This is a genomic window from Blautia sp. AM23-13AC (genome assembly GCF_003435675.1).
In the GTDB taxonomy this organism is placed as follows: domain Bacteria; phylum Bacillota; class Clostridia; order Lachnospirales; family Lachnospiraceae; genus Fusicatenibacter; species Fusicatenibacter saccharivorans.
The window spans coordinates 1-57,671 of the sequence record NZ_QTUL01000016.1 but is presented as its reverse complement, the minus strand read 5'-3'; the positions used below and the strand labels follow the sequence as shown (position 1 = coordinate 57,671).

General features: G+C 45.6%; 54 protein-coding genes and 3 pseudogenes (1 of these 57 running past the window's edge). 25 read left to right on the top strand and 32 right to left on the bottom strand.

Annotated features, from left to right (window positions below):
• The 5 genes from yidC to rsmG form a co-directional block, all read left to right on the top strand.
• A protein-coding gene (gene yidC, locus DW642_RS14195; protein ID WP_117510648.1) for a YidC/Oxa1 family membrane protein insertase crosses the window boundary here: on the top strand, positions 1-813 show its 3' portion. 483 nt of this gene lie to the left of the window's left edge; the window shows 813 of its 1,296 coding nt (coding positions 484-1,296); its start codon lies off the left edge, out of view; its stop codon occupies positions 811-813.
• A 13-nt stretch (positions 814-826) separates the two neighbouring features.
• Positions 827-1,651: an RNA-binding cell elongation regulator Jag/EloR gene (gene jag / locus DW642_RS14190; RefSeq protein ID WP_022462269.1), complete on the top strand. Its 825-nt coding sequence runs from the start codon at positions 827-829 to the stop codon at positions 1,649-1,651.
• Between the two features lie 171 nt (positions 1,652-1,822).
• Entirely contained in the window at positions 1,823-3,211 is a 1,389-nt protein-coding gene (gene mnmE / locus DW642_RS14185) for a tRNA uridine-5-carboxymethylaminomethyl(34) synthesis GTPase MnmE (RefSeq protein WP_117510646.1), read from the top strand.
• 130 nt (positions 3,212-3,341) lie between these two features.
• A complete protein-coding gene (mnmG, locus tag DW642_RS14180) occupies positions 3,342-5,213 on the top strand; it encodes a tRNA uridine-5-carboxymethylaminomethyl(34) synthesis enzyme MnmG (protein ID WP_117510645.1) in 1,872 nt (623 codons plus the stop codon).
• A 124-nt stretch (positions 5,214-5,337) separates the two neighbouring features.
• Positions 5,338-6,063: a 16S rRNA (guanine(527)-N(7))-methyltransferase RsmG gene (gene rsmG, locus DW642_RS14175; RefSeq protein WP_117510643.1), complete on the top strand. Its 726-nt coding sequence runs from the start codon at positions 5,338-5,340 to the stop codon at positions 6,061-6,063.
• An 82-nt stretch (positions 6,064-6,145) separates the two neighbouring features.
• On the opposite strand, the gene DW642_RS14170 is transcribed toward rsmG, so the two are convergent.
• Positions 6,146-7,492 (bottom strand): ArnT family glycosyltransferase, encoded by a 1,347-nt coding sequence (locus DW642_RS14170; RefSeq protein ID WP_158555031.1) that lies wholly within the window; start codon positions 7,490-7,492, stop codon positions 6,146-6,148.
• 310 nt (positions 7,493-7,802) lie between these two features.
• Here DW642_RS14170 and DW642_RS14165 point away from each other — a divergent pair, with 310 nt between their 5' ends.
• The 5 genes from DW642_RS14165 (at position 7,803) to DW642_RS14145 (ending at position 13,831) form a co-directional block, all read left to right on the top strand.
• Positions 7,803-8,912 (top strand): ABC transporter ATP-binding protein, encoded by a 1,110-nt coding sequence (locus DW642_RS14165; RefSeq protein WP_022462026.1) that lies wholly within the window; start codon positions 7,803-7,805, stop codon positions 8,910-8,912.
• Positions 8,909-9,772 (top strand): ABC transporter permease subunit, encoded by an 864-nt coding sequence (locus DW642_RS14160; protein WP_117510639.1) that lies wholly within the window; start codon positions 8,909-8,911, stop codon positions 9,770-9,772. Before DW642_RS14165 ends, DW642_RS14160 begins: the two co-directional genes overlap by 4 nt.
• A 12-nt stretch (positions 9,773-9,784) precedes the next feature.
• On the top strand, positions 9,785-11,302 hold the full coding sequence (locus tag DW642_RS14155; RefSeq protein ID WP_242991200.1) for a GldG family protein: 1,518 nt from the start codon (positions 9,785-9,787) through the stop codon (positions 11,300-11,302).
• On the top strand, positions 11,302-12,876 hold the full coding sequence (locus tag DW642_RS14150) for a DUF4340 domain-containing protein (protein WP_117510637.1): 1,575 nt from the start codon (positions 11,302-11,304) through the stop codon (positions 12,874-12,876). The genes DW642_RS14155 and DW642_RS14150 overlap by 1 nt, the downstream gene beginning before the upstream one ends.
• Positions 12,877-13,021: 145 nt before the next feature.
• Positions 13,022-13,831, top strand: coding sequence for a hypothetical protein (locus DW642_RS14145; RefSeq protein ID WP_147326127.1), 810 nt, complete (start codon positions 13,022-13,024; stop codon positions 13,829-13,831).
• 99 nt (positions 13,832-13,930) lie between these two features.
• Here DW642_RS14145 and DW642_RS14140 read toward each other — a convergent pair whose 3' ends face one another.
• On the bottom strand, positions 13,931-14,893 hold the full coding sequence (locus tag DW642_RS14140) for an alpha/beta fold hydrolase (protein ID WP_117510633.1): 963 nt from the start codon (positions 14,891-14,893) through the stop codon (positions 13,931-13,933).
• A 2,006-nt stretch (positions 14,894-16,899) separates the two neighbouring features.
• On the opposite strand from DW642_RS14140, the gene DW642_RS14130 reads away from it, so the two are divergent.
• The 5 genes from DW642_RS14130 to DW642_RS14110 all read left to right on the top strand — a co-directional run bounded on the left by DW642_RS14130 (position 16,900) and on the right by DW642_RS14110 (position 21,516).
• Positions 16,900-17,670 (top strand): ParA family protein, encoded by a 771-nt coding sequence (locus DW642_RS14130; protein ID WP_022461756.1) that lies wholly within the window; start codon positions 16,900-16,902, stop codon positions 17,668-17,670.
• Positions 17,670-18,602, top strand: a complete 933-nt coding sequence (locus DW642_RS14125) for a ParB/RepB/Spo0J family partition protein (RefSeq protein WP_117510630.1) — start codon at positions 17,670-17,672, stop codon at positions 18,600-18,602. Before DW642_RS14130 ends, DW642_RS14125 begins: the two co-directional genes overlap by 1 nt.
• An 11-nt stretch (positions 18,603-18,613) precedes the next feature.
• The gene (locus tag DW642_RS14120) at positions 18,614-19,129 is read left to right on the top strand and encodes a DUF4446 family protein (protein ID WP_022461754.1); all 516 of its coding nucleotides are present in this window, start codon (positions 18,614-18,616) and stop codon (positions 19,127-19,129) included.
• Between the two features lie 179 nt (positions 19,130-19,308).
• The gene (gene serS / locus DW642_RS14115; protein ID WP_022461753.1) at positions 19,309-20,598 is read left to right on the top strand and encodes a serine--tRNA ligase; all 1,290 of its coding nucleotides are present in this window, start codon (positions 19,309-19,311) and stop codon (positions 20,596-20,598) included.
• 39 nt (positions 20,599-20,637) lie between these two features.
• Entirely contained in the window at positions 20,638-21,516 is an 879-nt protein-coding gene (locus DW642_RS14110) for a DUF3881 family protein (RefSeq protein WP_117510628.1), read from the top strand.
• Positions 21,517-21,603: 87 nt separating this feature from the next.
• Here the strand turns inward: DW642_RS14110 and udk are convergent, their stop codons facing one another.
• The 22 genes and pseudogenes from udk to DW642_RS14005 form a co-directional block, all read right to left on the bottom strand.
• A complete protein-coding gene (gene udk, locus DW642_RS14105; RefSeq protein WP_022461751.1) occupies positions 21,604-22,233 on the bottom strand; it encodes a uridine kinase in 630 nt (209 codons plus the stop codon).
• A 13-nt stretch (positions 22,234-22,246) separates the two neighbouring features.
• The gene (deoC, locus tag DW642_RS14100) at positions 22,247-22,888 is read right to left on the bottom strand and encodes a deoxyribose-phosphate aldolase (protein WP_022461750.1); all 642 of its coding nucleotides are present in this window, start codon (positions 22,886-22,888) and stop codon (positions 22,247-22,249) included.
• Between the two features lie 248 nt (positions 22,889-23,136).
• The gene (locus DW642_RS14095) at positions 23,137-24,072 is read right to left on the bottom strand and encodes an ABC transporter permease (protein WP_055225933.1); all 936 of its coding nucleotides are present in this window, start codon (positions 24,070-24,072) and stop codon (positions 23,137-23,139) included.
• A complete protein-coding gene (locus DW642_RS14090) occupies positions 24,072-25,193 on the bottom strand; it encodes an ABC transporter permease (protein ID WP_117510623.1) in 1,122 nt (373 codons plus the stop codon). Before DW642_RS14090 ends, DW642_RS14095 begins: the two co-directional genes overlap by 1 nt.
• A gap of 18 nt (positions 25,194-25,211) precedes the next feature.
• A complete protein-coding gene (locus DW642_RS14085) occupies positions 25,212-26,759 on the bottom strand; it encodes an ABC transporter ATP-binding protein (protein ID WP_373141908.1) in 1,548 nt (515 codons plus the stop codon).
• Positions 26,760-26,927: 168 nt separating this feature from the next.
• The gene (locus tag DW642_RS14080) at positions 26,928-27,914 is read right to left on the bottom strand and encodes a BMP family lipoprotein (RefSeq protein WP_022461584.1); all 987 of its coding nucleotides are present in this window, start codon (positions 27,912-27,914) and stop codon (positions 26,928-26,930) included.
• On the bottom strand, positions 27,911-28,099 hold the full coding sequence (locus DW642_RS16340; RefSeq protein ID WP_242991199.1) for a hypothetical protein: 189 nt from the start codon (positions 28,097-28,099) through the stop codon (positions 27,911-27,913). The genes DW642_RS14080 and DW642_RS16340 overlap by 4 nt, the downstream gene beginning before the upstream one ends.
• A 105-nt stretch (positions 28,100-28,204) precedes the next feature.
• On the bottom strand, positions 28,205-29,515 hold the full coding sequence (locus DW642_RS14075) for an amidohydrolase family protein (protein ID WP_117510622.1): 1,311 nt from the start codon (positions 29,513-29,515) through the stop codon (positions 28,205-28,207).
• 30 nt (positions 29,516-29,545) lie between these two features.
• Positions 29,546-30,391, bottom strand: a complete 846-nt coding sequence (locus DW642_RS14070) for a purine-nucleoside phosphorylase (protein WP_117510620.1) — start codon at positions 30,389-30,391, stop codon at positions 29,546-29,548.
• A 174-nt stretch (positions 30,392-30,565) separates the two neighbouring features.
• A complete protein-coding gene (locus tag DW642_RS14065) occupies positions 30,566-31,219 on the bottom strand; it encodes a YczE/YyaS/YitT family protein (protein ID WP_022461580.1) in 654 nt (217 codons plus the stop codon).
• Positions 31,220-31,648: 429 nt separating this feature from the next.
• Positions 31,649-32,038, bottom strand: coding sequence for a hypothetical protein (locus DW642_RS14060; protein WP_117510617.1), 390 nt, complete (start codon positions 32,036-32,038; stop codon positions 31,649-31,651).
• Between the two features lie 233 nt (positions 32,039-32,271).
• Complete coding sequence (locus DW642_RS14055; protein WP_022462474.1) at positions 32,272-32,601, bottom strand: cupin domain-containing protein; 330 nt, start codon at positions 32,599-32,601, stop codon at positions 32,272-32,274.
• A gap of 215 nt (positions 32,602-32,816) precedes the next feature.
• A complete protein-coding gene (hcp, locus tag DW642_RS14050; RefSeq protein WP_117510615.1) occupies positions 32,817-34,451 on the bottom strand; it encodes a hydroxylamine reductase in 1,635 nt (544 codons plus the stop codon).
• A gap of 215 nt (positions 34,452-34,666) precedes the next feature.
• Positions 34,667-35,350, bottom strand: a complete 684-nt coding sequence (locus tag DW642_RS14045; protein WP_117510613.1) for a Crp/Fnr family transcriptional regulator — start codon at positions 35,348-35,350, stop codon at positions 34,667-34,669.
• Positions 35,334-35,513: a hypothetical protein gene (locus DW642_RS14040; protein ID WP_055225919.1), complete on the bottom strand. Its 180-nt coding sequence runs from the start codon at positions 35,511-35,513 to the stop codon at positions 35,334-35,336. The genes DW642_RS14045 and DW642_RS14040 overlap by 17 nt, the downstream gene beginning before the upstream one ends.
• A 353-nt stretch (positions 35,514-35,866) precedes the next feature.
• Positions 35,867-36,037 (bottom strand): annotated as a pseudogene (locus DW642_RS14035) (CDP-alcohol phosphatidyltransferase family protein); the annotation flags it as partial.
• A complete protein-coding gene (locus DW642_RS14030; RefSeq protein ID WP_117510611.1) occupies positions 36,027-37,091 on the bottom strand; it encodes an FUSC family protein in 1,065 nt (354 codons plus the stop codon). The pseudogene DW642_RS14035 and the gene DW642_RS14030, both read right to left, overlap by 11 nt.
• A 31-nt stretch (positions 37,092-37,122) precedes the next feature.
• Entirely contained in the window at positions 37,123-38,166 is a 1,044-nt protein-coding gene (locus DW642_RS14025) for a sensor histidine kinase (RefSeq protein ID WP_055225915.1), read from the bottom strand.
• Positions 38,166-38,876 carry a response regulator transcription factor gene (locus tag DW642_RS14020; RefSeq protein ID WP_044024695.1) on the bottom strand — a complete coding sequence of 237 codons (711 nt, stop codon included), beginning with the start codon at positions 38,874-38,876 and terminating at the stop codon, positions 38,166-38,168. The genes DW642_RS14025 and DW642_RS14020 overlap by 1 nt, the downstream gene beginning before the upstream one ends.
• Positions 38,855-40,288 carry a phospholipase D family protein gene (locus DW642_RS14015; RefSeq protein WP_117510609.1) on the bottom strand — a complete coding sequence of 478 codons (1,434 nt, stop codon included), beginning with the start codon at positions 40,286-40,288 and terminating at the stop codon, positions 38,855-38,857. Before DW642_RS14015 ends, DW642_RS14020 begins: the two co-directional genes overlap by 22 nt.
• Positions 40,289-40,485: 197 nt before the next feature.
• Positions 40,486-42,045 (bottom strand): cardiolipin synthase, encoded by a 1,560-nt coding sequence (gene cls, locus DW642_RS14010; protein ID WP_117510607.1) that lies wholly within the window; start codon positions 42,043-42,045, stop codon positions 40,486-40,488.
• Between the two features lie 35 nt (positions 42,046-42,080).
• Positions 42,081-42,407: pseudogene (locus tag DW642_RS14005) on the bottom strand (GTP pyrophosphokinase); the annotation flags it as partial.
• Between the two features lie 504 nt (positions 42,408-42,911).
• On the opposite strand from DW642_RS14005, the gene DW642_RS16825 reads away from it, so the two are divergent.
• The 3 genes from DW642_RS16825 to DW642_RS13980 are packed head-to-tail and all read left to right on the top strand — an operon-like array spanning position 42,912 to position 44,283.
• A complete protein-coding gene (locus DW642_RS16825) occupies positions 42,912-43,718 on the top strand; it encodes a DUF3846 domain-containing protein (RefSeq protein ID WP_330410154.1) in 807 nt (268 codons plus the stop codon).
• Between the two features lie 5 nt (positions 43,719-43,723).
• Positions 43,724-44,089, top strand: a complete 366-nt coding sequence (locus DW642_RS16820) for a DUF4316 domain-containing protein (RefSeq protein ID WP_117510605.1) — start codon at positions 43,724-43,726, stop codon at positions 44,087-44,089.
• On the top strand, positions 44,086-44,283 hold the full coding sequence (locus tag DW642_RS13980; RefSeq protein ID WP_117510604.1) for a hypothetical protein: 198 nt from the start codon (positions 44,086-44,088) through the stop codon (positions 44,281-44,283). The genes DW642_RS16820 and DW642_RS13980 overlap by 4 nt, the downstream gene beginning before the upstream one ends.
• A gap of 242 nt (positions 44,284-44,525) precedes the next feature.
• Here DW642_RS13980 and DW642_RS13975 read toward each other — a convergent pair whose 3' ends face one another.
• From DW642_RS13975 to DW642_RS13950, 5 genes and pseudogenes are all read right to left on the bottom strand, one after another.
• The gene (locus DW642_RS13975) at positions 44,526-45,467 is read right to left on the bottom strand and encodes a DUF1848 domain-containing protein (RefSeq protein ID WP_117510602.1); all 942 of its coding nucleotides are present in this window, start codon (positions 45,465-45,467) and stop codon (positions 44,526-44,528) included.
• Positions 45,464-46,393, bottom strand: coding sequence for a hypothetical protein (locus tag DW642_RS13970; protein WP_147326126.1), 930 nt, complete (start codon positions 46,391-46,393; stop codon positions 45,464-45,466). Before DW642_RS13970 ends, DW642_RS13975 begins: the two co-directional genes overlap by 4 nt.
• A gap of 480 nt (positions 46,394-46,873) precedes the next feature.
• Positions 46,874-47,287 (bottom strand): annotated as a pseudogene (locus tag DW642_RS13960) (relaxase/mobilization nuclease domain-containing protein); the annotation flags it as partial.
• A complete protein-coding gene (locus tag DW642_RS13955) occupies positions 47,248-47,577 on the bottom strand; it encodes a MobC family plasmid mobilization relaxosome protein (protein WP_117510598.1) in 330 nt (109 codons plus the stop codon). The gene DW642_RS13955 and the pseudogene DW642_RS13960, both read right to left, overlap by 40 nt.
• A gap of 252 nt (positions 47,578-47,829) precedes the next feature.
• Positions 47,830-48,186, bottom strand: a complete 357-nt coding sequence (locus tag DW642_RS13950; RefSeq protein WP_199596444.1) for a helix-turn-helix transcriptional regulator — start codon at positions 48,184-48,186, stop codon at positions 47,830-47,832.
• 158 nt (positions 48,187-48,344) lie between these two features.
• Here DW642_RS13950 and DW642_RS13945 point away from each other — a divergent pair, with 158 nt between their 5' ends.
• The 7 genes from DW642_RS13945 to DW642_RS13915 all read left to right on the top strand — a co-directional run bounded on the left by DW642_RS13945 (position 48,345) and on the right by DW642_RS13915 (position 54,355).
• Positions 48,345-48,533 carry a helix-turn-helix domain-containing protein gene (locus DW642_RS13945; RefSeq protein WP_117510657.1) on the top strand — a complete coding sequence of 63 codons (189 nt, stop codon included), beginning with the start codon at positions 48,345-48,347 and terminating at the stop codon, positions 48,531-48,533.
• 1 nt (position 48,534) lies between these two features.
• Complete coding sequence (locus tag DW642_RS13940) at positions 48,535-49,254, top strand: LytR/AlgR family response regulator transcription factor (RefSeq protein ID WP_117510595.1); 720 nt, start codon at positions 48,535-48,537, stop codon at positions 49,252-49,254.
• On the top strand, positions 49,239-50,573 hold the full coding sequence (locus DW642_RS13935) for a sensor histidine kinase (protein WP_117510593.1): 1,335 nt from the start codon (positions 49,239-49,241) through the stop codon (positions 50,571-50,573). Before DW642_RS13940 ends, DW642_RS13935 begins: the two co-directional genes overlap by 16 nt.
• 136 nt (positions 50,574-50,709) lie before the next feature.
• Positions 50,710-51,465, top strand: coding sequence for a hypothetical protein (locus DW642_RS13930; protein ID WP_117510591.1), 756 nt, complete (start codon positions 50,710-50,712; stop codon positions 51,463-51,465).
• Positions 51,466-51,474: 9 nt separating this feature from the next.
• Complete coding sequence (locus DW642_RS13925; RefSeq protein ID WP_117510589.1) at positions 51,475-52,974, top strand: hypothetical protein; 1,500 nt, start codon at positions 51,475-51,477, stop codon at positions 52,972-52,974.
• 11 nt (positions 52,975-52,985) lie between these two features.
• Positions 52,986-53,663, top strand: coding sequence for an ABC transporter ATP-binding protein (locus DW642_RS13920; RefSeq protein ID WP_117510587.1), 678 nt, complete (start codon positions 52,986-52,988; stop codon positions 53,661-53,663).
• A gap of 344 nt (positions 53,664-54,007) precedes the next feature.
• Entirely contained in the window at positions 54,008-54,355 is a 348-nt protein-coding gene (locus tag DW642_RS13915; protein ID WP_242991198.1) for a sigma-70 family RNA polymerase sigma factor, read from the top strand.
• A 141-nt stretch (positions 54,356-54,496) separates the two neighbouring features.
• Here the strand turns inward: DW642_RS13915 and DW642_RS13910 are convergent, their stop codons facing one another.
• The 3 genes from DW642_RS13910 to DW642_RS13900 all read right to left on the bottom strand — a co-directional run bounded on the left by DW642_RS13910 (position 54,497) and on the right by DW642_RS13900 (position 57,142).
• A complete protein-coding gene (locus DW642_RS13910; RefSeq protein WP_117510585.1) occupies positions 54,497-55,750 on the bottom strand; it encodes an ATP-binding protein in 1,254 nt (417 codons plus the stop codon).
• A 310-nt stretch (positions 55,751-56,060) separates the two neighbouring features.
• A complete protein-coding gene (locus DW642_RS13905) occupies positions 56,061-56,732 on the bottom strand; it encodes a GNAT family N-acetyltransferase (RefSeq protein ID WP_226906398.1) in 672 nt (223 codons plus the stop codon).
• Complete coding sequence (locus DW642_RS13900; protein WP_055195028.1) at positions 56,717-57,142, bottom strand: GNAT family N-acetyltransferase; 426 nt, start codon at positions 57,140-57,142, stop codon at positions 56,717-56,719. Before DW642_RS13900 ends, DW642_RS13905 begins: the two co-directional genes overlap by 16 nt.
• Positions 57,143-57,671 lie beyond the last annotated feature (529 nt).

The window sequence follows — 57,671 nt, the reverse complement described above, 5'->3', positions numbered from 1 at the left end:
ACACAGTTTATCACAGATAACCGTGTTACCATGTACAGTAAAGTAAGTGAAACATTAACCGAAAATAACCTTCTGGACATGTTTTATGTGCTGAAACCGTCCCAGTGGACGAAGCTGGCCGATATCAGCGAGTTCTCCGGTATTGCGGATACCATTACAAAAACCGCCGCGGAGTCCAAGCATATCAACATGTTCCTTGGATTTAATATCACACAGTCTCCGATGGATGTCATCCGCGAGGGTATGGCAAACGGATCTGCTCTTCTGATTGTAGGAGCAATTCTGGTGCCGGTTCTGGCATGGTTTACCCAGTGGCTGAATTACAAGCTGATGCCGCAGGCACCATCTTCCAACAACGGAAATAAGACAGCAAACTCCATGGAAAATTCTATGAAGACCATGAACACGGTAATGCCTGTTTTCTCCGCATTTATGTGTTTATCGTTCTCCATCGGTATTGGTATTTACTGGATTGCAGGTGCGCTTGTTCGAAGCGTACAGCAGATTGTGATCAACCGTCATATGTCTTCCATTGACATGGATGAGGTGATCCGCAAAAACCAAGAAAAAGCTGCAAAGAAGAGAGAAAAAGCCGGCCTTCCGCCGCAGAAAATCACACAGGCTGCAACGCAGAGTGTGCGTAATATTCAGGTACAGGAGAACGAAGAGCCGTCTGCTGAGGAAAAAGAGGCAGCAAGAAAAGCTTCGACTGAGTATTACAACAGTAATCAGGAATACCGCGCCGGAAGCATCGCTGCGAAAGCAAACATGGTAAAACAGTTTGATGAAAAGAACAGCAAAAAGAAAAAATAGGGGGTAAATCTTTATGGAGTTTATCGAAGTATCCGCAAAAACCGTGGACGACGCTATTACAAAAGCCTGCATTGAGCTTCAGGCTGCCAGCGATAAACTGGAGATCCAGGTCATCAGCGAAGGCAGTTCCGGATTCTTTGGAATCGGAAGTAAACCGGCTGTGATCCGTGCCGCTGTAAAAGCCGCACCGGAAAAAGAACCGGAAGCACCCCAGAAACCAGAGAAAAAAGAGGCAGCTCCTGCACCGGTAAAGGAAGCGCCGAAAAAAGAAGCTGTAAAGAAAGAAACGGAAAGAAAATCTGCTCCGCGTCAGGCAGAAACTGCAAGACGCTCCGAGCCAAGAGAAGAGCGTGAAGTAGTTCAGAGAACAGACGAGGAAATCGCCCAGATCAAGGCAACGGCACTTGAGTTCTTAAGCGGTGTATTCAAAGCCATGGAGCTCCCGGTTGAGATCCAGATGGAGTACAATGCCGAGAACGGTTCTCTTGAAGTTGATTTTGCCGGTGAGGATATGGGCATCCTGATCGGCAAAAGAGGACAGACGCTGGATTCCCTTCAGTATCTGACCAGCCTTGTAGTCAATAAAGAGCAGAAGGATTACGTTCGTGTCAAACTTGATACGGAAAATTACCGCAAGCGCAGAAAAGAAACACTGGAAAACCTGGCAAGAAACATCGCTTACAAAGTGAAAAAGACCAGAAGACCGGTTTCCTTAGAGCCGATGAATCCTTACGAGAGAAGAATCATCCACTCTGCACTGCAGGGAAATAAATTTGTGGAGACCTACAGCGAGGGCAGCGAGCCATATCGCCACGTTGTTGTAGCGCCGAAACGATAAGAAAGCGTAAAAAATATGCAAAAAGACGGTACCTGTGTAAAATACGGGGTACCGTCTTTTCTGGTTTTCTGCTAAAATGGAACTATTCAGAGCCATGCGAAAGGAAAGAAAAGATGTGGATCTGAATACTGGGATCCCCCAAAAGAGAGGTTTTAGAAAGGACTGGAAACAATGGCAGGATTTCATTTGGATGATACAATTGCCGCAGTGTCCACAGCGATGGCGCCGGCGGGAATTGGTATTGTAAGAATCAGCGGAAACGATGCATTCGAAGTGGCGGATCGCGTATTCCGTGCAAAAAAAGAAGGAAAAAAGCTTTCTGCGGTCAAATCGCACACCATTCATTATGGCTGGATTACCGAAGGGGAGGAAGTGATTGATGAGGTCCTTGTCATGGTAATGAAAGGACCAAAAACATATACAGGTGAAAATACCGTCGAGATCGACTGTCACGGCGGTGTGCTGGCGGTAAAAAAGGTGCTTGAGGCAGTTTTACATGCGGGCGCGCGGGCGGCAGATCCGGGCGAGTTTACGAAACGGGCATTTCTGAATGGAAGAATGGATCTGACGCAGGCCGAGGCGGTCATGGATGTTATTTCGGCAAAGAGCGCCTATGCCTTAAAAAGCTCTGAGAGCCAGCTTCGCGGAACGGTGAAAAAGGCAATCCGGGCAATTCGCGAAAAGCTGATTTACGAGATCGCATTTATCGAGTCGGCGCTTGATGATCCGGAGCACATCAGCCTGGACGGGTATCCGAAGCGGCTGGCCCAGGTTGTTGCGGGGCAGAAAAAGCAGGTGGAAAAACTGCTTGCATCTGCGGATGAGGGCAAGATGATCCAAGAGGGCATCAAGACGGTGATCCTTGGAAAACCGAATGCCGGAAAATCATCGCTTTTAAATCTGCTGGCAGGCGAGGAAAAAGCGATTGTGACGGATATCGCCGGAACGACACGCGACGTGCTCGAGGAAAATCTGGTCTTAAAGGGCATTTCCCTTCGGATTCTGGATACGGCGGGGATCCGAAAAACGGCGGATACGGTCGAGAAAATCGGTGTGGATCGTGCTTTGGAGCATGCAAAGGACGCAGATCTGATTCTCTATGTGGTGGATGCATCCGTGCCGCTCGATGAGAATGATGCAAAAATCATGGAAATCCTGAAAGGGCGCAAGGCGATTGTGCTGCTGAATAAGTCGGATCTGACTGCGGTGATCGAAAAAGAGGAGATGGAGCAAAAGACAGGCGCTCCGGTCATCAGCATTTCCGCGCGGGAAGAGACGGGTATGGAAGAGCTGGAGGAGCAGATGAAAACGATGTTTTTCCAGGGCGAAATTTCGTTCAACGATGAGGTTTACATCACGAATGCGCGCCACAAGCAGGCGCTCCTTGCGGCAAAAAAGAGTCTGGAGCTGACGGCAGAAAGCATCGAAATGGGTATGCCGGAGGATTTCTTTTCCATTGATCTTATGAATGCGTATGAGGAGCTGGGTTCGATCATCGGTGAAGCGGTGGGAGAAGACCTCGTGAATGAGATTTTCAGCAAATTCTGTACAGGTAAATAAAGGCAGCAAATGCAGATTACGAAGATCTGCCGGAATAGAGTTACAAGGAACGACAGCCGGATTTTGACAGAGTAGAAAAAGCTTAAGACAGAATCCAAAGCTGTAGATAGAGAAAGAGGATAAAAGAAAAATGGCAGTTTTAGAAGAAACAATTGATATTGCCGTCATCGGCGCAGGCCATGCGGGATGCGAGGCAGCACTTGCGGCAGCGCGGATGGGGCTGGAAACGGTTGTATTTACGGTAAGTGTCGACAGCATCGCCATGATGCCGTGCAACCCGAACATCGGAGGCACGTCGAAGGGACACCTCGTAAAAGAGATCGATGCGCTCGGCGGCGAGATGGGTAAAAATATTGACAAAACGTTTATTCAGTCGAAAATGCTGAATCAATCGAAGGGACCGGCGGTGCATTCGCTGCGTGCGCAGGCGGATAAGCGGGCGTACAGCCAGTCGATGCGCGAGGTTCTCGAAAATACCGATCATCTGACGATCCGCCAGATGGAGATTGCGGAGCTGATCGTGGAAGACGGTGTTCTGACGGGCGTAAAGGCCGTTTCCGGCGCGATTTACCACTGTAAGGCTGCCGTTCTCTGTACCGGTGTTTATCTGAATGCGCGGTGTATTTACGGTGATGTGAGCACATATACGGGACCGAACGGCCTGCAGGCGGCAACACATCTGACGGATTCCCTGAAGGCGAACGGCGTGGAGATGGTGCGTTTTAAAACAGGAACACCGGCGCGTATTGACAAGCGAAGCATCGACTTTTCGAAAATGGAAGAGCAGTTCGGTGATGAGCGTGTCGTTCCGTTCTCGTTCTCGACCGATCCGGAGAGTGTACAGATCGATCAGGAATCCTGCTGGCTGACGTATACGAACGAGGAGACGCATAAAATTATCCGCGAAAACCTCAACCGGTCGCCGCTGTATTCCGGCATGATCGAGGGAACGGGTCCCAGGTACTGTCCTTCGATTGAGGATAAAGTTGTAAAATTTGCGGATAAAAACCGCCATCAGGTGTTCCTGGAGCCGGAGGGAAGATACACGAACGAGATGTACGTCGGCGGCATGTCGAGCTCACTGCCGGAGGATGTACAGATTGCGATGTATCATACCGTGCCGGGCCTGGAGCACGCGAAAATCGTGCGGAATGCGTATGCGATCGAGTATGACTGCATCAATCCGAGACAGCTTCTGCCGTCCCTCGAGTTCAAGGCGATCAAAAATCTGTTTTCCGGAGGTCAGTTTAACGGTAGTTCGGGATATGAAGAGGCTGCGGCACAGGGGCTGATCGCGGGTATCAACGCAGCGCTCCGCGTGCAGGGAAAAGAAGAGCTGGTGCTCGACCGTTCGGAGTCGTATATCGGCGTTCTGATCGACGACCTCGTGACGAAAGAGAACCATGAGCCGTACCGTATGATGACGAGCCGCGCGGAATACCGTCTCCTGCTCCGTCAGGACAACGCGGATCTGCGTCTGCGCAAATACGGCTACCGCGCAGGTCTGATCAGCGAGGAGCAGTATGAGGCACTGAAAGTAAAAGAACAGCGGATTCAGGAAGAGATTGAGCGCGTGGAGAATACGTATGTGGGAACGAGCTCGAACATCAATGAGCTTCTGGAAGAGTATGGATCGACGCTGCTTTCCGGCGGAAGTTCGCTCGCAGAGCTGATCCGGAGACCTGAACTGAATTATAAGATGCTGGCGGAAGTAGATCCGAAAAGACCCAAGCTGCCGGAGGATGTGCAGGAGCAGGTCAACATCAACATCAAGTACGACGGCTATATCAGGCGCCAGATGAAGCAGGTGGAGCAGTTCAAGAAGATGGAAGAGAAGAAGATCCCGGAGAATATCAATTACGACGAGATTCAGAGTCTGCGTATCGAGGCGAAACAGAAGCTGAACCTGTACCGCCCGATCAACATCGGCCAGGCGTCCCGTATTTCAGGCGTTTCCCCGGCGGATATTTCGGTTCTGCTGGTGTATCTGGGACATAAATAAATGGCAGATATGCATGCCTGAATTACATTCTTATGCAGCGAAACAGCAAGTGCTTTCGTGCTGCGTGGATCGTAACAAAAAGTGCAGCGGGCACTTGGAAGAATAGAGTAGAACGGAGAACAACATGAAAGAATACAATCTTGAAGGATTTGAGCGCGGCCTTTTTGAGCTTGGAATCACACTTTCCGAGGAGCAGAAGACGCAGTTTCTGCAGTATTATGAGCTGCTTGTAGAGTGGAATTCGTTTATGAATCTGACGGCGATTACGGAGTTCGATCAGGTGATTACGAAGCATTTTCTCGACAGTCTGTCGCTGGTGAAGGTCTGTGATGTGGAACAGGCGGGACGCATTCTCGACGTGGGAACGGGAGCCGGTTTTCCGGGAATCCCGCTGAAAATCGCGTTTCCGGAGGTGGAAGTTGTATTGCTGGATTCACTGAATAAGAGGGTGAAATTCCTGAATGAGGTGATCGGACAGCTTGGCCTTTCGAAAATCACGGCGGTTCACGGAAGAGCCGAGGATTTCGCACGCCAGAAGGATTACCGGGAGCAGTTTGATCTCGTGGTGTCGCGGGCAGTGGCGAATTTAAGCTCCCTTTCGGAATATTGTCTGCCATATGTGAAGGTGGGAGGACGGTTTGTCTCGTATAAATCGGGCAAATTGAATGAGGAGCTTACCGCGGCCCAAAAAGCAATTCATGTGCTCGGCGGCGAGGCGAAAGAGCCGGTTTACTTCCAGCTTACGGGAACCGAGGATGAGAGATCGTTTGTCTGCATCGAGAAGGTGAAGGCAACGCCGAAAAAGTACCCGAGAAAAGCGGGAACACCGGCGAAGGAGCCGATTCAGTAAAAAATTCAAAAAAATAAAAGAAGCGCTGCAAAGAACAGAAGAAAAAAGTTCTTTGCAGCGCTTTTTGACGTTCTGAAAACGTTTAGGATGCCATACAGCAGCCCGGAATCAGAAATCCGATGTAGCTGATGAGGAACAGTACCAGCCAGATCGTTCCAGGCAGGAGTGTCAGATGGCAGGAGGCGCGCTTCCACTTGGCGGGAAGTTTCGCGGTGAGAGAAGAGTAGCCGTCGTCGATCCAGATCATCAGAGGGACGAGCGCCGGCATCAGGTAACGGCCCTGCGATTGGTAGTCGCTGAAATACGTGTTGTACATGTCCATGAACAGCGTGACCAGGCAGGCGAGGAACAGCATCACAAAGAGGAGAAGCTGCGGCTTTTTGCGGAACCAGTGCGGAACCATGCCGAGGAACAAAAACACTAGGAATCCGAATGCCATCAGGGCGCCGTACAGCAGATAAAGCACCATCGGGAGATGGACGGTCATGTAGGAGAACGAGCCGATGAAGCTGCTGACGGTCGAGAACAGCCAGTTGGAGGTGCGGCCCTCCGGGGTCTGTAAATACGTCTGCTGGAAGCTCCAGCCTTCGGATGCCGGGGTCTGACGATTCTCTGGTTTGTATTCATCGGCTGCGTACAGCGCTGCGGATTCATTCGAGGTGCGCATGCCGAGCAGATCGCCGTCGTGGATGACGGCATTGCGGATGAAGAACCAGCCGCCGATCAGGAAGGCGATAGCGAAAACAGCCAGCGCTTTGACAAAAATTTCTTTTGCCGGTTTCCGGAAATGAATCATCAGCGCGAAGAACAGCAGAATGCTGCACAGCAGGTACGCGTAGGCGTTATAGTACGACAGCGCGCAGAGTCCGCAGCCTGCTCCCAGGCCGATACAGTCTTTTTTGCAGAATGCGCTTTTCATGCCGCGAATCCAGAAATAGATGATCAGTGCGACCGTGAAAACGGCGAACGAGTCGTTGTTCACATAGCAGGAGAGGAACACAAACTGCGGCAGAAAACCGACGAAAATACCGCCGAGCAGTGCGGATTCGCGCCGTTCAAAGAGCTCTTCGCCGATCAGAAACACAACGATCAGTGTGCCGGTGCCGGAAAGGACGCTGGTGAGGCGAGCGGCAGTTAAAAGAGCCGCTGCACTTTTCGTAAACAGCGATGTAATGGCCATAAACACGGAGCTGATGATCGCGGTCAGATACGGATACAGCGCATAGGAGAATCCCCACAGCGGATGGCGCACCGATTCTTCCATGCCGTTCGGCAGTGTGTGGTGTGAGACGATGTATTCCGGAATCAGCATCCGCATCGCCTCATCGGGGGCGTGTTCGGTTTTCAGGAAAATCGAGGTGCCAAAAGAGATGCAGAAAAAGCCGAAAATCAGCATATACTTGGCCCAGTAGTAGTCTTTTTTATTCATAGAGTCTCCTAAAATCTCCAGTCCCGGACGGGAAAAAGTCCGGCGTAATATTTTGCGGCGGAACAAAAATGGAAAAGCGTCCGTCCGCGGATACGTTATAGTATACATGATTCTTATGGTAAAAGAAATTGATTTTTCGTCGAAAAACAAACAAACTGCTCCATGGCTTCACTGTTTTTTCACAAATTTTCCAGCAAATTATCACATTTTCAGAATAAGATAAAGTGTCTTTAGAAAATGAGAGCATCTCCGGCTCTTTCACCCCCAAGGGCGGGCTGGGACTGCTTTAAGAAACAAGGAGGAAGGAACATTGATAGAGGTTAAAAACCTGGTGAAACGCTATGGCGACCACGTAGCTGTCAATAACCTGAGTTTTACCGTAGAAGAAGGCCAGATCTATGGATTTCTTGGCCCGAATGGAGCCGGAAAATCAACGACCATGAACATCATCACCGGCTATCTGGCATCTACGGAGGGCGAAGTGCTGATCAACGGCCACAACATCTTGGAGGAGCCGGAGGAGGCAAAAAAATGCATCGGCTATCTGCCGGAGCTGCCGCCGGTCTACACGGACATGACCGTTCTGGAATATCTGAAATTCGTGGCGGAATTAAAGAAAATTCCAAAGGATCAGAGAAAGAAACAGATTCTTGAGGTCATGAATCTGGTGAAGATCACCGATATGCAGAACCGTCTGATCAAGAACCTGTCGAAAGGATACCGTCAGAGAGTCGGACTGGCACAGGCGGTGCTCGGTTATCCGCCGATCATCATTCTCGACGAGCCGACCGTAGGTCTGGACCCGAAGCAGATCATTGAGATCCGCGATCTGATTAAATCACTGGGCAAAAAACATACCGTTATCTTAAGTTCCCATATCCTTTCCGAGGTCAGCGCCGTCTGCGATTACGTCATGATTATCGCAAAGGGACAGCTCGTTGCGAGTGATACCCCGGAAAACTTAAGTAAACTGATGCTTGGATCAAACACGGTTACATGTACCGTTCACGGAACGAGAAAGCAGCTGGTTCCGGCGCTTAATGCGCTCGATGCAAAAGAGATCCAATATGAAAATACGCCGAATGAGGAGCAGATTAAGGTAAAAATTACCACTGAAAAGGATAAGGATATCCGCGAGGAGCTGTTCTATGCACTGGCAAAGGCCAACTGCCCGATCCTCGAGCTGACTTCCTCCTCGATGTCTCTGGAAGACGTCTTCCTGGAGCTGACCGATGATTCCGGAAAGGCTGCAAGAAAGCTGAAAAAAGCAGAGAAAGAACAGCTGAAACAAAAAGAATGTGAAAAAGAATGTGAACCAGAAGCAGACAAAACGGCTGTCGGGGAAACGTCTGAAGAAAAAAGCACAGATGCAGCGGAATCAGCCGCTGAAACAAAACAGGAGGAGGGAGACGCACAATGACGGCGATTTATAAAAAAGAGTTAAAAAGCTATCTGACAAGCATGATCGGATATCTGTTTATGGCGTTTACTCTGGCGCTGTTCGGCCTGTATTTTACGGCCATCAACCTGCAGCAGGGTTACCCGGAGATCGGATACGCGCTGCAGAATTCCGCATTTATTCTGCTGATCGCAGTACCAGTTCTGACAATGCGTGTCCTGTCGGAGGAGCAGAAAAATAAGACGGATCAGCTGCTCCTTACCGCACCGGTAAAAATTTCCGATATTATCCTTGGAAAATATCTGGCGCTTCTTACCATTTACGTAATTCCGGTGCTGATCATGTGCCTGTATCCGCTGCTTCTTGGAACCCACGGAACCGTTTCCTACGCCGTATCCTACACCTCGATTCTTGGCTATTTCCTGCTGGGAGCAGCCTATATTTCGGTCGGCGTGTTTGTTTCCTCCATCACCGAGAGTCAGGTCATCGCAGCCGTTGTCGGCTTTGTGATCCTGTTCCTGTGCTACGTGGAGAGCGGTATTGCAAATTTCTTCCCGGAGGGAGCCGGAAGTTCCTTTTTTGCGTTCTTTATCATCATTGCGCTGGTATGTCTCTGGATCGGCAGTATGATTAAAAACCCGATCATTACCGGCGTGATTGCCGTGATTGGCGAGGGCGCGCTGACAGCAGTTTACTTCATAAAATCCACCCTTCTTGAGGGAAAAATCCAGGATCTGCTCGGTATATTCAACATGGCAGGCCATATGGATAACTTTGTGAACGGTATTCTGGACATCGGCGGTGTTGTTTATTACCTGTCCGTTATTGCAATCTGCACTTTCCTTGCAATGCAGTCCCTGCAGAAAAAACGCTGGAATTAGGAGGTGGAGACGATGAGCAGCGAAAAGAAGGAAAAGAAACAGCATAAAATGAATTTCAACATCAAAGAAAGGCTGAAAAAGACGTTCTCCAAAGAACATCTGAAGGAAGTGTTCGCCGGCGAGGAGCAGAAAAAGCACCTGAAACAGGGCTCTTATTCTTCGATTATGACGGTGATTGTTCTGGCCGTGATTGTAGTTATTAACCTGATTGTGGCACAGATTCCGACCAGTAAAACGCAGATTGACCTGAGTACCCAGAAAATGTACTCCATTACAGATGAGACGAAAACGGCATTAAAGGACCTCGATCAAGACGTCACCCTGTACTATATCGTACAGAAAGGCAGCGAAAACGATACGATCGAGAAGCTGCTGGAGCACTACGATGAGCTTTCTGACCATATCAAAGTAGAGACAAAAGACCCGGATCTGTATCCGAAATTTACGAGTCAGTATACCGATCAGACGGTAGCTGCAAATAGTGTGATTGCCGTATGCGGTGACAAGAGCAAGGTGGTCAGCAACAGTGATATGTGGGAGACTTCCACGAACTATCAGACCTATCAGACACAGACGACCGGCTTTGACGGCGAGGGTCAGATTACCAGTGCCATCACGTATGTGACGAGTGAAAACAACCCGAAGGTTTACTGGGTAACCGGCCACGGCGAGGCTTCCGAGAGTGATCTCTCTACGAACTTCAGCGATGCCATTAACAAAAACAATGTGGAAATTAGTGATCTTGCCCTGATGACAGACGATATCCCGGAGGATGCCGAGGAGCTTGTAATCATGTCCCCGACCACCGATTTTTCAGAGGATGAGGCAAATAAAGTCATTACCTACCTGGAAAACGGCGGAAAACTTCTGATGTTCACCAGCTATACCGGAACGGATATGCCGAATCTGGATTCCATACTGGAGAACTACGGCGTGAAACGCTCCAGCGGAATTGTTGTGGAGACCGATTCCCAGCATTATTATCCGCAGATGCCGTATTATCTGCTGCCGAACATTCAGAGTGATGACATTACAACCGAAGTAAAGAGTAATTACATTCTGATGCCGGTTGCACAGGCAATTCAGAAGCTCGATTCTTATCGTGATACCATTACGATCAAGAGCCTTCTGACGACCACCGAGGACGCTTATATTGAAAATGACCCGGAGAACAGCACCTGGTCGAAGAGTGCGGACAGTGAGACGGGCGCATTTGACCTTGGTGTTTCCATCACAGAGACTGTAGATGATAAAGAGACACAGATCATTTATTTCTCGAGTGCATCGATGCTGAGCAGCCAGATTGACCAGGCAATCAGCGGTGCGAACTCGAAGCTGGCAGCGACTGCACTGACCTCCATGTGTGATGTGGAGCAGACCGTTGTTATTCCAAGCAAGAGCACAAGCTATACAAACCTGGTATTTACACAGGGAGCAGTTAACACCTGGTCTATTATTACCATTGCGGGAATTCCGCTGGTACTTGTTGTGATTGGCGTGATGATCTGGATGAAGAGGAGAAAACAGTGATGAAGAAAAAAGGAAAGATGGCGGCCTGCCTGATCCTTTTGGTACTGCTTCTTGCCGTACTGGTGGTGCTGACGAAGAAAAACAGCACCGCCGATGCGGACAGCGGCAGTTCGGATTCTGGTGCAGACGCCGAAAAAGTGGTTGATTTTTCAAAAGATGATGTAACAGCGCTTTCGTTCCAGATCAACGGAGAGACGGTGTCCTTTACGAAAACAGCAGGAGACGATGATACCGATATCTGGACATACGATCAGGAGGATGGATTCCCACTGGATGAGGGCAAGATAACGAACGTTTTAAGCTCTCTTAGCAGCATGACAGCAGAAAGAGTCATTGAAGGCGATGAAATCGATTCTATGGCCGATTTTGGGCTCGAGACGCCGTCTCAGGAGGTTGTAGTGACTGCGGGAGACGAGAAAACGACGATTCATGTCGGAGATAAGAACAGCTCGAGCAGATACTATATTTATCTGAACGATGATACGAGTAAGGTTTATCTGGTAAGCACATCGCTTGGAACGATGTTCCCGTCCGATATGATGGAGTGGGCGACAACGGAATCCATGCCATCTGTGACGGCGGAAAACATTACAAAGCTGCAGGTGGAGGGTGAGAACGGATATACGCTGACAAAAGAAGTAAGCGCTGCTGATTCGGCACTCCAGACGGATGAATGGCAGGTTGTGGACGCAGATGGAGCGGCACATGGCGGTGATGCGGATTCGATCGGCACCATGACAAGTGCAGTGGCATCTCTTAGCTTTGGAGATCTTGTTACGTACAACGCATCGGATCTTTCCCAGTACGGACTGGATCAGCCAAAGACGACGATTCGCGTGCATTACACAGAAGAGCAGGAGGTTGCTTCGGATGATGCGACGACGGCCGATACTTCTTCGGATTCTGCGGCAGATTCTGCATCAAGCGACAGCACTGCAACGAGCTCTTCTTCCGAAACGACAACCGTTACGGTGGAGAAAGATCTGGTATTGTATGTCGGCAATGCAAATGAGGACGGCGGTTCTTATTACGTGAAGCTGGACGGCTCGAATGAAGTTCATCTGATGACGGCTTCGAACGTTGAAACCTTCACCGGAAAGAAGGCATCTGATTTTTGGAACATGTATATCGGCATGGAAAATGTATCGGATCTGACGAGTCTTGATATTACGTATAACGGCGAGACGAAGACGTATGTACGCCATGTGGAAGAGAAAAAGGATGACGACAGCGATTCCACAACACAGGAAATCAGTTACACCTGCGGCGATGAAACGATTGATAAATCAACGTTTACCACATTCTATTCTTCACTCATTGGCCTGAAGGCGCAGACGAAGGATGAGAGCCTCGTACAGGCCAAGGATGCCGAGTTTACCGCTGTCTTCCATATGACAGACGGCGACCTGACATTCGCTTACAGCCCGTATGATTCGAGCTTCTATTACACGGTAGATGAGGACGGAGTGCCGTCTCTTGTGAATAAAAATAACGTGAAGACCATGGTGGAAAATTACGGGAAACTGCTTGCGGCAAAGACGGAGGATGACAGTTCTTCGGATTCGGCGGAATAAGGAGTCATTAAAGGCTGGTTAAAATTGAAAACGGAGGATTTACTGAGAGTGAAAAATCAGTAAATCTTCCGTTTTTTTATGGGAAAATGAAAGCGGAAGAAGTATAATGGGAGTATAACAAAGACGGTGGATGGGGGGTGAAAGGATGAAAAGGGTTTGTTTGACAGTATTGTGTATTCTGCTGGTGGGCTGCGGTAATGCAGAAACGGCGGAAACAGAGGAGAAAATGCGGTTTGAAAATCTGGATCCGGCAAAGGTAAATATGCAGTACGGAGGGTTGAAGGAGTGGGATCGGTTTTATAATAGCTTTTATGAGCAGAAAGAGGGAAGCGATCTCATTGTTCTAGGAACGGTAGAGGATTATAGCTGTTTTGCCGGGGGAATTGAGATTGCAACCGATATTTCACTGCGGGTGGATGACGTTTTGAAAGGTGATATGGAAGCCGGAGAACATATTACGGTTCGAAAGCCGGGCGGAGCAGTTACGGTGGAAGAGTATCTGCAGTCCATGGAGGATGCGGGAATTACGTACTGGAACGCAGAGGAGCTGAAAGCGGAGTATTCGGAGGAGGAACGGCGGGAGAACTATATACAGATCAGCTTCTGCGACCTTGATCCGGTGATCGGGCAGAAATCCTTGTATTTTCTGGAGAAAGATGCGGAAAAGGAGCTTTATTACCGGCTTTGCGACGGGTTTGGACAGTATGTAGAGACTGCGTCGGGTGAATATGTAAACGCGTATGAGATTGCAGATGAGAAAAGAAATGCGGATGAGCCAATGATGCTTGCACTGGGAGAAACGGTGGAATTTGACCCGGATGCAGCGCCGGAGGAGAGAATTAATATTTATACGATGGATGAAATAAAAGAGGGAATGGAAACGTATACAGCGCCGCCAACGGATTATCCGGGCGCAGAGGAAGATGCGTTGGAAATGGACTGTGAGCCGGGTTAAAAATGGAAAAACGGAGGATTTACTGACATGGAAATATCAGTAAATTCTCCGTTTTTTTGTCTCATTTTTTTCGCTCGAGGCCGGGAGCAGAAGGGGGTATTACTGTACCGGTGCGAAGAAGATCTGGATCTGGTCTAAGAGGGCCTGTGGGGCCTCCATCTGTGGCATGTGCTTTGTTTTCGGCAGGATCTGGGTTTCGATGGAAGTGTTGAGTGCCGTGTACAGCGCAAAGGTTTCTGCGATGCCTGGTTCCTCCTCACCGCCGATGAGGAACATGCTGTTGTCGATGTGTTTTAAGGCGTGGCCGATGTTGAGGTTCACGTAATTGCCCGCAAGGCTTGCAAAAAGGTACTTTCCGGCGCTGTTCTGGAGGTGTGCGGACTCGTAGAAGGCGTCTACGTCCTCCGGTGAGCGGTGAAATGGGTTGTGATAATAGCTCTCGGTGAATAAAAGCTCGATGTTGGAGCGGCCGGTGAGCGTGTGGTACAGCAGCGTGCCGACAAGCGGGAGCTCAATCATGCGTTTCAGGAAGCGGCTGCGTTTATCCGGAATTTTGTTGAGCTTGGCAAGGTCGGTCGGGTTGATCATCATGATTCGGCCGAAGCATTTCGGGGCTGTATTGCAGGCGGTTACGACGAAAGAACCGGATAAACCGGATGCAATTACGTCGGTTGGACATCCGATGACCTGCTTGATGAAGGTGACGATGAGCTGTACGTATAAAAAGTTCGTGTACGTGATCGCCGGCTTGTCGGAACGGCCGCAGCCGAGAAGATCGAGTGTGTAGACGGTGTGATCCTTTGCGAGAGTATCCTCAATATACTGCCATTCGCGGCCGCTGGAGGCACAATGTAAGTCATGAAGTAAGAGCATCGGGGTTCCGGTGCCTTTTTTTGTGTAAAAAATATCGCCGAACTGCCAGGAAAAGATCTCTTTTTCAGCCGAGGCGAGCAGGTTTTTCCGTACGGCGGCGGTATCGAGCGTTTTATTCAGAAAGTAAATCGCTGCGCCGGACATCGTGGTGAGGACACTCAAGGTGACCAGTTTTTTGCTGTGTTTCATATGATAAAACTCCTTTCAGGGGTCTCCCGGAGGGGAGGAATCGGTTCGAAACGTTGTGTTGAGCTTATTATAAGCGAAAAAAGGGAAAGATACAATGCAAAAATTAAGGGAAAAATGAGAAAAAGAGACGAAAACAAGGCGCAATTTAACAAAAAGCGTAGACAATTCAGGAGAACTACGTTATGTCAACTACTGGCGAATGGCATATTTAAATAGTTTACATAACTGCAAAAAACAGAGAAAAAATGATGCAATAATACACATAAAAGCATGAAAACGGCACTATGGGATAAAATCCTTCCAGATTGGTAAAAATCCATGAAAAAATGGTCCCAAAATGCGTTTAGTAAATGGTTTGGAAAATCCGAAAAAACGAATGTAAAAGTTCAATTCATACGAAAATATAAAAATATAATTAAATAATTTAATAAAAGAGAGAAAACAGAGACGAAAAACTACGTGAAACACGCGAAAATACAGGAAAAATGTAGAAAATACGGAGAAAATCAAAAATAGAATAGAAAATACGATTATTTTAAAAATAAGAGAGGTGAAAAATGAGAGTGATTTTCGGAAAGCCGGGAAGCAAATCGCTTCTCACTGATCGCCGAAGACCGAAAATCGTAAAAAACGATGTTTCACGTGAAACATTTTGAGAGACGTGAAACGTGAAAAATGAGACGGGAAAAGTGACATAAGTAGAAACGAAAAAATGAAGGACGATCTAAAAAAATAGCAAAAAGAGGGTGTAAAACGACGGAAGAGGCGGAAAAAGCAAAAAAGATAAAAATGAGTTGAGAAAAGGCAAAAAACGACTGAAAAGGGGAAAATGTAGTATAGACATGGGCGAAAAGAATAAAAACGGGAGGGAGAGGCAGTGAAAGGCAAGAAAATGGTGTGAAATGGCGATGAGGGATAAAAAACGGAGAGAAGGAATAAAAAATGTTGATAAAAGAGAAAAAGTGAGATTGTTTACAAAAAAAGAAAAAGGTAAGCCAGAAAGATGGAAAAGAGGATAAAAGACGTGGCAGCGAGAGAAAAATATTAAAACCATAAAAACAGAAAAATTATAGTGAAATCAAATAAATCGATAAAAAACAGAAAATGTGCAGCTTGGCCTGTAAAATAAAAAAAATCAAAGAAAAACCGCCCGAAAAGAGAAAAACTGGAGAAAAAATGAAAAAGAGGATGTCTCACGGATTATGCCTCTTACTGATGAAAATAAAGAGAAAAATGCTGCAAATTTGAAAAAAGCGAGGAAGAACGATGAAAAAACAGAGCCCTGGTGAATAAAAATACATTTTATATACAAAAGAGACATTTACGATCACCGAACAACCATAAACAGTTTTGATTCCTGATCTATGTATCAATAATATCCTGATAAGTTGATTTTTTCTTCCTAATCACCTGAGATTTCCTTGAAAAAGAGCATCACACGATTAAAATAACGTTTCCAGTATATTTATACCTCAAAAACGTCAAAAATTAAAATGTTTCACGTGAAACATTTTATAAAAACTGTGTGAAACAGAAAAAATGTTCTGACATTGCAGAATTACTTGGAAACCATCAAAAAAATGCAAAATCATCGCTGAAAAAATTCCAAAAAGCCTTTAAACAGCGTAAAAACCGAGAAAAATTATTGTAAAACAGTGCTTTTCAAAATGTTTCACGTGAAACATCGCCAAAAATCTCCAATTTTCTTATGTTTCAAACCGCCTAATCATGCAAAAATGCAGAAAATGTTTCACGTGAAACATTTCCAGTAGTAAAATCCGGCGTAGTATGATAAAATATCTTTGTCCCAAATTGGGGCAATTTTGAGATAGAATCTGAAGAATTCCTCAGATAGACTGGCATAGAAAAGGAGATTTTTCCTATCTATATGCCAAAACACCTGCCGCATGAATCATTTTTTTGAAAGAAGTGCCGGCAGGTCATTTCCTGTAAAAAGGAAAAACTGCAAATGGAAAACAAAAAGATGAAAGGAGGCAATACATATTTTGGGAAGAACAATTGCAATTGCAAACCAGAAAGGCGGCGTAGGCAAATCTACCACCGCAATTAACCTTTCTTCCTGTTTAGGAGAAATGGGACAAAAAGTTCTGACCATTGATATGGACCCGCAGGGAAATACCACCAGCGGAATGGGAGTAGAGAAAAATGAAGTGGAAAATACCATCTATGAGCTGCTTCTTGGAGAGTCAAAACTGGAGGACTGCATCATTCCTCTGAATTTTGACAATCTTTCCCTTATCCCTTCCAATGTCAATCTGGCCGGAGCGGAGATCGAGCTGATCGGGGTGGAAGACAAAGAATTCATCCTGAAAAACGCAATTGATCAGGTTCGCGATCAGTACGACTTCATTATTATTGACTGTCCGCCATCCTTAAATATGCTGACAATCAACGCGATGACCACCGCGGACACCGTTCTGGTGCCGATTCAGTGTGAATATTACGCACTGGAGGGCTTATCCCAGCTTATGCACACGATTGAGCTGGTGCAGGAGCGTCTGAATCCGGAACTGGAGATGGAAGGCGTTGTCTTTACCATGTACGATGCGAGAACGAATCTTTCTCTGCAGGTAGTAGAAAACGTAAAAGACAGCCTGGATCAGAATATCTACAAAACCATTATTCCGAGAAATGTCCGCCTTGCGGAGGCACCGAGCTACGGTATGCCGATCAACTATTACGACAAGCGGTCCACCGGTGCAGAGAGCTACCGTCTCCTGGCAGACGAAGTGATTCACAGGGGGGATGAAGAGTAATGGCAGCGAGAAGAGGAGGATTAGGCAAGGGCCTGGATTCCCTGATTTCACCGGGACATTCGGCCAAAGCAGAAGCAAAAGAGAAACCGGTAAAACCGGAGGTCAAAGTAGTCGAGAAGGTTGTTGAAAAAGTTGTCGAAAAACCAGTTGAGATGAAACTGAAAATCTCCGAAATTGAACCGAACCGCGAACAGCCGCGAAAATCCTTTGACGAGGACGGCCTGATCGAACTTTCGGAATCCATTAAACAGTTCGGAGTTCTACAGCCGATTCTGGTGCAGAAAAAAGATGATTATTATGAGATCATCGCAGGGGAACGGAGATGGAGGGCTGCAAAGCTTGCCGGAATCAAAGAAGTACCGGTCATCATCAAAGATTTTACCGAGCAGGAAGTTGTCGAGATTTCCCTGATTGAAAATATTCAGAGAGAATCCCTGAACCCGATTGAGGAGGCACATGCATACAAACGCCTGATGGAAGAGTTCCATCTCCGCCAGGATGAAATCGCAGAGCGCGTTTCCAAGAGCAGAACGGCGGTTACAAACTCGATGCGTCTCCTGAAACTGGACGACAGGGTACAGCAGATGGTTGTCGATGAAATGCTGACAACCGGTCATGTGCGTACGCTGCTGGCGCTGGAGAATAAAGAGCTCCAGTACAATACGGCAATGAAAATCTTCGATGAAAAGCTCAGTGTCCGTGAGACCGAGCGCCTGGTCAAAGAGATCCTGAATCCGAAGGTGAAGAAAGAAAAGAAAGTCAATCTGGAAGAGGAAGCCATCTACGAAGGTCTGGAAGAGAAAATTAAGAGCATCATTGGTACGAAGGTTTCCATTCACCGCGGGGCAAAGCACAAAGGAAAGATCGAGATCGAGTATTATTCCCAGGAAGAGCTCGAGAGAATCATGGATCTGTTTGAATCAATACAGTAAGAGGTAGAATAATGAGCGATTTATTTAGTAAGGTAGGAATTGACCTTGGCGTTGTTGTACTTCTTCTGATTGTACTGATTATCGTGATGATGATTATGACGGTCAGCATGTCGCTGCGTCTGAGCAGACTGAACCAGAAGTACAGAAGCTTTATGAAGGGAAAAGACGCCCAGTCACTCGAAAAGCTGTTTCATCAGCGGTTCAAGGAAATTGACAAACTGAACAAGCAGAATGAGCTGACGAAAAAAAATCTTGCGGATCTGAAAAAGATCCAGGGCATGACGCTGAACAAATACGGAATCGTAAAATATGATGCGTTTGACGATGTGGGCGGAAAGATGAGTTTTGCGCTGGCAATGCTCGACAAAGAAAACACAGGTTTTATCCTGAATGCAATCCACAGCCGTGACAACTGTTTTTTATATCTGAAAGAGATCGTAAAAGGCGAGTCCTATATCATGCTGAGCGCCGAGGAAATCGACGCGCTGCGCCAGGCAATTACGATGAATTCGATCGATCTGATGTAAAAGCGGACCGCAGAAAAACAGCATGAAAGAACGCTTGAAAAAATGCATATACTGTTATATGATGGTACTGGAACGCGCCAAACCCGCATAAATGCTGGAAAAACGGCAGTGGTTCCGGGCTGGAAAGAACAAAAAGAATCCCGCCAAAATGAGGGGATAAGATCTACTAGGAGGAAATTATGTTAGACATTAAGTTTTTAAGAGAAAACCCGGAAGTTGTAAAACAGAATATCCGAAATAAATTCCAGGATCAGAAACTGGAGCTGGTTGATAAAGTCATCGAGCTGGATAAAGAAAACCGTGACATCAAACAGGAAGTAGAAGCACTTCGTGCAAAAAGAAACAAAATCTCCAAACAGATCGGCGCACTGATGGGCCAGGGCAAGAGAGAAGAGGCTGAGGAAGTAAAGAAACAGGTAGCTGTTGACGGTTCCCGCATCGAGGCTCTTTCTGCAAGAGAAAAAGAAGTAGAAGAAGAAATCAAGAAGATCATGATGGTGATCCCGAACATCATCGATCCTTCCGTACCGATCGGAAAAGATGACAGCGAGAACGTAGAAGCAGAGCGCTTCGGCGAGCCGGTTGTACCGGATTTTGAAATCCCGTATCACACCGACATTATGGAGTCCTTCGACGGAATCGATCTGGACGCAGCAAGAGAAGTTGCAGGAAACGGATTCTATTATCTGATGGGCGACATTGCACGCCTCCACTCTGCCATCCTTTCTTATGCAAGAGATTTCATGATCGACCGCGGATTTACCTACTGCGTACCGCCTTTCATGATCCACGGCAACGTCGTAAACGGTGTTATGAGCTTCGCTGAGATGGAGTCCATGATGTACAAAATCGAGGGCGAGGATCTGTACCTGATCGGAACCAGCGAGCACTCCATGATCGGTAAATTCATCGACAGCATCATCCCGGAGGAGAAACTGCCTCTGACCCTGACCAGCTACTCTCCGTGCTTCCGTAAAGAAAAAGGAGCACACGGCATCGAGGAGCGTGGTGTTTATCGTATCCATCAGTTTGAGAAACAGGAGATGGTTGTTGTCTGCAAACCGGAAGACAGCATGATGTGGTATGACAAACTGTGGAAGAACACCGTAGACCTGTTCCGTTCCATGGATATCCCGGTTCGTACTCTGGAGTGCTGCTCCGGTGACCTGGCTGACCTGAAAGTAAAATCTGTCGATGTTGAGGCATGGTCTCCGCGTCAGAAGAAATACTTCGAGGTAGGAAGCTGCTCCAACCTTGGTGATGCACAGGCAAGACGTCTGAAAATCCGTGTCAACGGCGAGGACGGAAAGAAATACCTGGCACATACCCTGAACAACACCGTAGTTGCTCCGCCGCGTATGCTGATCGCATTCCTGGAGAACAACCTGAATGCAGACGGAACCGTAAGCATTCCGGAAGTTCTTCGTATGTACATGGGCGGAAAAGAAAAACTGGTTCCGAAACACTAATCGCATAAGAAATACAAAGGAATGAGAGGAGGTGTTCTTATGCACGCTTACCTGAAAACCATTGGATTTTCAAAGATCAAGACGACGAAGGAACTCCAGGAGATTCTTCGTGATGTAGTAGAAAACTACGACCGTAAAAAGATTGTGGAAACAGAAGAACACCACCTTTTTGCTGAATTTTCGAAAGAATATGCATATGACTGTGGTATCACGGTCTGTGGGGAAATTGATGAGAACAACCGTTTCCAGATGGAATATTATTATCCCTATTTCGAGGGCGGGCAGATCAGCTCCTACGAGGAGGTATCGGTGGAGCGCCACGTCGATAAGGAATCGTTTGCAGGCGCCTGCGACGATATGCGGCTTGGCATCACGATGATCTTTTATCTGACGCATGCAGCGGAATATCTTGAGATGAAACAGAAAAATGCGCTGCAGCCGCTTCCGCTCCCGCTTTCTGTCTCCGGTCTTGCAGCGGAAGGAACAATTCTGCTTCCGATCCAGAAAGACCCGGAACAGGTCGAGAAGGAGCGCCGCAGCACGCAGCAGAAGAATTCACTGATCTCGGCTGCCAGAAACGGGGATGAGGATGCGATGGAAAGTCTCACCATGGATGATATTGACACATATGCCATGATTTCCCAGCGTCTGACGAAGGAAGATGTCTTTTCTATTGTAGATAGCTTTTTCATGCCGAGCGGTCTCGAATGTGACCAGTACAGCGTGATGGGTGAAATTACGGAGATGAATACAACGAAGAACGCGGTAACGGGCGAGCGGGTGTATGAGCTCGGCCTCGTCTGCAACGATGTGCCGATAGACATCTGTATCAACGAAAAGGATTTATTTGGAGTACCGGAAGTGGGAAGACGTTTCAAAGGCCAGATCTGGCTGCAGGGAATGCTGGAACATCTGTAAGGGAAAAATAAAAAGAGCGAGGACGGAAAAAGAGAAAATTCAGTCCTCGTTCTTTTTTTGCAGATTTTTATAGCAATAAACGGATGTTTACTGGTTCTGCACCAGATTCAGATGCTTACGCACCCGCTCGATCAGCATTTCAAGAGCAACGGTGTTCTGTCCGCCCTCCGGGATGATCACGTCGGCACGGCGCTTGCTCGGCTCTACGAACTGCTCGTGCATCGGTTTTACGGTCGTCAGGTACTGCGTTACAACGCTGTCCAGAGAACGGCCGCGCTCTTTTACATCGCGCAGGATCCGGCGGAGAATCCGCACGTCCGCATCGGTATCGACAAAGACTTTGATGTCCATCAGATCGCAGAGATCCTTCTCAACGAAGAGGAGAATGCCCTCGAGCACGATAACCGGGGCAGGATGGACCAGAATCGTTTTATCCGAGCGGTTATGCATGGCATAATCGTAAACCGGCATCTCGATGGATTTTCCGGCTTTCAGCTCGAGAATGTGCTGGCATAACAGGTCGGTATCAAAGGCATCGGGATGATCGTAATTTAATTTGGCACGCTCCTCAAAAGGAATATCGTCATGGCGTTTGTAATAGTTGTCATGGCGCAGAATGCTCACTTCATCGCGTCCAAAACTTTCTACCAGCTTATCTGCCAGTGTCGTTTTTCCACTGCCGGTTCCTCCGGCAATTCCTATCAGTATCGTATCCATAAGAAACTCCTTTTTATCCGATGATAGCCAGTGTTGCGCTTGTTCCGAGACGGCTTGCGCCGGCATCTACCATAGCCTGTGCCTCGTCTGCGTTGTGGATTCCGCCGGAAGCTTTTACGCCCATATCCGGGCCTACGGTCTTTCTCATCAGGGCAACATCAGCCGCTTTTGCACCGCCGGTAGAAAATCCGGTGGAGGTTTTTACGAAGTCAGCGCCGGCTTCTTTTGCGAGCTCGCACGCTTTTACTTTCTCTTCATCGGTTAAAAGGCAGGTCTCGATGATGACTTTCAGAACGATGTCCTTGCCGCATACTTCTTTTAAGGTCTGGATATCGGAGCGTACGAAGTCGTATTTGCCGTCTTTGAGGGCTCCGACGTTGATGACCATATCAACCTCCTGTGCACCGTCTTCGATGGCCGCACGGGTCTCAAACGCTTTTACACGGGTATCGGACATGCCCAGAGGGAAGCCGACAACGGTGCATACTTTGACGTCAGATCCTTTGAGCTTTTCAGCAACGAATTTGGTGTAGTACTGGTTGACGCAGACAGAAGCAAAATCATGTGCAAGTGCCTCGTCGCAGATCTTTGCAACCTGTGCTTCGGTTGCGTCTGCTTTTAAGATAGTGTGGTCAAATAATTTGGTGTTCAGCATAATTTTTTCCTTTCTTTGATGAAAAATAAATCAGAATGATAGAGAAAAGGCAGAGCCGAAAAAACACAGTTCGGATTTAACGGCTCTGCCTTTAAAAATTGTAACTATTCAGAGCCACATCTCGATTCCGCTGCGCTGCATCTCGATGTGGCTGCTCGCCATATGAAATTCCAGAAAAAACCGCTCATTCATGCAAGCATGATTCGCAATTTTTTCTTCCATTTCACATGGCTCTGAATAGTTACATATTATCTTGCGCCCTTATCGTATGGAATACCTTCGGCTTTCGGAGCCTGGGAATTCTTGGATGTGAAGGCGAGAATAATCATGGATGCGATAAACGGCATCATGTTGTAAATGTTCTTGGACAGTCCCAGATGGGAGAGGACGGTGGAGTCCGCAATGTTTGCCAGGGAACGGAATACCGCAAAGAATACGGCTGCTCCGGCAATGTGGAACGGTTTCCACTGACCGAAGATCATAACAGCGAGGGCAAGGAATCCGGCACCGGCTACGCCGACTTCGAAGTTCCAGGTGGTAACGGACGGAACGATGTAGGCAAATCCGCCGATACCGCCGAGTGCACCGGAGATGATAACACCGGTGTATCTCCACTGGTATACGTTGATACCAACAGAGTCGGCTGCCTGTGGATGCTCACCGCAGGCACGCAGGCGCAGTCCCCATTTCGTTTTGAAGAGGAACACGTAGCTGCAGATCAGAAGGATGATGCCGATGAACAGGAAGATGTTCACGGTAAATGGTCCGATCTTGTAAATGAAAGCGGCGTTGGTGTAGTTCAGCTTTGCGGAAGCTGCACCGTTTCCGGCATCCGAGCCGTTGTTGAATGCTTTTACCAGGACGATGGCAATGGCAGTAGCCAGCATGTTCAGCGCGGTTCCGCCGATCGTCTGGTCTGCTTTCAGTGTGATGGCGGAGAAGCCAAGCAGCAGAGAGTAGATCATACCGGATACGGCGCTCGCCAGAATGGAAAGTGCCACAAGTGCAGGAGCCGGGAGGTCCGGGAACAGAACCAGGACGAAGACACCGGCAAGGCCGCCGATCGCCATGATTCCTTCCAGCGCGATGTTGATGACACCGCTTCGCTCGGAGAACATACCGCCCATCGCAACGAGCATCAGAACAACGGCGTACAGTAAGGTAAATTTAATTAAAAGGAACATTATTTCTTCTCCTCCTTTCCGTTGTCTGCATTGGCATTTGCTTTCTGCTCTTTTTTGCTCTTGAACAGGTTTGCAACGATGCCCTTGAACAGGGTAACGAATGCGCAAAGGTAAATGATAACGGCAACGATCAGGTCCGCGATCTCCGGCTGATAATATTTCGTAGGCAGGTAAGCACCGCCGACCGAAATATGAGCAACGAAGAGAGCAGCGAAGATAACGCCGATCGGGTTGCTAAGTGCAAGAAGCGCAACCGGGATACCATTAAATCCGATGGCCGGGAGTGCTGTCGATACCTGCGGGTTCCACTCGGATGCACCGGAGAGGAAGTAGAGGCCTGCACCGATTCCGGCAAGCGCACCTGCGATGGTCATGGAGAGAACAACGTTTCTCTTCTCGTTGATGCCGGCGTATTTGGCAGCATCCTTATTGAATCCGCAGGCTTTCAGCTCATAGCCGAAGGTTGTTTTGTTCAGAACGATGTAGATGATGACCGCAATGGCAATCGCAATGAAAATCGCAATCGTTGTGGAACTGGTACGGAAAATGGAGTTCATGCCGCAGTCCGGAATCAGGGATTTCGGAGAAGCGGAGCTTAATTTGTAAGTACGTGTGGTCTTCTGATCATACATGTCCAGGATGGTGTTGTACATCAGCTCATTGACAAGATAAAGACCAATCCAGTTGAACATGATGGAAGTAATAACTTCATTTACGTTGAAGTATGCTTTGAAGATACCAGGAACTGCTCCCCAGATGGCTCCGCAGACCATAGCAGCCAGAAGGCATACATACCATGGCATGTGGAGGATGATGGCAAAATACAGGGCGCCGAAGACACCGACGGTGTACTGTCCGGCAGCACCGATGTTGAACAGACCTGTTTTAAAAGCAAATGCAACCGAAAGTCCGGTCATAATCAGGGGAGCGGACTGAGCGATTTCACTTCCGATTCCTTTCGGCTTTAAGTAAAAGCCGCCTTTGATGATTCGTGTAAATCCATCCACTGCGTTCTCCGCGTTGATGCAGTATAAAATGATAAATCCCACAAGAAGACCGATCACAATACATACAAGAGAAGCGACAATGGACAGAAGAGCGTTTTTCGTTTTTTCGTTCATGCTTTTCTTACCTCTCTTTTATACTTCTTCGGGAACCGGATCCCGTTTTGCACCTGCCATGTAGAGACCGAGTTCTTCGACAGAAACGGTTTTCGGATCCAGCTGGCCGACCAGCTCTCCTTCGTACATAACAAGAATACGGTCGGAAACATCCATAACCTCATCCAGTTCCAGAGAAACCAGAAGAACGGCTTTTCCCTTGTCGCGCTGTGCAACGAGCTGGCTGTGAATGTATTCGATGGCTCCGACATCAAGACCACGGGTAGGCTGTACCGCAACGAGAAGATCAGGATCTTTGTCGATCTCACGCGCGATGATCGCTTTCTGCTGGTTTCCGCCGGACATGCTGCGGGTGATGGTCACAGGACCCTGGCCGCTGCGGACATCGTACTGCTCGATCAGGCGCTCGGCATATTCGCGCACGGCTTTTGATTTGATAAAGCCGAAGGATTCAAATTCCGGCTGCCAGTAACGCTGCAGCACCATGTTCTGCTCGATGGAGTAATCCAGCACGAGGCCGTGTTTATGGCGGTCCTCCGGGATGTGGCTCATGCCCATCTTGGAGCGGTCGCGGATGGAAGCTTTCGTGATGTCCTGTCCGTTGAACAGAATTTTACCGCCGGATACTTTTTCCAGTCCCGTGAGGCCCTGAACGAACTCGGACTGGCCGTTTCCATCGATACCTGCGATGCAGACAATCTCGCCTTTTCTTACATTAAAGGAAACATCTTTGACGGCGTTGTTTCCGTGCACCTTGCTCGGTACGGTCATGTGCTCTACTTTCAGAACGGTGTCGCCCGGTTTTGACGGCTTTTTGTTGACGGAGAAGCTGACGTTTCTTCCGACCATCATGCGGGAGAGCTCTTCTTTGGAAGTTTCGCTGATGTTGACGGTTCCGATGTATTTTCCTTTGCGGAGAATCGTACAGCGGTCGGCAACTTCCATGATCTCGTTGAGTTTATGGGTGATGAAGAGGATGGATTTTCCTTCTTTTGCGAGGTTCTTCATGATCTTCATCAGCTCGTCGATTTCCTGCGGCGTCAGAACCGCGGTCGGCTCGTCGAAGATCAGGACTTCGTTGTCACGGTAGAGCATTTTCAGAATTTCGGTACGCTGCTGCATGCCGACGGTGATATCCGAGATCAGAGCGTCCGGATCGACCATCAGACCGTATTTCTCGCTCAGTTCCATGACTTTTGCACGGGCATTCTTTTTCTCGAGGAAAAGGCCTTTGGTCGGCTCTACGCCGAGGATGATGTTGTCGAGAACCGAGAAACATTCGACCAGCTTAAAGTGCTGGTGCACCATACCGATGTTGAGATCATTGGCGTCGTTCGGCGTGTTGATATGGACTTCCTGCCCATTCTTCTTGATGATTCCGGAGGTAGGCTGATACAGACCAAAAAGAATACTCATCAGGGTTGATTTTCCTGCACCGTTTTCTCCAAGCAGAGCATGGATTTCTCCTTTTTTGAGCTGTAATGTAATGTTGTCGTTCGCCTTGATACCCGGGAATTCTTTGGTGATGTTCAACATCTCAATAATGTACTCATTTTCCATATACATATTCCCTTTCAAGCATGGTTTTGCAGGACTGCCGAAGATATGGAAAACAGGGCAGAACTGCGGGCTTTCATTATGTCTAGTATAGCATTTTGCATGGCAGAAAAAAAGGGGAAGAGAAATAATATTCTCTTCCCCAAAAGGCATATTGTTACAGAAACAGTATGCACATTAGCTGATGTAATCAACGGTTACGTGAGAACCTACTTCCGGCTGATTTTCTGTATCGCTGGAGATTTCGATGGAACCATCGCGGATACCAGCCAGTACAGTTTCATACTGATCCTGTGTGAAGGTTGTGAATCCCCAGGATTCGGAATCGGTAGGAAGGCCGATGTAATCTCCGTCTTTCAGTCCAAGCTGCTGAGCAGTTCCGCCAAGTTCAGAGAAGTTTCCGCTGAAGTAGGAATCCAGAGCGTTGTTGATGGCGCTTGGAAGACCTTTCATAGCGGAAGTCAGGCAGCGCTCGCCGATTTTGGAACGCTGGTCAACGTCTACACCAATAACTTTTCCGTCGTGTGTCTCAGCTGCATCCAGAGCAGATGTCCAGATACCGCCGCCGCAGGCGAATACAACCTGTGTTCCGTCTGCATACCAGCCCTCCATACGGGCGGTGATGGAGTCATCGCCGTAGAACTGGCCGCCATAGTAATATTTTACGTTTACATCTACGCCGTCTTCTTCAGCAGCAGCGTTGATACCTTGTACATAACCGTAACCGAAACGGATAACGGCCGGAACAGCGATACCGCCGAGGAAACCAAGGCTTGTGTAGCCGTCTTTTACTGCAGCGTATCCAGCCAGGTAGCCGGCCTGCTCTTCTTCGAAGGAGCAGATGTACACGTTCTTTCCGAGATCAACAGCTTTGCCGTTTTTTACAATATCACCTTCGGTAACATCGACTGCGATGAAGGTTACATCCGGATAGGTGTCCTGCTCTTCAGCGATGGCAGGTCCGAACAGGTAACCTGGCATTACAACAACGGTAGCACCCTCGGAAACAGCAAGATCGATGGAGTTGATACGCTCTTCATCGGTATCCTCTGCCGGTTTGTAGTACTCGTACTCTACGCCGTTTGCATCGCCGTAGGCGCATACAGTTTCCCAGGTGATCTGGTTGAAGGATTCGTCGGTGATATCTCCGGAGTCTGTGATCATGGCAATTTTCTCACCTGCGGCGTCTTTTTTTTCTCCGTCTGTGGAAGCAGAAGCGGAAGTTGCGCTGGTGGAATCGGCGCCTGTGGATGCGTCGGAGGAAGAGGAGCCGTTGGAGGAACCGCATCCTCCGACGCAGCAGTTGTCATGGCGGCTGCAAGCAGTAAGCTAACTACTTTCTTTTTCATAATAGTATTCTCCTTTCAAGAGGTACAGCGTTTTTGCGTGTATGGCTACATTATAATATAAAAGAAAAAAGTATGTCAAGCAAAGGAAAAACTGCGTGAAATCCACTAATTATCTGCATGCGAGCCGGAAATTCTTCGGATAATGGCGTTGGATCTTGCATAAATTTCTTCCGGGTCAAAGCCGATATGGAATTCGCCGTTTTCGTAGAGGATTTGACCGTTTACCATGGTAAGCTTTACGTTCTGTTTGCTGCCGCTGTAAACGAGGTTTTTGATCAGATTATTCTCCGGCTGCATGTTCGGCTGATGGAGGTCAATCATGACGAGATCGGCCTTTTTGCCGGCAGCGAGACGGTCGCAGTCAGTAAGCTGCATGGCGTGCGCGCCGCCTGCGGTTGCCATGTAGAGAATGGCGTCGGCCGGGATTCCTGCGGCATCCATCTCGCGGACTTTGGAAAGGCCGGTGGTCAGGAACATTTCGCGGAACATATCGAGGCAGTTGTTACTGGCCGGCCCGTCAGTGCCGATGGCGAGGTTGATGCCGTTATCGTAAAAACGCTTCAGCGGGCAGATGCCGGAGGCGAGCTTCAGGTTTGAGGAGGGATTGGTAACGGCCGTCAGTTTCCGGTCACGGAAGATCTCAAAATCGCGGTCCTCCATCCAGATGCAGTGGTAGCCGCCGCCTCCGTACTGGAACATGCCTAAGCGTTCCATCAGCTGTGTCGGGGTGAGTCCCCAGCGCTCTTTACAGCCCTCGACTTCGCTTTTTGTTTCGGCGTTGTGTGTCCAGACAGGGGAATGGTATTTTTCGGCGAGTTTGGCAACGGATTCAAGAAGCGGGCCGCCGGTCGTATATTCGGCGTGGAAACCGAGCAGATACGAGGTGCGGTCGGAGAGTTTGTTGACATAGTTATACATCTCTTCGAGAATTTCCGGGCTGTCGACGAAGTTGTTGAGACCGCTGGTAAGAACGGTGCGGAATCCGGTGTCGACCGTGGCAGCGATGCTGTTTTTCTGCTGGATGTACATGTCGAAATTGGAGGTGATGCCGCTCGTCAGATATTCCATGATGCCGAGGATATTGAGCCAGTAAACGTCGTCCCCGGCGAGCTTTGCCTCGTTCGGGAAGACCTGGCGCTCGAGCCATTCGTGGAGCGGGAGATCGTCCGCGTAGGAGCGGAGGAAGGTCATCGGGGTGTGCGTGTGTGCGTTTTTAAAGCCCGGGATCAGAAGATTGCCGCGGGCGTCAATTTCGCGGTCGAAGACAGGGGTCTCTGCGGCATCTGGATCTGCTTTTCTACCAGGTCCGATATAGGTGATGGTGTCGCCGGTGACATGAAGTTCGTCTTCGGCGATGGAAAAATGGTTTTCAGCGTCGAGTACGAGAATTTTGGCGTTGTAAAAACGTGTATTCAAAAAAGATCTCTCCTTTATTTTACGTGCTGTTTACAGTGTCTTTGCGATGCCCTGAATCGTTGCGGCAACGAGTTTTTTGAACTGCGGTGCAACCATGTCAGCTGCCTCCTGAACTTCCGCATGGCACAGAGGCTGCGGGGAGATGCCGGCGGCAAGATTGGTAATGCAGGAAATACCGATGACGCGCATGCCCATATGGCGTGCAGCGATGGCTTCGCAGGCGGTGCTCATGCCGACCGCGTCTGCGCCGAGGGTGCGGCACATGGCGATTTCCTGCGGGGACTCGTACTGCGGGCCGGTGAGCTGCAGATAAACGCCTTCCATCAGGTCGATATCAAGGCAGGCTGCGGCTTTCCGTGCGATTTTCTGGAATTCAAGGTCGTAGATCTGGCTCATATCCGGGAAACGGGTGCCGAGCTCGTCGATGTTCGGCCCGATAAGCGGAGATGGAACGAAGCAGGCGATCTGGCCGTTTAACAGCATCAGAGAGCCTGGTTTTGTGCCCTGTTTGATGCCGCCGGCGGCGTTGGTTAAGAACAGTGCTTTTGCGCCCATCAGCTTCATGAGGCGGGTCGGGAGAACGACGTCGGTCATCGGATAGCCTTCATAATAATGAACGCGGCCCTGCATGCAGACAACCGGCACATCGCCGACGTAGCCGAAGATAAAACGGCCCGCGTGGCCCGGAACAGTGGAAACCGGGAAGCCTTCGATATCGTGGTAATCGAGGGTTGCGGTAACGCGGATATCATTCGCAAAATCACCGAGGCCGGAACCGAGAATCAGTGCGACTTCCGGCTGGAAATCGATCTGGGAGCGGAAGCTCTCGTAGCATTTCATCAGTTTTTCGTAAACAGGGTTTGGGGTGTTGCTCATAGGAAAAACCTCCTTAATATAAATGATTTTCTGCTTTTTGAGTCTTTTTTCGGCTATTTTTAGGGAAGAAAAGCCTGCCACAGAGATGTGAGTCCCGGAGGCAGGCTTTTCTTTTAGAAAAAAGATCATCTGGTAGTTCTATTGTAGTATAGAAAGCGCGGAAAAGCAATGATTTCAGTCATCAAAAATATTCAGATGCTGTTTCATGATATTTCCCAGCCATTCAATGACCGGACCGAGGGTAATAACCATCAGCACGGTAACAATGCCGAGTTTTCCGCCGAGCAGAACGGCGATCGCGGTGACAACGAAGTCGTAGACGATGCGGATCACACGGAACGAAACGTTCGGCAGGTGGGTGGAGATAATGAAGGATACTGCGTCGTACGGTGCAGTTCCCATATCAACATCCATATAGAAGGATGCGGCAAGGATAAACAGGATCAGCGCCGGGATCAGCACGGCGATTCGCACACCCATCGAGGTGAAGAGGTCTGCCGGAAGGACTTTCGCCCAGATCCAGGAGAAAAAGTCGATGGAATATCCCACGAGAAACATGTTTGCGAGGGTTCCGAAGCCTAAGTTTCTGCCGCCGAAAATGATAACGAAGATGAGCAGGACGGTATTGAAGAGCGCCTGCCAGTTTCCGATGCTGATGCCGAGGCGGGTGGAGATGGTCTGGTTTAACAAGGTACACGGATCGGTGCCGAGATCGACGAGAAGCAGCCATGAGAGCGCAAAGCCCATCAGGATGACGGCAGCGATGACCAGAATCAGGCGGGTCCAGAAATGTTTCTTCTGGTAGAAGCCCTGGATGATTTCTTTCATAGTATGAGTTCCTCCCTGTGATTTATGCTTGGTTTTTCACCTTTTCGGGCGGATTTTCTACGCATTTCCTTCGAAATTTTTCAATCGTCTTTCCAACACGTTTTTCGCCCTTCTTTCCAGAAAAATCTCCGCCGTTTTTTGGCGGAGATTTGACCGTTTCTGTTATTTTAGTATATTTTTTCCAAAATGTAAACCATTTTCTTTTGATGATGTCAACTTAATGTTCACAAAATGATGAATAATAAATGAACATAAATTAACACAAAACATAAAATTGAAAAAACACGTTCATTAACAAATTAACGAAATGAACATGTAAGCTGAATGAAATTTGTGCATTTTACAATGTGTCCACGCGAGACGGACAGAGCCTTGAAAAGAACTACAATATACGGATATACGAATTAACGCCATAAACAGAAACCAAAGTTATAGAACCAGCTCCACGTTTTTACAGAAGACTTCGCGGTATAACTGTTCGCGTTCCACGGTGATCAGCCGCCCGGCTTCCTGCTGGAGCTGTTCACTGTCGAAGAGCTGTACGAGATCCGGATTGAACATGCGGCCTGCGTTGCAGTGAAGATCCGCAAGCATATCGGCAAAGTTCTTGCAGGAGCTGTAGGCACGTCCGACGGAATCGGTTGCCGCATCGAGACAATCGGCGCAGGTGAGGATCTGGTAGAGAATGGCGTTGTCGTTGCCTTTATAGGTATACTCGCGCGGATAGCCGCCTTTTTCGTCGTACCAGAGATGGTGGTAGAGCGCCGCCTCGGCGTATGGTCTTGTGGAATCCCATTTGCTGAGGAGCTCATAGCCCATCTGTGGGTGGAGACGGATCAGATCAAAGAGAAAAAGTACATTGCATCATTGGAACCGTATATTGGAGATATTCTACTGGTTGGAATTAATTATGATAAAAAGACCAAAAAGAATGAATGCCTGATAGAAAAGGCGTAAATGAATAAAAAGGCAAGGCAGCATATCACAGGAAATCCTGAGGCATGCTGCCTTATTTTGCCAGGCATATCAATAATTGGTTCAAAAAGGATACGTTAGAATACCACTACCAGAAGCATCTTATACTGCTCTTTGCCATACACTGCATGCGGATGTTTTGCCGGCATGACGATGGATTCGCCTTCGTGGAGTTCGTATTTTACGCCGTCGATGGTGATTTCACCGGTTCCGTCGAGGCAGGTGACGAAGGCGTCGCCGCCGGACTCGTGGGTGCTGATTTCTTCGCCTTTGTCGAAGGCAAATAAGGTGATGCTGACGGATTCATTCTGTACCAGTGTTTTGCTGACGATCTGGCCTTCCTGGTAGGAAACCTGATCTTTTAAGACCATAACCTTGGCTTTATTGATATTTTTCATGATGCTCATAGTTCATAAATCTCCGTGATAGAATGAGAACGTGTCTGAAAAAATTCCCAGGCACGTTCTAAAAATGTGTGATTAAGATGAGATGACTCATCAGTGTCGGGCGTGTATAGAAATGGAATCTGAGGTCCGTTTTCTGATATGCCCAAATTCAAAGATATTTTTGTCTGAACATATACAGTATACGTGGAAAAATGAAAGAAAGCAAGGGGTTTTCTTTATTTCCCGAAAAACAATTCCATATCGTTTTCAACGGTATCGATTCCGGCGATGCCGAAGTTTTCAATGAGAAGAGCTGCAACATTCGGGCTTAAAAATGCCGGGAGTGTCGGGCCGAGGTGGATGTTCTTGACACCAAGCGACAGCAGTGCCAGAAGAACAATCACAGCTTTCTGCTCGTACCAGGAAATATTGTAGATGATCGGCAGATCGTTGATATCGTCGAGGCCGAAGACCTCCTTTAATTTCAGTGCAATCACGGCAAGAGAGTAGGAATCATTGCACTGGCCGGCATCGAGGACGCGCGGAATGCCGTTGATGTCGCCGAGGTTCAGCTTGTTGTATTTGTATTTTGCACAGCCGGCGGTCAGAATCACGGTGTCTTTCGGCAGTGCCTGTGCAAAATCAGAGTAATAGCTGCGGCTCTTTGCACGGCCGTCACATCCAGCCATGACAACGAATTTTTTGATCGCGCCGGATTTCACGGCATCGACGATCTGGTCTGCCAGGGCGAGTACCTGTGCATGGGCGAAGCCTCCGACAATGGTTCCCTGCTCGAGTTCCGTCGGCGGTGCGCAGTGCTTTGCCTGTTCGATGAGCAGAGAGAAATCTTTTGTCTCACCGATGACGCCGTCGATGTGCGGGCATCCCGGATAACGAACCGCTCCGGTTGTGTAAATACGGTTTTTGTAGCTGTCCTTCGGCGGCACGATACAGTTCGTCGTCATCAGAATCGGGCCGTTGAAGGCTTCAAATTCTTCTTTCTGTTTCCACCAGGCGTTACCATAATTTCCCTTAAAATGTTCATATTTTTTGAACGCCGGATAGTAGTGTGCAGGCAGCATTTCGGAGTGGGTGTAAACATCGATGCCGGTGTTCACGGTCTGCTCGAGCAGCATCTCGAGGTCGCGCAGATCATGGCCGGAGACGAGAATACCCGGGCGGGTGCCGACACTGAGATCGACGGTGGTGATCTCCGGATTGCCGTAAGCGGAAGTATTGGCCTCATCGAGCAGTGCCATTCCCTGCACGCCGTAGGAGCCGGTCTCGAGTGCGAGAGCCGTCAGTTCCTCTGCGGAGAGGGAATCGTCGAGCGTTGCGGCGAGAGCACGCTGCAGGAAGGCATCGATTTCCTCGTTTTCTTTTAAGAGAACATTGGCATGGCTGGTGTACGCGGCAAGTCCTTTCAGACCGTAGGTGATGAGCTCGCGTAAAGAGCGGATGTCCTCATTTTCCGTGGAAAGTACGCCGACGGTTACTGCTTTTGCGGCAAACTCATCGGTTGTGCCGTTCCAGAGGGCGGCTTCCGGCAGAGCGGAGCAGTCGGCAAGCTGAGCGAGAAGCGCTTTGGTCTCAAGCGTTGCCTCAATTCGTGCGCGGATCGTATCATCATCAAAGTTCACGTTTGTGATGGTCGTAAACAGGTTTTCGGTGATGAGATGATTGACGCTGGCATCGACGGTTTTTCCTTCGCGGCGGAGCTGTGTCGTCACGGCGGAAAGTCCTTTCGTCGTCCAGATCAGCAGATCCTGCAGCGCCGCTGTCTCCGGGCGCTTTCCACAGACACCGGATTTTGTACAGCCGGAGCAGCCGGCAGTTTCCTGACACTGGTAGCAAAACATATTCTGTTCCATAAAAATAGTTCCTCCTGTAGGGTATTTCCGAGGGGTTAAGCGCAGAGGGAAAAACAGATCTGCGCGGAGTTTCATAATTTACACGTACAGAATATCGGATATAACAGGAAAAGTATGTGGTTATAACCACGGAAAATACTTTTTGTGTATATTCGTTTATGAAAAATAAGCATTTGAAACGATGAAACGGTAAAAAATTTACGCTGCGGTACCGCCTAGAGAGACGGATGACGCAGCGTAAATTTGTTTTTATGAAATTCGAGGATTCCCTCTTTCTGCATTTTTCCGAGTTCTTTGGAGAGGGCGCTCCGGTCGAGGTTCAGGTAGTCGGCGAGGCCCTGGCGGTCGAAGGGGATCGTAAAGGTGTCGGCGCCGGTTTTGGCAGACTGCGCGGCGAGGTAGACCAGCACGCGCTCGCGGATCGTCTTTGGTGTAGTGCAGAAAATGCGTTTGGAGAGGGTAAGATTTTTCTGCATGGAGATGCGGAGCATGTTACTGCGAAGCTGGGACAGCCATGCATCATCACCATCGGCGGTCTGGTCGAGGTTTCGAAGATTGAAAAAGAGAACCGTCGAGGCTTCGGCTGCCGTGACATTCACCATCATCGGCTCCCGACAGAAGGCATACGTTTCGGCAAATACCTGGCCGGGGGTGATCTTGCTTAAGATACTGCGGTTGCCCCAGAGATCCGTATTCTCCACGAAAACGCTGCCGGACAGCACAATCCCCAGTTCGGACACGCGGTCACCCATGTGATAAATGGTCTGGTTTTTCTCAAACGAACACGTCCGCAGCCACCCGCTCGAAACAAGAGCCGTCCGCCCGGTTTCCGAGATGCCATGAAAGAGCGGGAGAGAAAACACCTCGGCCGGAAAAACAGCATCAGCCAATGATTTCATACTGCAGCATCTCGTATTTCAAAATACTGCCCTCCATAATTTCCGGCGGCAGCAGTGCGCGGGCAACCAGTTTCATTTCATTGTCCTCCGGTTCGATGTCATTGCGGCGTAAATGCGCGTAATCACCATCGATGGCGACTACTTCGTAGGTGCAGGATAACATAAGAAAACAACCTCCTTTTTCTTTACATGATACCTATTATACCGTGTGCAGAAACGGATGTCGATGGAATTTTTAATGTCGGAAACAAAAGTCTATGCTATACTTACAGCAGGGTATGACAGAAAAGAAAGGATGGAAGGTAGGATCCTGGGGGAAGAACTTGAACTGGAAGTCTGCTCGGTGCTGAGAAAAATCCGGGAAGATATGTAGCTCATTATCATCAGCGGCTATGCGGAATTTTCTTATATAATAGGAAAGTTCGACATCTGCTCAGAGAAATCCCTAAACATGTGGAGGATAAAAAAACTGATTTTCTAACAGAGCTTCTGCCATGGTCCAAGTCTTTACCAGAACATATCGGGAAGCTCAGACAGCAATAAGATTTCACCAGCTAACAGAGGATTTTTCTTTACACAATAACTCCATATAATTACCGGAATCAGACAAAGCCGAAAAAAAGAAAGAAGATTAGGAACCGTAATAATTCTATTCAAATTTTCTTCCTGATTCACTTCACTTTGCATGTACGGTCACCTTACTTTCTTTTTTTTTAGACATAAACCAATAAAATATAACACAAAATGCTAAAGCAAACACAACACCAAAAACATTTTGAATCACTCTAAGACTAACCGCTCCTTGTAGTCCATAAGTCTCTGCTGCAATGGCTAAAGCACCAAATGTGTTAAATACTGCCTGCCAGCCATATTGTGCTGAAAATCCTACACCGATTCCACCAAGAATTCCTATATATGCATAGATTGACGAAGGAAGCAGAAAATATAATACTGTAAAACATATAACACCTGCAATATTTCCGACAATCCTTTTACGGACTCTGTAGTGCATATCTTCCATAAACGGCAAAATCGTGGACATGGCCGCAATACCAGCCCACATTGCACGTGGCATATTACAAAGTTCTGCAATGCAAAGGACAATCGGTACGCATAAAATCTGACATATCTGCCATTTTGTTCTGGAAGAAGTGATATCAAATTCTTGTATCAGATCTTTCAGATTTCTTTTATAGGTTCTGTTTTTATGATTTCGATAAAATACGAAGCAGGTAAGTGCTGCACCTAAAGCCATTCCGACTAATCGCATCTGATAGCTTTTTCCCGTAACATCATAACCATATAGCAGCAGATACCCAAGAACCAATGTAGATTGATTAAACATGAATGGATTATGGCATCCGAACAGAATCAACACAGCCAGTGCCGCAATATTTAACAGCATTCCCAATACCGGTGAAAACTGATTTGCTAAATGCGGACATACAGTCATAATTACAAAGAACAAAGCCAAAAGCATCGTAGATTGTCCGGTGTGGATCCCCAGATCCGCATTTCTAAACACCATGAGACATAATAAGACTACTACACCTACAATGCTGTTCTCATTTCCAAATAGGATACTGAAAATACTAACAAAGCAAAAACAAAATGCCATTGTAGCAGCTATCTTCACCAGATATACCCACATATGATATGATTTTTCTTTTAGTGTTTCACTCTTTTTCAACAGGTTTTTAGAACCTGCCTGATTTAACTGCAACTCCTGATAAAATGTCATGTAATTCCTCCTCTATCTGTTTTTCTTAAACTTATATGGCCTTATCTTTCTGGATTGGAAGCTCTACAACAAATCTGCATCCACCATATTCACGGTTTTCTGCTTTGATTGTTCCTCCGGCACTATCTACAATCCGTTTTACAAGTGCAAGACCTAGGCCATTTCCTTCTGCTTTATGAGATCCATCTACCTGATAGAACTTGTCAAATATTCTGGATTTTACATCATCCTCTATTCCTGGTCCTTCATCTTCCAGAATGAACTTAACAGAATCCTGTTCTTGTTTCAGAAACATCGTAATTGTCCCCTTTGAAGGGCTGAACTTAATCGCATTATCCAAAAGATTTATCCAGATATGCATAAAAAGTCCTTCATTCCCAGTATATTTAACTTCCTCCAATTCTACCTGAAAACCAATTTCTTTTTCTGTCCATTTTGTTTCCAATGAAAGAAATGCCTGGCGGATCTGTTCATCCAGACGATATTCTGTTTTTTTCATTGGTATATTCTGATTCTCTAACTTGGATAACAGCAAAATATTACCAACCAATCCGGAAAGTCTTTGGGTGTTAAATAAGATTTTTTCTACATATTCCTCTTGATCCGGAGACAGTTCTTCTCCCTGAAGCAGCATTGTATATCCTTCAATGGCATTAATCGGGGTCTTAAACTCATGAGAAACATCAGATACAAAATCCATCTGCAGCACCTCTGTTGCACGAAGTTCTTTTGTCATAACGTTAAAACTTTGATAAGATTCTCCAACTTCTGCTATACGGCTGTTCGTTTCCAAATGCTGTTCAAAATCTCCCTGAGAAACTTCCTTCATTGCTTTACTAAGTCTGGTAATTGGTTCCAGTAACTTTGCATTAATAAAGGAAGTGATCAGCCCGGCAATCAATGTATTGAAAATCAAAAGCCAGCCAAGCACAGATATGCTGCCCGGCAGATTAAAAAAATGATTCAAAAAAGCAAATAATAAAGCAGATATGACTGTTGAAAATACAAGTGCCAGCCAGATTGCACCAGTCAGACAGGATCGGATCCGCAATCCTTTTTCTTTCTTTTGTTCCATTATTTTTTCACCACCTTGTATCCAATTCCACGCATTGTTACGATTTCAAAATCAGGGTTATCTTTAAAACGCTCTCTGATTCTTCCTATATGTACCTCTATCGTATGTGGGTCTGCCTCCGTCTCGTATCCCCATACTTCATCCATCAACTGTTGTTTTGTAAATGTTCTGCCTGGCGAAGCTGCAAGCTTATATAAAAGCAGGAATTCTTTTTTAGGCAAAACAAGACTTTCCTTATCAGTTGTAACCGTCATTGCATCATAATCAAACTCTGTTGAACCGATCACAATTTTGTGTTCATTCAGTATCTGTGCACGGCGAAGCAGTGCTCCAACTCTTAAAACCATTTCATTCACATTTACCGGTTTTACCATATAATCGTCACTTCCCGAAAGAAATCCCTGGCGCATATCATCAAAGGAACCTTTCGCAGTGATCATAAGTACCGGTATCTGATATCCTGCTGAACGGAGTTCCGACACCAGTTCATAACCATCCATAACCGGCATCATAATATCGGAAATGATCAGATCAATATACTCTTTATCCAATATTTCTAATGCCAGTGCTCCATCCGATGCACTTTTGACCTGATATCCATTCTTCTCAAGCACTTTTTGGAATAGCTGGCTTAATTCTTTATCATCTTCTACAATCAATATTTGAAACACGTTTTCCTTCCTCCTTATTAAAACAGATACCTTGCCCATCCAAGCAGATGCTGTACCAAAAATATTTTTCTCTGACGTTTCTTTGTTAATTCGATTGGCTCTACATGATATGGATCACGATAGGTTCCATCTTCCAATACCTGTCGGGACACTCTTTCATATTCCATCATGCCTTCTTCCAACTGTTTATTAATCTCTTTGCTACGTATTACAAGCATCAGTTCCGTATCCAGATACGTGCTTCTAATATCCATGTTAAAGGAACCGATTACGGATAGATCATCATCAATCAGGATGCTTTTTCCGTGGTAAGAATAGCCGCCTTCATACTCCCAGATATCAATTCCTGTATTTAAAATTCTGTTTCTGTTTCTCGCATAATCAGCAGAACCAAACGGATTTCCATTGTTGGCAACCGAATTGGTCATGATAGAAAAATCCGGAACTCTCTCCGCAATCTCTTTCCATGTATTATACATCATATCATTGCAAATAATATATGGTGTATGAATTTTCACGCGCTCTTTTGCATTTTTCATTAGTTCTCCCAGTTGATACCAGACTACTGGTTCCTTGGAACCTGTGTGGATAGGATTTGACACTAATGCAATCTTTTCTGTCTCAAAAGTTTCGTCCGTGTAATCGGTATCGCAGATTCTTTCCTTATTCTCTTCAAAATATTTCTGATAGCCGTTCTGCAGTTCTAAAACTGCGTTCTTTACAGATTTTCTATTTGCCAGTTTTTTATTGTCATGAAAATAACCACTGTCTTCTTGTTCCCATATCGTTTCAAAATACTCTAACAACTGGTTAACTGAATTTTCTTTCTCAGGTTCATCGCAAACCACTAACACGTCTCTGTCATAGTTCTTATGTCCCGGAAAATCACCTAGGAAATAATTGTATGTATTTCTTCCCCCAAGAATATATCTCTTTCCATCTGCAATCAAATATTTATCATGCATTCTACCCATCATTTTCCACGGTTTCAACGGATTGGCCTTATTATATAGTTTAATTTCAACATTCTCATGGGAAGATAATCCATAGAAATACGGATTTCCTTCCATATCAATCCAGCTCTCCATTCCATCTACTAACAGACGAATATGTACACCCCTGTCTGCCGCATCATGCAGTGCTCCTAAAATCAATTTTCCACTTTCATCGGATTGAAATGCAAAAGTAGAAAGAATAATTTCCTTTTTTGCATTCTTGATCAAACGCACTCTTTGTAAAAGCGCTTCTGGATTCTTTTCTATGATTACTGCCCGTTCTGTATTTTCACTGCATTCGTTCCATGACCCATTTTTTGTTTCTTTTTTGGTTGTATTGGACACTTCCGGCTGCTTTTTATATGCAACGTGGATTCCGAGCAATTCATAAAAAGCCACACATAAAAAAATTGCCAGTATAACAAGAAGGATTTTACATATTTTATACTTTTTCATTGTACATCACCTGATTCCTTTTTATTTCATACTTATACAATACAAAGTCAATCTCAATTTAACCTCAACAAGGTTTGTTTTTTCATCAATGCAAAATCTTCTTTGTACAACAGACTGTTAGATATAGCAAAAACGGCCTTTCAAAAACAGTTAACTTCTAAATCAACTGTTTTTTGAAAGGTCGTTTCATCAGATTCTTATAGCAATCCAGCAAATAATCTCATAAATAATTGTCCCAGTCGCAAATATGCACTTCGTCCGGTTTGATATTGGTCTGTCACATCACGACATTCTCCCATCGTTCTTATCAGATCATTTTTTATTTCCACAACTGCCTGACAATCTGCCATAAAACAGCCGTTTTCAAAATGGTGATATAAACTTCGATAATCCAGATTAATTGTTCCACAAGTTGCCATACAGTCATCTGCCACACTCATTTTTGCATGACAGAAACCAGGAGTCCACTCATAAACACGAACACCATGTTTAACCAATCCATGATAAAAAGAACGAGTTATATTATAAATGAATTTTTTATCAGGGATACCAGGTGTGATAATTCTTACGTCTACCCCTCGCTTAGCAGCCAGACATAACGCATGCGTCATTTCATCTGTTATGATTAGATATGGAGTCATAAACCAACAATATTTTTCAGCTTTATTTATCATACTGATATAAACTTCTTCTCCTACTTGCTCATTATCCATAGGGCTGTCTGCATAAGGTTGAACAAACCCAGTTTGCTGTGCCGCATAATCATAGTGGAAAAGGTATTTACTAAAATCAGAATCATTAGCATCTTTATCACTTACTGCATTCCACATTTCCAAAAATGTCACCGTAAGCGACTGAACAGCATCTCCTTCTAAACGAATACCTGTATCTTTCCACTGTCCATACGGGTGTGTGTAATTAAAATATTCGTTTGCTAGATTATATCCACCTGTAAATCCGACTTTTCCATCAATAACTGTTATTTTTCTATGATCACGATTGTTCAAAAACAGATTTAAACCTGGCATAAACGGATTGAATACACGGCAATGAATTCCTATTGCCTCCATTTTTTTCACAAAATCTGTGTTAATAAAGCCTATAGAACCCATATCATCGTAGAATACTCTAACTTTCACACCTGCTCTTACTCGCTCTTCCAGAACATCTTGAATCTTATGCCATGCTTCAGCGTCTTCTATCGCATGATATTCCATAAAGATAAACTTCTGTGCTTTCTCCAAATCCTTAAGCTGTGCCTCTAATCCTTTCACTGCTTCATCAAAATACACAATATCCGTATTCTGATAGATTGGATACTGCGAATTTCTTTGTATGTAACTTGCTATATTTCCTGCTTTCGGAATTGTTTCTTTTATTCTGCTCAAACACTCCTGACTGTCCGGGAGCATTGGTAACAATTTGCTATCAATTTCTGCATATCGCTCACGCATTTTATGTGTGCCGCCATTCAAACCAATCAACAAATACAGGCCTACACCCATAATTGGGAAAATTAGAATTAAGATGACCCAAGGCATTTTCATAGAGGATGTCTTATTTGATGCGTACAATCCCAAAACCAAGATCCCACTCAAAATCCTTGTAAATAAATTTATGATTTCTGCATATTCATTCAAGCGTGTTACGATAGTAATAATAAAAATCACTTCCAGAAGAATGCAGATTATGGAAAAACACAGCCGTTTTACCCCATTTTTTGTTTTTGCTTTGCCCTCTAAAGTATCTTGTTTCATATATATTCCACCTTCCTACTTGCTCAGTTTTCTCCCTAAATTTCGTGTAACATACCAATTTTGTCTTTTATTCTCTGCATTTCATTATCTGCTTCAATGATAGCTCTTGCAGAATGAAGTAATTCTTCACTTATCTCATCATAGCCAGGCATTTCTTCAATTCCTTTTTTATAGCGAAGTTGATGTTCCAATGTTGCCCAGAAATCCATACCATTGGTTCGAATCTGTAATTCTACACGCATAGGTGTTTTACCCTTAGCAAAAAATACTGGTATTTCAACAATCATATGATAGCTTCGATAACCATTCGATTTTGGATTTTTTATATAATCTTTTATTTCAATAACTTTAATATCATGCTGTTATCCTCCTAAATAGATTGAAATATGTCAATGAGTTTTTTCTTGAACAATAGTATAGCACAATTCTTTTATTTTGTTCCAACTTCATACATGATCATAACATGTAAACTTTAAACTATTTTCCCAGATTATTTCTCCATCAGTTTTTCAAACCAGGTATCCATCCCCAAATAAGGGGTGACAACAGAGCGAAACCCAAATGTTAGCTGGACTTCCTGAAACCCATGTTTGCAAACAGGTGATTTTGATTAGCCGTCAGCTAACAAAAATCGGATTGCGTTAGCTGGTAATTGATCATTTTGAATGGAAAATCATGTCACGAACGTGATTAGAAAACAAAAAAAGCGTTCGTTGTCAGCTAATCCAGCTAACATTTTCGAGCGCTTTGAAGCCCGTCGCCAAGAGGATTTGAACCTCCGACCCCTCGCTTAGGAGTATGGCTTACCATGTGATACACGGTTCGGATGTAACTTCCAATATCATCCCTTACGCAGAATGACTTATGTGTGGGATACCAGAGAAGCCTTCCATGAGTATTATGACGGCGAGCGCAGCAGTATCCCGGAGGAATACCGGGTGATGACTTTCCAGGATGATCTTCCCGAAGAAGAAAAAACCGAGTGGGCTATGGATATTGCCTTTGACATGGACGAGTTTTTCCGGCAGCGTGATCCGCAGTATGCGGCGGAACACCCGGAGGTACAGGCTGCCAAGGAGGAAATCTACGAAAACCTGATGGCAGGGCACATTTCCGCTCTGGATGAAAAGCTGGCGGCGCTGGGGCAGACGCAGGAGGACTATCTTCCTTCGGAGATTGAAAAGTTCAAGGATGCCACGGGCTATGAGGAATTCCTTGATTTTGATCCGGCGGAGGTCAAGGACGCTTTGAACGACCCGGAGAAGTCCCATGCGGATGAAATGCTGTCCGCTGCGGAGAAGGTTGCCTCGGAAAAGATGACTGTGCTTGTAGTGGAGCCTATGAAGGAACCCTATGTGAAGAAAATCGACCCCGATCTTCATTCCCTGCAGGCGGAAGTCGGCGGAGACATTGGCGCAACTAATCCCTATTCTGACCCGGTGGCGCTGGTTTGCAATGATGAAGGAAAGCTCATCGGGCTTGACCTGAACCGTGGGCTACGGGATGAAAATGGAGAAATTTATGATATCGTAGCAGAAACTTTCCTGGTGGTTGGACTTGGTGAGGAAGATTTTTCCTCCCTGTCCCGGCAGAGAAACAAGACCTCGCTTTTCTGCCAGACCGTTTTGAAACTGGCGAACGTGTGCAGACACCGAGGGGCAGCTTTCAGGTGACAACCATGAGCCGAGAGCAGATGGAGACAGCCGGTTACGGCGTCCACCATGTTTCCGATGATGGAAAGTATCTTATCATGGGAAACGGCACACGGGCCTTTGCCGTGGCAGTGGAGCAGCCGGAGAAGGACAATCCTCTCCGCACCGCTGAAATGACGCTGGAGGATGACTATGGCATGATCGATGGCGTTATCAACAACGGCAGACGCGGCGAAGAATCGGAAAAAGCCCAGGAGTACGCAGATCGGACGACGCCGGAGAAGCCTTCCATCCGTGAGCGGTTAGAAGATGCCAAACGGGAGTGTGCTGAGCACAAGCCCTCGGAGGGCAAGAAGCCCGGCCGTGATGTGCCGGAGCATGACTGCCTATGAGCCGAAGCAAGAAGTGGCGGCTGGAATGGGCGTTCTTCCTGGGCGAGAACGGCAGGCGGCAGTATAATCATATCTGCAAAAGATGTGTTCACGGCTGCAAGCAGAGTTTCCGGGCGTGTCTGGTTGCTTGTCCGCATTACAGTTCCAAGCGGGCTGAGAACTGTGAGAATAAGGGTGGAAAAGCCACAGAATAATCCCCTGTATTCGCAGTTTCAAAGAGAACCTATATGACTTGCAGATGCTATCCTAGATAGAAGATATTCTCTTTTTGGCATGCCGATTTGTTTGATTTTATGGGATTTGATATTTACACTATGACAATTAGAAGTTCCATTTCATAGACAAATGGTAAATCAGACGCCGGGCGCGGCGGCCATATGCCCGCTTGCGTCCGGCGTCTTTTCAAGTTCTCTGATACCAACTTTATTGCTAATCTTTACAGATCAAACAAAGTCATTTGGCATTCCTTGCAGGATTTTACTTTTCGTTCTTTTATAACATCGTCTGACCCAACCTCTCCAAAAAGTAAAGGCGATGTTGGATTGTGTATTTGAGTGTTACGCATTACTGTATTATGACTATAATTTGCATAGCAATATAAGCATCCATTTCTGCATGTGTTGTAAGTTCCTATATCTATACTTGCGATACAACCACATTCAGGACGTTGATTCGGGTCTTTTTCAACAGATAATTTACATTTTTCTAATCGTTCAAATCTTTCTTTATCTATGCAATGAGCGTGCGCAATACTGAATTTTTCAAGGTCAATTGCCTCAGCACAGGTATCAATGTAGAAACCATATTCTTTAGCAATTTCTGAAAATCTTTGCATGATTTCAAGTTGTTGCCCTTTTGTTTCTTGCTGAATTTTCAGAGGTTGTGTATTGCGGGCAGTATTTCTATATAAATCAAGGAAGCTCACAGTACATTTTTCTGTGTATTCACCAAGTTTTGATGCTAAAACACGAAAATATTTGCAGTGATATTCCATTGTATAACGCTCATTAAAGAAAATCGGATCGTATCGCCATATTACCCGATCTTTTCCAATAGCTTTTGATAATTGCTGAAATGCTGGAATAATTACATTATTTTTTGATGGAATGTTTGGTTCGACATCTCTATCGTATGCATTCAGTGTAAATTGAAAGTAGTAATTATATTTGTCAAGTTCTGAAAGACGATGAATCATCGGAAGCGGATTCTTTGTCCAAAAAACAATGCCATCAACAACATCAGGAGAAAGGCTTATTTGCCCAATTTGGTGAATGTTCATAGGATTTCTTACCAAAACATATTCTTCCTTGAGACGATTGAATAGCCATTCAGAGTAATATGTTGGAATATCTGTCCTTCGGCTGGCACTTATTATCATTTTTTCACCACCTTTTTTATAATCATCTGTGCACTTGCGCAAGTATCGAATGGAGAATATTTTTCCCATGGAGACCAATCAAAACGGTTCTCATTTTTGGGAAACTCACCATCGGAATTTTCCCCGTACGGATAACCTCTCGGATAATAAATGCTTTTTGAATTATCGTTACAAAATCGTCCTTTTCTGGAAATGGAACTACAAAGTTTATTGCGTAACTGGTCAAAATAATCCCGACCACCACCATAACCTCTCCCCAGATTTACGTCATTAAGGATAATGTATGTGTTTGGAACAACCTTCTCATTATAGTACTGTGCAAAAGTTTCAATAAAATCATTTATGTTTTTTGCATCCGAGTGCTTTTCCATATCTGAAAAAACATACTGAAAAACAATAAGGTTTGGTACCCAACTACCTTGGGCTATTGTATGAATAAGCTTGCAGGCATCTTGATAGTAGAACCTGATTCTCAAATCCTCATTTTCAAATGTTTTAATATCACGGTGTATATATTTCCAAACATCCTCACTATAATCCACACCACGATATTCAAGGTTCTGGTATGATAAGATTCCCAAAGAACGAAGATAGTCAATAGCAAATAAGTCTGTACACGGTCCGCATCCAAACGACAGAACTTTAAGGTCTGTTAAATTGGATAAATCTTTGAGCCGTTCAACGGCATAGACAATTTCAGAAGCATATCGGCAAGAGTATTTGCATGTATAAACATTTGCCATGTGCGTACAGTCATATTTTCTTTCCGGTGCTCCATCAGGGGCGTGAGATGGATTGTGAATATAGTCCAAACACTTTTCACAATCGTGTGGGCAGTAAGTATCATAGGAACAATCCGCGCATTGCTCGCATCCGTGTCGATCGTTGCGTTCATCACATTTGGAGAGAATCGTTTCAAGCATCAAAATAGATCTCCTCCTTTTCATATTCATAATGTGTATTTTATTAAGTATAACAAATATTGAGGAAAGAAGCTACTGTAAAGGTGTTGGGTGCGGCGGCCATGTGGCCGCTTGCGTCCGGCATTCTTTTTTGCCCATTTCTACGCATTAAGAACAGCAATTTGACCGGTATAGAATAGTTGTCTGTCCGCATTACAGTTCCAAACGCTCTAAAATTTGTGAGGATAAGGGTGGGGAAACCGCAGAATAATCCCCTGTATCCGTATTTTCAAAGGGAGCCTTTATGATTTTTCATGTGTCGGTCTGCTTGCTGGCACATGAAGAAAAAGGCTTGATTTCAAACACTTTCTGTCACGCAAAACGGGAGTACAGCTTTTCGGTTCGTCCGATCGGCTGTACTCCCGCTTTTTTTATTTGTTTTCGTCATTATCAGGTTTTTCTGTTTCCGCTACACTTTCTATCATGTCAACGACTACGGCATTAAGCTGTGCGGCGGATATAGTGGTAACTCCGCTTGTTTGAATGGTAGTGCTTGTGATCCGTGAAGCTGACCGCATTAAAAATCAGGTGGTTATGAACATGATCTTTGTCTATATGGGTGGTAAGCACAAATTCGTACTTGCCGCCCAATATTTCTTTTGCAAGCTGCATCCCAATCTCATGAGCCTGCTCCGGCGTGACCTCCCCAGGCTGAAAGGCTTGGATCAGGTGGCGGCCCAGGTTCGTTCCCTTGTCGATGGCGTGGCGGCGGGTCCAGGAAAATTCGATATCCGCAGTTTCGGCGGTGCAGCCATAGGAGGATACAAGCAGTTTCCCGTCTGTCTTTTCGGGATTGCAGATATAGTCGATGGCTGCTTTCAGTGTTGACTTGATAGGATGCGTCTTTGTAACTGCCATATCTCGTCCAACCTTTCCCGTATCTCGTCCATGTCGGCCTGATACGTAGGACCTCCGGCATTGATCCGCTTTGCGATCTGGTTGATGTTCCTTCCAATGGCGGACAGTTCTTTGGTGAACGCCTTGATATCTGCGGTGTCCGTATAGATGATATATCCGTCAATCGCCATCTTTCGGAGGTAGGCGCCATATCTGCGTGTCGGTAACTGGCTCATTTTTTCGTCTATGAGCCGTTTTTCATCCTCCGTGACATAGAATTTCATTTGAGTATTCCGCTTTCGGTTTGCCATGTGCCGCCTCCGTTCTTCATAAGGGTTTGGGACTATCCCAACAAGCAATTTTGAATTTTCGGGCAAGGGACCTGAAAATTCAAAAATTCGCAAGCGGGTACTCGCTTGCTGTGCTTGCTATCGTTTCTTTTCTCGTACCTAAGTAATACCAAAACCTTCACTTTGGCTACCAAAACGCAAAGAAAAAAACGCTACAAACTTTATCCGTTCATAGCGTCTGTTAGTTCCTATTCAGTTGTGCCGGGAGCATGGTCACTCCCCCTTTTCTCTGGCGCCCAACATGGCCTGTACGGTGGCAATGATGATCCCGATCTCCCGATCGGTCAATTCATCTGCCAGGACGTCAAGCTGCCGGCGCGCCGTGTATTTCCCATCTGCCGTATCCCCAAAGAGAAGTTGATCCACGGAGATGTGATAGCGGGACATGAGCTCAAAAAAGATTTGGAGGCTCGGATGTTGCCCCTTGTTCTCAATATTGGCGAGATAGCGGGGAGAAAGATACATCTCGTCCCCCACTTTGTTGCGGGACTCTTTTTGCCCCGTCCGTGCTGCTTTTATTGCTGCCCCATAAGGGCGAAAGTCAATTTTCTGTACTGGTCTCTTTGCTATATTCATTCACCAAACTACATTTTACAGTTCATCTTTCTTTCTGGATATGTCTTTATAGTTCCCGTTATTAGCTAAAATAATTCATATTTTAGCCTTGATATTATACGGATTTCCGTATATAACTATACTGATAGAGTTTAGAGAAAGGGCGGATGAAGATGGAGTATATGTCCTGTCCCGAAGCCGCGAAAAAGTGGGGCATTTCTGAAAGGCGGGTACAGCGGCTTTGTGAGGATGCCCGCATACCTGGCATTTCAAAAATCGGTTATATGTGGCTTATACCAAAGGCAGCAGATAAGCCAGTAGATAAACGGCAAAAACAAAACAAAGGCGGCGAGAAATTGTAACATGAGTAAGGTGCTATTAGTAGAAGATAATACAAGTACAGTAAAGAAAATTGTGCGTTATATTGACAATATATCTGCCGATCTTGAGGTACATTCTGTTTCCGAGGCCGGAGAAGCCTTGCAATATGCAAAAGCGAACGATGTTTCCCTTTTTATCCTTGATATTCAGTTAGAGGACTATAAAGGAACCAGCTTAGCAAAGCAGCTCCGCGAATTGCCGGAATATAAATATACGCCGATTATTTTTGAAACGGCATTGGCAGGAGAAGAACTTTCAGCTTATCGAGATGTGAAGTGTTACAGTTTTCTTGTAAAGCCATTTAGCGAAGAAGAATTTGTAACGGCATTTCGTGACGCGTTGGGATTGTCTAAACAGATGAGCCAACAAGCAAAAACCATTCAGATTGAGCAAAAGCAATTTATCTTAGAATATGTTACACAGGATATTGCCTATATCGAAGCCTTTGGAAAAAAACTTGTGATCCATACCAGTAGCCGTCTGTCCGGTATCAAAGAAGATACGATTTCCGGGTACACTTTGTCTGGTTTATTGGCGTTGCTTGATGATCCAGCATTTGTTCAGTGCCATAAGAGTTATGTCGTGAACAAATCCCATATTGAGAAAATTGACAAATCCGAGCGGAAGATTTTTCTGAAAGGATTTACAGATACAATCCCCATCGGAAATAAATATCAGGCCGAATTATGGGGGAAAACATGAACTTTCTAATGAATCTGATACAGTTAGGATTGGATGTGGGAATACTGGCTCTCTGCTGTGAAGCCGTTTTCCGGCAAAAATCAGAAATAAAGGCAAAAGATTTTTTCATTTTTCCCATTCTTCTTGTTCTTTGTGTTGTACCGAGAGTGGATTTTTCTGTCGGAGCAAATATGACGGCATCTTTCCGCAGTGAAGGCTTTGAAATACTACCAGCAGACAATATTGTTGGATTGCTGTTTTTGATTTTTGCAGTATTGTTGTTGAGCAGTATTTTCTTCGGCTCCAAATCCAGCGGAACGGTTTTCTGCGGCACAATGGCGGTCTTCTCCATTTTCCTGTTCGTCAAATGCCTGTGCGCGGTTCTTTTTGCTGTCTGCGGAGCTACGGATATTTTACTCCTGTTGGGCAGCCGTATAGCGGCGTTGTGCCTTATAGTCGTACTGGAGTTCACGCCACTTTTCGGCTTGATCCATCAGCTCGTCCAAAGAAGCGATTTCACAGTTCTGATCGTATCTGCCAATATCGCTGTCCTTCTCATGGCAGTGCTTTCTATCCTCTCTTTTGATGTGGATAGAATTCTTTCCCATCTGTGGGTGATTATAATTCTGATCCTTGCGGTACTGCTGCTGGACAGTATATTGCTGTTCCTGCATCAGCGTCGAATGCAGGAGCAAAAGCGAATCCACATGATTGAGCAGTATGTGCCTATTGTAGAAGAATTGATCTCACAGGTTAGGGCAAGGCAGCATGAATTTAATAACCGGATGATGGCGATTGAAGCTGCCGTTGCCTCTGCTGATACTTTAGAAGAAGCCCGGAAAGAAGTAGCAGGTCTTACAGGAAGTATTGGAATCAGTCTTAATGATCGGGAACTGCTCTCATGCGACAGCAAAATGATTGCCGGGATGCTGTTTGGAAAAATAAAGCAGGCAGAAGTGGCAAATCTTCACATAGAATTATCCTTACACGGTCTTTTCAAGAAAACCGTCACCCCGGAAACAGAATGGATCGAGGCCATTGGAATTTTATTGGATAATGCAATCGAAGCTTCACCGAAAGGAAGTACAATTTTTTTATCCAGCAAGAAACAGGAGGATTTTCTGGAATTGACAGTTTCCAATCCAGCTCCGCCGCTGTCAAATACTGAATTTATGGCCTTGTTTGGAAAAGGCGTAACAACAAAGGCAAGTCGGGACGGCCACGGATTTGGCCTGTATAACATCCTACGCATGACGGAACGGTATCATGGGAAAATCCTGACCCGCAATGAATCCATTTTGAATGAAAATTATGTTGTCTTTGGCATACTCATGCCATGAGAAAAGGGTATGAACGAGGGTTTTAAGGGAACGAAATTTATCTTGTTCCCTTAAAACCCTCTCTTGTTTCCGGCCTATTGAAGCGCCCGAAAGAGTTCGATATACTGGGAAAAACAAAGAAAGGGATGAATGAAATATGATAGGCCTTGTGAGAAATGAGTGGAAAAAAGTTTTTCTGCCGGTGCTATTGACAACGGTTCTTCTGGCAATCGCCATGAGTGTGTTGTCCTGCACAATTTATCAAAACTATACACTACACTACGATTTAGAGGCATGGGAAGTTGGAACAGAGCTGTTTTCTCTGCTTTATCCGCTGTTTGTTGTGGTGCCGCTATGCTGGAATTTGTATTACGAGCGCAAAAACAACTTCCTGCTCTATGTCATGCCGCGAGTGAAAATTAAGAAGTACCTGACTGCCAAATGGATTGCGTATGCACTGGGAACCCTTTGTATTATTGTAATCCCTTATATACTATCGGCGGTGTTTGCCCTCTATGTAAAAACGCCCGTGGTTCCTTTCGTTGAAAATCCGTTTCGCCATGTATTTGAAAACGCGTTTATAAAGACCCCGCTGTTATATGCAGTTGCCCTGTCCCTTTGGAGAGGCATCGTCAGCCTTTTTGTAATGACCTTCGGTTTTGTCCTCGCTTTATACTGCAAGAACATTTTTGTGATCCTTACCGGGCCGTTTATGTATTCCATTTTAGAAAACTTCGTTCTGGCGATTCTCCGCTTGGAGAGACTGCGGCTGGTCGTAGCTTTTGATCCCACAACAGTCGATCCAAAGGTCGTATCGATCTCCTCTTTCCTCTTTGGCCCAATCGTTTTAAGCATTGTGATTGGCCTGACAGCGTTTCTCCTTTCTAAGAAAAATGCTATCGTAACCATTTAGGAGTCCGTTATGATTGCGCTTATCAGAAAAAATCTCCGTTTGTGGGGATATGGAAAGTCGCTTGCCCTATTTGCCGGATGTATACTTTTTTCCATCAGCGGGAGGTTAAACGGAGGTATTGCATACGAGCGGCACATCTTGTCGGCGGTATCAGACCATTACTATCTGACCTATTTTGTGCTGCCGATTGTACTGTTAAGCTGCTTTTCCTTTCTTGATGACGACGGAGAGCCAGTAATCTTACGGTTTCAAAGTTACCATTCTTATTTTCTGAAAAAATGGATTGGGGTCGGTTTGATTGCAGTCATTCTGACGGCTGTTCAAACTGGGGCAATTCTTCTGTCTGGTATAGGATTACCTTTAGGCAACGAATGGAACCTTGCTGCGGGTGCAACGGAAGCCGAGTTATTTTCCACTCTGGAACAGCTTTTTGCCAGTCCCTTGCAGGCGTTTGTCTGTTTTACCCTCTATCAGCTTATTGGAAGTTGGCTGATATTTGGAATCTGTATGTGGATTGGACATTTCACTGGGAGAAAGTGGACGATTCGAATTGTAATCGTTCTTTATGTCCTCTCTGCTGTGTGGATCAAGCTTCCGGCAATTCAAAATATTCCGCTGACGAGTTTTAATCATTTACTGATTTTACACCACAATTTGGGCGTGCCCCATCGTTTAGAGATAACTGCCTTTACTTTGCTGCTCATTGTTTTGATAATTGCTATATCTATTCGGTTTGCGTGGCGGGGACAGTTGCCGCATATACAGTTATCCCATCGTGGTATAGCTGGCTACTATTTCCATGCGCTCATGATCCCTCGTAATCTGCTGATTCTTTTAGGTGTTGTGTTGGGAGTTTCGATTTACAAAGGCTTAGGCAATGGCACCGCCCTATCAGGATTGGAATGGATTTATGCCCTGTTTGCAGGACATGGAACCGGATATTTTCAAGTTTTACCTTTTCTTGAACTGCTGATTACCGGCGGTGTGCCCCTTTACCTGCTTGCCGCTTTTGTGGAGCAAACAGTGAACGGGCAATCTATATTTGTTTCTGTGCGCTCGAAGGGCCGCAGGCATTTGATGAAGAGCATTTTATTGGTCAGCATAAAGTTTCTCATGGTATATGCAATCTTTTGGCTTATGGCTGGCCTTATAGGGGCATCCCTATTCAGCACTGGATTAACAATCGTTTCTTTCAGGTTCCTGCTCTATGCGGTTTTGATGAAGTGCCTTGATATATTGGCGCAATATCTGATTATGCTCGGCATCTACATTGCCACAAGACAGGTTACAATCGGTTTCCTTGTGTTAGTGGCGGGAAATCTGCTCTGTGTCCTTCCGGGGAATTGGGTAGCTTATTCGCCTTTTGGCCTTTCCAGCCTGACAAGAATTTCTGTTGTGGAACCGGGAATTGGAATTTCCGCTGTGTCCGCCTTTGGGATAGAGACCGCTATTTTAACGCTGATGATTGCAGGAATCTTTATGTGTGGCTACAAGAAAATATTGAATTAGGAGGACAGAATATGAGTTCATATATTGAAGTGAAAAATGTATCAAAAAGTTTTGGTGGCAAGGCAATTCTTCAAGACGTTTCACTGTCCATAGAACAGGGAACAGCTGTTGGTTTGGTTGGCGCTAACGGCAGCGGAAAGTCGGTGCTGTTCAAGATTTTATGCGGTTTCGAGAAGCCTGATCGGGGCAGTGTTTATGTGCGCGGAAAACAGCTTGGTAAAAATGGCCGCGACTTCCCCGAAAGTTTGGGAGTATTTATCAATTCCCCCGGTTTTATTGGCATTTACAGTGGTTTTCAAAATCTGAAATTTCTTGCGGACATTCAAGGGAAAATTGGAGAAAAAGAAATCCGACAGGCCATGGGCAAAGTGGGGCTTGACCCTGATAATAAAACGAAAGTAGACAATTATTCTCTTGGTATGAAGCAGAAACTGGGGATTGCACAGGCAATTATGGAGGGGCAGGATATTCTGATTTTGGATGAGCCTTTTAACGCATTGGACTACAAAACCTATGAGGATGTAAAGGCCATCATCCGTATGCTGAAAGCGGAAGGCAAGACCATTTTTCTGACTTCACACCATTTCAAAGACATTGAACAGCTATGCGATCAGGTGTACTCGATTGAAGATTGCAGACTAATTCCGATTACGGAGGAAATTGCTGCCCGCTATAGAGAGATGGAATAACCCATTAAAAGCAATAAGAAAGGTAGCTGCCGGACGGCGGCAAAGAAAAAAGTCGTTGTCCAGCAGTCCTATCAACACGCCTATAAGAAACAGCGGCTTTGAATTTCAGAGCCGCCGTTTCTTTGCGCTTGCACAAACCAATGACGACCTACAGGGACACGGTAGCCAATAGGAGGTAATATTGCCGTGTTCATTTTTGCCTTCAACAATCTGCCTAATATTTTACGGTCAAAAAAAGCTCATATCCTCCGTGGGGGTATTCTGGTCATGAGTATAAACATAAAAATCATGTAAATAGATTTTATAATTCCTCTGCGCCTGTGGGCGCGAAGGGAGGTGAGAAAATGAAAGACTCCTATGAGCAGCGTATTCAGAATCAGTTTGGCGCCTTCTGTGTCAAGGTTTTGAAGAATGAGGCCGGGTATATCCAGCGTGAATATACCCGGCTCCGGGACCAGGAAAAATCCCTGGGCGAGCTGACAGCTTCCGAGCTGGAGCAGACCGCCGTATGGGACAAGCACTTCATGGACGAACATGTCTTTGATGTGCAGGGTCTCCCGGTTGTCGTAACCGGCGATCTTCTGGCTGCCGCTCTGGCGCAGCTGCCGGAGGGCAAGCGGGATGTGATCCTGCTGTCCTACTTCCTGGGTATGTTCTCACTATCGGAATCGTACTCTGTCTGTTCTACATAATCTGCGGAACAGTCTCGTTTGTACGGATAAAAAAACAAACTGAGCCACGGCTGTTCCAACACGAAATCAGCCGTGGCCTTATTTATATCATTTCACTCTTTTTTGAAATAGAACAACACCACAGCAACAACTCAAATCGACTTAAAATTCCAGACTATTCGCATTCAGCAAGAAATACTTCATTCCCATGATGACAAAACCTTCATCATTTCTCCAAGGCTTTTTGCTGCCATTTACAATGACGATCTTCTTGAAAGAGTCCGGGATATTACGCAGAGAATTGAACTCCTGCGTCTGTTTTTCTTCCGAAGTCATGTCATATGCAACCTGGATATAGTATCTCTGGTTTCCTTGATTCACCACAAAGTCAACCTCCAACTGCTTGCGAACACGTTTGCCCTCTTTATCCTTATCGAAGATATCCACGACACCCACATCAACATTGTAGCCACGGATCAACAGCTCGTTATAAACAATGTTCTCCATGATATGAGTAGGCTCCTGCTGTCTGAAATTCAGACGTGCATTTCTCAGTCCCAGATCCGTAAAGTAGTATTTCAGATTTGCACCGATATACTTTCTGCCCTTAATATCGTATCGGCTTGCCTTGGAAATCAAAAAGGCATCTGTCAAATGGTCGATATGCTTGGAGATGGTTTTATTAGCATAAGTCATCTGGCGCTCACTGGCAAAGGTATTGGCAATCTTTGAAGGGTTGGTCGGTGCGCCGATTGCAGATGCAAGCACATCAACCAGAATCCCAATCTCATCCACGTTCTGAATCTTATTTCTTTCAATAACATCCTTCAGATAGACATTTGCAAAGATGTTCTTCAGATAGTCCGCTTTCTGTCGTTCGTTCTGGAAACTTACGATCTGCGGCAATCCTCCGTAGATCATGTAGTCATCCCATGCATCATCATAATCGCCGTCATAGACAGAATAAAACTCTGCAAAGGAGAGAGGGTAGATTCTAATCTCATCACCTCTTCCACGGAATTCGGTCACAATGTCGCTGGACAGGAACTTGGAATTACTTCCGGTGACATACACATCAATATTGCTCATGCGGAGCAGGCTGTTCAGCACTTCCTCAAATCGTGGCATGAACTGCACTTCATCCAAAAGGAGATAATACTTCCCGTCATCTTTCATGGTATCCTTGATGTACTTGAAGCATACCTTGGGATCTCTTAATTCCTCGTTCTCAATACCATCCAATGCAATTTCAATAATATGATCAACATCAACGCCGTTCTCCAGTAAGTATCTCTTAAAGATGGTAAACAGCAAAAAGGATTTGCCACATCTACGAATGCCGGTAATCACCTTTATCATTCCATTATCTTTTCGCTCGATCAGCTGCTGTAGGTAAGCGTCTCTTTTAATCTCCATCGTTACACTCCCCATTTCCGTGCATCTGCACACTTTTTAGTAATGAGATTCTATCACAGAACGACCTGAATTTCAATAAGTATTCCCATTTTATGTGCATCTACACACTTTTATGTAATGTTGATAAATATATTTTCAGATTTTTTGATTGCAGTGTCTATAATCGACTACTCCAATCGTTATTATAGGTAGACAACAAAAAGAAGATGGTTCCGATGTTTCATTAAATATGTTCGTTAGTCTTTTACGCAAAGGATTCTATCTCCTCTGCGCCCTAATGCTTTTCGGATTCAGTTCAACAAACTGGATTTTACCAATTTTCGGAGATTAAGGTTTCCGGATGTGAAAAAACTAATTTAATATTCTTCTTGGAATTCAGCAACAACATCAATGTACCTTGTTCTTTTGTCTCCATTTGCGTTGTCATGACCAATGAACGATATGGTTTGAAGCCACATTTTGTCTGAACTCGTTTTGATTGTTCATTGAAATCATAGTAACCACAAATCAGAAAATCATAATCCAATTCGCCAAATAAATAATCTTTAACTGCATTTACGGCTTCGGGCATAAGTCCTTTTCCCCAATAATCTTTACTCAAAACATATCCTAATTCTCTGCCGTAATAATCCTTGAATTCTGTCAAAGCATCTTCTAACCCATATTTTTCTATGCCAACAGTACCGATTACTTTATTGTTTTTCTTTAAGCAGATTGCAAATACTTTATCCTCACTGATAAAGGAATTCATAATACTTTGAGATTCAGCAATATTTTCATGATGTTTCCATCCTGCCATCTCCCCAACACCTTCGACAGATGCATACTCATAGAAATCCTCCAAATCTGTTTGTTTGAATGATCTAAGAATGAGCCTTTTTGTTTCTATTACTTTTCCGTCTATTCTGAAGTCAGCATTCATATTTTTACGCTCCTCATAACGTCTAATTCTCCAAATTCCGATTTCTATTTTCGTTTCCATAGCATAGTGTACTCTTTTTCACCAGTATCTTCATCCAAATCTTCACATTGAATAATGAATCCTTCTCTTTGGTAAAAAGAAATTGCTCTGGCATTCTTCTGGTATACATTTAATCGTAAGCTAACTTTTTTATCCTTAATATAATCTAATAAAAGCTTACCTATGCCACATGACTGCATTTCATCGGAGACAAAAATACCTTCGATATATTCATCATTTAGTCCTACAAATCCTTGTATCATTTTATCTGCTTCAAACACATAGACTTCGGATTGTGACAGCATTTCTTTTACTAATTCATAATTACTTTTCCAGTATTGATTGGAAATAAAATAATGTGCTTTCAGATTTGTCTTTAACCATATGTCAGCGACTCTATCGATATCTCCGTTCAGCAACTTTCTAATCATAACAAATATTCTCCACAACTACATCCTTTATGCTTTTCTCTTTTTTCCATTCTATCACAAGTTCACCATTAATTATCAATTTTTTGATATTTTTTCTTTTCCCTCACTGTAAAACAGCCTCTGAGCGTTTCGTTATATAGAGGGATACAAATAAGAGCAAGATCCACCCATGTTTAACGGTATTGCCATTTTGCCTCCCGTCAACCTATGGGTTTTATCTTGATGGGGATCTCCCCATACCCTCTCAATAACAGACGTTTCACTTGTTTGGTTCAGTCATCTTGACTCCTTTCCTCCAGGATTCAGGAAATAAAAAATGCCTGCCTGGAACTTTTATAGATAGTAAAGTTCCAAACAGACATTGCTGTTTGACCATTAGCTGTAGCTAATAGAATTGAATGGAATTTTGTGTCACGAACGTGATTAGAAAATAACAAAAGCGTTCGTTGTCAGCTAATCCAGCTAACATTTTCGAACGCTTTGAAGCCCGTCGCCAAGAGGATTTGAACCTCCGACCCCTCGCTTAGGA

Excerpts from the sequence above, each read along its gene's own strand:
- DW642_RS13930 (WP_117510591.1), top strand. The coding sequence starts at position 50,710 with ATGATAGGCCTTGTGAGAAATGAGTGGAAAAAAGTTTTTCTGCCGGTG.
- DW642_RS16820 (WP_117510605.1), top strand. The coding sequence starts at position 43,724 with ATGAGCCGAGAGCAGATGGAGACAGCCGGTTACGGCGTCCACCATGTT.
- DW642_RS14145 (WP_147326127.1), top strand. The coding sequence starts at position 13,022 with ATGAAAAGGGTTTGTTTGACAGTATTGTGTATTCTGCTGGTGGGCTGC.
- DW642_RS14015 (WP_117510609.1), bottom strand. The coding sequence starts at position 40,288 with ATGAAAAAGTATAAAATATGTAAAATCCTTCTTGTTATACTGGCAATT.
- hcp (WP_117510615.1), bottom strand. The coding sequence starts at position 34,451 with ATGGAACAGAATATGTTTTGCTACCAGTGTCAGGAAACTGCCGGCTGC.
- DW642_RS13940 (WP_117510595.1), top strand. The coding sequence starts at position 48,535 with ATGAGTAAGGTGCTATTAGTAGAAGATAATACAAGTACAGTAAAGAAA.
- DW642_RS14095 (WP_055225933.1), bottom strand. The coding sequence starts at position 24,072 with ATGTTCCTTTTAATTAAATTTACCTTACTGTACGCCGTTGTTCTGATG.
- DW642_RS13910 (WP_117510585.1), bottom strand. The coding sequence starts at position 55,750 with ATGGAGATTAAAAGAGACGCTTACCTACAGCAGCTGATCGAGCGAAAA.
- DW642_RS13900 (WP_055195028.1), bottom strand. The coding sequence starts at position 57,142 with ATGATTAGAAAGTTGCTGAACGGAGATATCGATAGAGTCGCTGACATA.
- DW642_RS13945 (WP_117510657.1), top strand. The coding sequence starts at position 48,345 with ATGGAGTATATGTCCTGTCCCGAAGCCGCGAAAAAGTGGGGCATTTCT.
- DW642_RS14055 (WP_022462474.1), bottom strand. The coding sequence starts at position 32,601 with ATGAGCATCATGAAAAATATCAATAAAGCCAAGGTTATGGTCTTAAAA.
- DW642_RS14080 (WP_022461584.1), bottom strand. The coding sequence starts at position 27,914 with ATGATCACAGACTCCGGAGATATCACCGACGAATCCTTCAACCAGATC.
- DW642_RS13975 (WP_117510602.1), bottom strand. The coding sequence starts at position 45,467 with ATGATAATAAGTGCCAGCCGAAGGACAGATATTCCAACATATTACTCT.
- mnmG (WP_117510645.1), top strand. The coding sequence starts at position 3,342 with ATGGCAGTTTTAGAAGAAACAATTGATATTGCCGTCATCGGCGCAGGC.
- DW642_RS13905 (WP_226906398.1), bottom strand. The coding sequence starts at position 56,732 with ATGGAAACGAAAATAGAAATCGGAATTTGGAGAATTAGACGTTATGAG.
- DW642_RS14140 (WP_117510633.1), bottom strand. The coding sequence starts at position 14,893 with ATGAAACACAGCAAAAAACTGGTCACCTTGAGTGTCCTCACCACGATG.
- DW642_RS14045 (WP_117510613.1), bottom strand. The coding sequence starts at position 35,350 with ATGAAATCATTGGCTGATGCTGTTTTTCCGGCCGAGGTGTTTTCTCTC.
- jag (WP_022462269.1), top strand. The coding sequence starts at position 827 with ATGGAGTTTATCGAAGTATCCGCAAAAACCGTGGACGACGCTATTACA.
- DW642_RS14120 (WP_022461754.1), top strand. The coding sequence starts at position 18,614 with ATGAGCGATTTATTTAGTAAGGTAGGAATTGACCTTGGCGTTGTTGTA.
- DW642_RS14150 (WP_117510637.1), top strand. The coding sequence starts at position 11,302 with ATGAAGAAAAAAGGAAAGATGGCGGCCTGCCTGATCCTTTTGGTACTG.
- DW642_RS13955 (WP_117510598.1), bottom strand. The coding sequence starts at position 47,577 with ATGGCAAACCGAAAGCGGAATACTCAAATGAAATTCTATGTCACGGAG.
- DW642_RS14020 (WP_044024695.1), bottom strand. The coding sequence starts at position 38,876 with ATGGGCAAGGTATCTGTTTTAATAAGGAGGAAGGAAAACGTGTTTCAA.
- DW642_RS13980 (WP_117510604.1), top strand. The coding sequence starts at position 44,086 with ATGAGCCGAAGCAAGAAGTGGCGGCTGGAATGGGCGTTCTTCCTGGGC.
- mnmE (WP_117510646.1), top strand. The coding sequence starts at position 1,823 with ATGGCAGGATTTCATTTGGATGATACAATTGCCGCAGTGTCCACAGCG.
- DW642_RS14090 (WP_117510623.1), bottom strand. The coding sequence starts at position 25,193 with ATGAACGAAAAAACGAAAAACGCTCTTCTGTCCATTGTCGCTTCTCTT.
- serS (WP_022461753.1), top strand. The coding sequence starts at position 19,309 with ATGTTAGACATTAAGTTTTTAAGAGAAAACCCGGAAGTTGTAAAACAG.
- DW642_RS13925 (WP_117510589.1), top strand. The coding sequence starts at position 51,475 with ATGATTGCGCTTATCAGAAAAAATCTCCGTTTGTGGGGATATGGAAAG.
- DW642_RS14065 (WP_022461580.1), bottom strand. The coding sequence starts at position 31,219 with ATGAAAGAAATCATCCAGGGCTTCTACCAGAAGAAACATTTCTGGACC.
- DW642_RS14125 (WP_117510630.1), top strand. The coding sequence starts at position 17,670 with ATGGCAGCGAGAAGAGGAGGATTAGGCAAGGGCCTGGATTCCCTGATT.
- DW642_RS14060 (WP_117510617.1), bottom strand. The coding sequence starts at position 32,038 with ATGGGCTATGAGCTCCTCAGCAAATGGGATTCCACAAGACCATACGCC.
- DW642_RS14085 (WP_373141908.1), bottom strand. The coding sequence starts at position 26,759 with ATGTATATGGAAAATGAGTACATTATTGAGATGTTGAACATCACCAAA.
- DW642_RS14155 (WP_242991200.1), top strand. The coding sequence starts at position 9,785 with ATGAGCAGCGAAAAGAAGGAAAAGAAACAGCATAAAATGAATTTCAAC.
- DW642_RS14170 (WP_158555031.1), bottom strand. The coding sequence starts at position 7,492 with ATGAATAAAAAAGACTACTACTGGGCCAAGTATATGCTGATTTTCGGC.
- DW642_RS16340 (WP_242991199.1), bottom strand. The coding sequence starts at position 28,099 with ATGAAAAAGAAAGTAGTTAGCTTACTGCTTGCAGCCGCCATGACAACT.
- DW642_RS14040 (WP_055225919.1), bottom strand. The coding sequence starts at position 35,513 with ATGTTATCCTGCACCTACGAAGTAGTCGCCATCGATGGTGATTACGCG.
- rsmG (WP_117510643.1), top strand. The coding sequence starts at position 5,338 with ATGAAAGAATACAATCTTGAAGGATTTGAGCGCGGCCTTTTTGAGCTT.
- DW642_RS14160 (WP_117510639.1), top strand. The coding sequence starts at position 8,909 with ATGACGGCGATTTATAAAAAAGAGTTAAAAAGCTATCTGACAAGCATG.
- DW642_RS14030 (WP_117510611.1), bottom strand. The coding sequence starts at position 37,091 with ATGACATTTTATCAGGAGTTGCAGTTAAATCAGGCAGGTTCTAAAAAC.
- DW642_RS13915 (WP_242991198.1), top strand. The coding sequence starts at position 54,008 with ATGAAAGACTCCTATGAGCAGCGTATTCAGAATCAGTTTGGCGCCTTC.
- DW642_RS14070 (WP_117510620.1), bottom strand. The coding sequence starts at position 30,391 with ATGAGCAACACCCCAAACCCTGTTTACGAAAAACTGATGAAATGCTAC.
- DW642_RS14025 (WP_055225915.1), bottom strand. The coding sequence starts at position 38,166 with ATGGAACAAAAGAAAGAAAAAGGATTGCGGATCCGATCCTGTCTGACT.
- cls (WP_117510607.1), bottom strand. The coding sequence starts at position 42,045 with ATGAAACAAGATACTTTAGAGGGCAAAGCAAAAACAAAAAATGGGGTA.
- DW642_RS13935 (WP_117510593.1), top strand. The coding sequence starts at position 49,239 with ATGGGGGAAAACATGAACTTTCTAATGAATCTGATACAGTTAGGATTG.
- udk (WP_022461751.1), bottom strand. The coding sequence starts at position 22,233 with ATGGATACGATACTGATAGGAATTGCCGGAGGAACCGGCAGTGGAAAA.
- DW642_RS13920 (WP_117510587.1), top strand. The coding sequence starts at position 52,986 with ATGAGTTCATATATTGAAGTGAAAAATGTATCAAAAAGTTTTGGTGGC.
- deoC (WP_022461750.1), bottom strand. The coding sequence starts at position 22,888 with ATGCTGAACACCAAATTATTTGACCACACTATCTTAAAAGCAGACGCA.
- DW642_RS14110 (WP_117510628.1), top strand. The coding sequence starts at position 20,638 with ATGCACGCTTACCTGAAAACCATTGGATTTTCAAAGATCAAGACGACG.